The 55,963-nt window shown below is 66.8% G+C and carries 51 protein-coding genes, 3 tRNA genes, 4 pseudogenes and 1 riboswitch (2 of these 59 cut by a window edge); of the genes and pseudogenes, 22 read left to right on the top strand and 36 right to left on the bottom strand.

All coding sequences use genetic code 11. The annotated features are described in order from the left end of the window. Positions 1-1,036, bottom strand: partial view of an alkane 1-monooxygenase gene (locus tag C5O79_RS03625; protein ID WP_046545137.1) — the 5' portion only. 125 nt of this gene lie to the left of the window's left edge; the window shows 1,036 of its 1,161 coding nt (coding positions 1-1,036); it begins with the start codon at positions 1,034-1,036; its stop codon lies beyond the left edge, outside the window. 562 nt (positions 1,037-1,598) lie between these two features. On the opposite strand from C5O79_RS03625, the gene C5O79_RS03620 reads away from it, so the two are divergent. From C5O79_RS03620 to C5O79_RS03600, 5 genes are all read left to right on the top strand, one after another. Further along, the gene (locus C5O79_RS03620) at positions 1,599-2,219 is read left to right on the top strand and encodes a GNAT family N-acetyltransferase (RefSeq protein ID WP_226148165.1); all 621 of its coding nucleotides are present in this window, start codon (positions 1,599-1,601) and stop codon (positions 2,217-2,219) included. Between the two features lie 170 nt (positions 2,220-2,389). Beyond that, complete coding sequence (gene minC / locus C5O79_RS03615; protein ID WP_122473662.1) at positions 2,390-3,175, top strand: septum site-determining protein MinC; 786 nt, start codon at positions 2,390-2,392, stop codon at positions 3,173-3,175. A gap of 59 nt (positions 3,176-3,234) precedes the next feature. Beyond that, entirely contained in the window at positions 3,235-4,050 is an 816-nt protein-coding gene (gene minD / locus C5O79_RS03610; RefSeq protein WP_046545140.1) for a septum site-determining protein MinD, read from the top strand. 12 nt (positions 4,051-4,062) lie between these two features. Then, entirely contained in the window at positions 4,063-4,317 is a 255-nt protein-coding gene (gene minE / locus C5O79_RS03605) for a cell division topological specificity factor MinE (RefSeq protein WP_006476634.1), read from the top strand. A gap of 160 nt (positions 4,318-4,477) precedes the next feature. Further along, entirely contained in the window at positions 4,478-4,879 is a 402-nt protein-coding gene (locus tag C5O79_RS03600) for a YXWGXW repeat-containing protein (protein ID WP_046545141.1), read from the top strand. A 116-nt stretch (positions 4,880-4,995) separates the two neighbouring features. On the opposite strand, the gene C5O79_RS03595 is transcribed toward C5O79_RS03600, so the two are convergent. After that, complete coding sequence (locus C5O79_RS03595) at positions 4,996-6,552, bottom strand: chloride channel protein (protein WP_122473663.1); 1,557 nt, start codon at positions 6,550-6,552, stop codon at positions 4,996-4,998. A gap of 170 nt (positions 6,553-6,722) precedes the next feature. Between C5O79_RS03595 and waaC the strand changes: the two genes are divergently transcribed. Further along, positions 6,723-7,721, top strand: a complete 999-nt coding sequence (gene waaC, locus C5O79_RS03590) for a lipopolysaccharide heptosyltransferase I (RefSeq protein ID WP_046545143.1) — start codon at positions 6,723-6,725, stop codon at positions 7,719-7,721. A gap of 19 nt (positions 7,722-7,740) precedes the next feature. On the opposite strand, the gene C5O79_RS03585 is transcribed toward waaC, so the two are convergent. The 9 genes from C5O79_RS03585 to rph form a co-directional block, all read right to left on the bottom strand. Continuing rightward, complete coding sequence (locus tag C5O79_RS03585; protein WP_039343411.1) at positions 7,741-7,920, bottom strand: hypothetical protein; 180 nt, start codon at positions 7,918-7,920, stop codon at positions 7,741-7,743. Positions 7,921-8,024: 104 nt separating this feature from the next. Next, positions 8,025-9,335, bottom strand: a complete 1,311-nt coding sequence (locus C5O79_RS03580; protein WP_122473664.1) for an MFS transporter — start codon at positions 9,333-9,335, stop codon at positions 8,025-8,027. A 293-nt stretch (positions 9,336-9,628) separates the two neighbouring features. Continuing rightward, positions 9,629-10,120 (bottom strand): TonB family protein, encoded by a 492-nt coding sequence (locus C5O79_RS03570; protein ID WP_122473665.1) that lies wholly within the window; start codon positions 10,118-10,120, stop codon positions 9,629-9,631. 336 nt (positions 10,121-10,456) lie between these two features. Then, positions 10,457-10,750, bottom strand: coding sequence for a hypothetical protein (locus tag C5O79_RS03565; RefSeq protein ID WP_046545146.1), 294 nt, complete (start codon positions 10,748-10,750; stop codon positions 10,457-10,459). A 235-nt stretch (positions 10,751-10,985) separates the two neighbouring features. Further along, on the bottom strand, positions 10,986-11,381 hold the full coding sequence (locus C5O79_RS03560) for a hypothetical protein (protein WP_122473666.1): 396 nt from the start codon (positions 11,379-11,381) through the stop codon (positions 10,986-10,988). Positions 11,382-11,524: 143 nt separating this feature from the next. Continuing rightward, a tRNA-Ser gene (locus C5O79_RS03555) sits at positions 11,525-11,612 on the bottom strand. 44 nt (positions 11,613-11,656) lie between these two features. Then, positions 11,657-12,871 carry a radical SAM family heme chaperone HemW gene (hemW, locus tag C5O79_RS03550; RefSeq protein ID WP_046545148.1) on the bottom strand — a complete coding sequence of 405 codons (1,215 nt, stop codon included), beginning with the start codon at positions 12,869-12,871 and terminating at the stop codon, positions 11,657-11,659. 34 nt (positions 12,872-12,905) lie between these two features. Beyond that, complete coding sequence (gene rdgB, locus C5O79_RS03545; protein ID WP_046545149.1) at positions 12,906-13,535, bottom strand: RdgB/HAM1 family non-canonical purine NTP pyrophosphatase; 630 nt, start codon at positions 13,533-13,535, stop codon at positions 12,906-12,908. 1 nt (position 13,536) lies between these two features. Next, on the bottom strand, positions 13,537-14,268 hold the full coding sequence (rph, locus tag C5O79_RS03540; protein ID WP_122473667.1) for a ribonuclease PH: 732 nt from the start codon (positions 14,266-14,268) through the stop codon (positions 13,537-13,539). Between the two features lie 173 nt (positions 14,269-14,441). Here rph and C5O79_RS03535 point away from each other — a divergent pair, with 173 nt between their 5' ends. The 4 genes from C5O79_RS03535 (at position 14,442) to C5O79_RS03520 (ending at position 18,747) form a co-directional block, all read left to right on the top strand. Continuing rightward, positions 14,442-15,365, top strand: a complete 924-nt coding sequence (locus C5O79_RS03535) for a YicC/YloC family endoribonuclease (RefSeq protein ID WP_011351283.1) — start codon at positions 14,442-14,444, stop codon at positions 15,363-15,365. Between the two features lie 6 nt (positions 15,366-15,371). Further along, positions 15,372-16,055, top strand: coding sequence for a guanylate kinase (gene gmk / locus C5O79_RS03530; protein WP_046545150.1), 684 nt, complete (start codon positions 15,372-15,374; stop codon positions 16,053-16,055). A gap of 58 nt (positions 16,056-16,113) precedes the next feature. Beyond that, positions 16,114-16,317: a DNA-directed RNA polymerase subunit omega gene (rpoZ, locus tag C5O79_RS03525; protein WP_006025620.1), complete on the top strand. Its 204-nt coding sequence runs from the start codon at positions 16,114-16,116 to the stop codon at positions 16,315-16,317. Between the two features lie 63 nt (positions 16,318-16,380). Beyond that, positions 16,381-18,747, top strand: a complete 2,367-nt coding sequence (locus C5O79_RS03520; protein WP_039343380.1) for a bifunctional (p)ppGpp synthetase/guanosine-3',5'-bis(diphosphate) 3'-pyrophosphohydrolase — start codon at positions 16,381-16,383, stop codon at positions 18,745-18,747. A gap of 195 nt (positions 18,748-18,942) precedes the next feature. Here C5O79_RS03520 and C5O79_RS03515 read toward each other — a convergent pair. Further along, positions 18,943-19,019 (bottom strand) — tRNA-Arg (locus tag C5O79_RS03515). 128 nt (positions 19,020-19,147) lie between these two features. On the opposite strand from C5O79_RS03515, the gene greB reads away from it, so the two are divergent. Beyond that, entirely contained in the window at positions 19,148-19,711 is a 564-nt protein-coding gene (gene greB, locus C5O79_RS03510; protein ID WP_131931173.1) for a transcription elongation factor GreB, read from the top strand. An 83-nt stretch (positions 19,712-19,794) separates the two neighbouring features. Here the strand turns inward: greB and C5O79_RS03505 are convergent, their stop codons facing one another. Both C5O79_RS03505 and C5O79_RS03500 read right to left on the bottom strand, forming a co-directional pair. Further along, a complete protein-coding gene (locus tag C5O79_RS03505) occupies positions 19,795-20,946 on the bottom strand; it encodes a porin (protein ID WP_047850554.1) in 1,152 nt (383 codons plus the stop codon). Between the two features lie 500 nt (positions 20,947-21,446). After that, positions 21,447-21,719: a hypothetical protein gene (locus C5O79_RS03500; protein WP_046545153.1), complete on the bottom strand. Its 273-nt coding sequence runs from the start codon at positions 21,717-21,719 to the stop codon at positions 21,447-21,449. Positions 21,720-22,114: 395 nt separating this feature from the next. Here C5O79_RS03500 and C5O79_RS03495 point away from each other — a divergent pair, with 395 nt between their 5' ends. Together C5O79_RS03495 and C5O79_RS03490 are read left to right on the top strand one after the other, a co-directional pair. Further along, positions 22,115-22,318 carry a cold-shock protein gene (locus tag C5O79_RS03495; RefSeq protein WP_011351289.1) on the top strand — a complete coding sequence of 68 codons (204 nt, stop codon included), beginning with the start codon at positions 22,115-22,117 and terminating at the stop codon, positions 22,316-22,318. 141 nt (positions 22,319-22,459) lie between these two features. Further along, positions 22,460-23,596, top strand: coding sequence for an exonuclease domain-containing protein (locus C5O79_RS03490; protein WP_122473668.1), 1,137 nt, complete (start codon positions 22,460-22,462; stop codon positions 23,594-23,596). A gap of 34 nt (positions 23,597-23,630) precedes the next feature. On the opposite strand, the gene C5O79_RS03485 is transcribed toward C5O79_RS03490, so the two are convergent. Both C5O79_RS03485 and C5O79_RS37990 read right to left on the bottom strand, forming a co-directional pair. Further along, complete coding sequence (locus C5O79_RS03485; RefSeq protein ID WP_047850552.1) at positions 23,631-24,224, bottom strand: chorismate mutase; 594 nt, start codon at positions 24,222-24,224, stop codon at positions 23,631-23,633. Positions 24,225-24,447: 223 nt separating this feature from the next. Beyond that, entirely contained in the window at positions 24,448-24,552 is a 105-nt protein-coding gene (locus C5O79_RS37990) for a chorismate mutase (protein ID WP_162269111.1), read from the bottom strand. A gap of 237 nt (positions 24,553-24,789) precedes the next feature. Between C5O79_RS37990 and C5O79_RS03480 the strand changes: the two are divergent. From C5O79_RS03480 to C5O79_RS38360, 4 pseudogenes are all read left to right on the top strand, one after another. Then, positions 24,790-25,180 (top strand): annotated as a pseudogene (locus C5O79_RS03480) (DUF2946 domain-containing protein). 44 nt (positions 25,181-25,224) lie between these two features. After that, positions 25,225-25,785: pseudogene (locus C5O79_RS03475) on the top strand (TonB-dependent receptor); the annotation flags it as partial. Then, a pseudogene (locus tag C5O79_RS38470) lies at positions 25,773-26,102 on the top strand (exo-alpha-sialidase); the annotation flags it as partial. The pseudogenes C5O79_RS03475 and C5O79_RS38470, both read left to right, overlap by 13 nt. Then, a pseudogene (locus C5O79_RS38360) lies at positions 26,094-26,280 on the top strand (TlpA family protein disulfide reductase); the annotation flags it as partial. The pseudogenes C5O79_RS38470 and C5O79_RS38360, both read left to right, overlap by 9 nt. Positions 26,281-26,359: 79 nt before the next feature. On the opposite strand, the gene C5O79_RS03465 reads toward C5O79_RS38360, so the two are convergent. The 7 genes from C5O79_RS03465 to pepN form a co-directional block, all read right to left on the bottom strand. Further along, positions 26,360-26,614, bottom strand: coding sequence for a GlsB/YeaQ/YmgE family stress response membrane protein (locus C5O79_RS03465; protein ID WP_046545158.1), 255 nt, complete (start codon positions 26,612-26,614; stop codon positions 26,360-26,362). Between the two features lie 262 nt (positions 26,615-26,876). Beyond that, positions 26,877-27,089: a hypothetical protein gene (locus tag C5O79_RS03460; RefSeq protein WP_122473669.1), complete on the bottom strand. Its 213-nt coding sequence runs from the start codon at positions 27,087-27,089 to the stop codon at positions 26,877-26,879. Then, positions 27,086-28,819 carry an FAD-dependent oxidoreductase gene (locus C5O79_RS03455; protein WP_122473670.1) on the bottom strand — a complete coding sequence of 578 codons (1,734 nt, stop codon included), beginning with the start codon at positions 28,817-28,819 and terminating at the stop codon, positions 27,086-27,088. Before C5O79_RS03455 ends, C5O79_RS03460 begins: the two co-directional genes overlap by 4 nt. Positions 28,820-28,981: 162 nt before the next feature. Further along, positions 28,982-29,791 (bottom strand): LuxR C-terminal-related transcriptional regulator, encoded by an 810-nt coding sequence (locus C5O79_RS03450; protein ID WP_046545161.1) that lies wholly within the window; start codon positions 29,789-29,791, stop codon positions 28,982-28,984. A 160-nt stretch (positions 29,792-29,951) separates the two neighbouring features. Then, a tRNA-Thr gene (locus C5O79_RS03445) sits at positions 29,952-30,027 on the bottom strand. Between the two features lie 207 nt (positions 30,028-30,234). Then, positions 30,235-31,248: a class 1 fructose-bisphosphatase gene (locus C5O79_RS03440; RefSeq protein ID WP_046545162.1), complete on the bottom strand. Its 1,014-nt coding sequence runs from the start codon at positions 31,246-31,248 to the stop codon at positions 30,235-30,237. Positions 31,249-31,525: 277 nt separating this feature from the next. Further along, positions 31,526-34,219, bottom strand: coding sequence for an aminopeptidase N (gene pepN / locus C5O79_RS03435; RefSeq protein WP_122473671.1), 2,694 nt, complete (start codon positions 34,217-34,219; stop codon positions 31,526-31,528). A gap of 187 nt (positions 34,220-34,406) precedes the next feature. Between pepN and C5O79_RS03430 the strand changes: the two genes are divergently transcribed. Further along, the gene (locus C5O79_RS03430; protein ID WP_122473672.1) at positions 34,407-35,105 is read left to right on the top strand and encodes a DUF4136 domain-containing protein; all 699 of its coding nucleotides are present in this window, start codon (positions 34,407-34,409) and stop codon (positions 35,103-35,105) included. Positions 35,106-35,157: 52 nt separating this feature from the next. On the opposite strand, the gene C5O79_RS03425 is transcribed toward C5O79_RS03430, so the two are convergent. From C5O79_RS03425 to C5O79_RS03380, 8 genes are all read right to left on the bottom strand, one after another. Next, positions 35,158-35,730: a TMEM165/GDT1 family protein gene (locus C5O79_RS03425; protein ID WP_047850545.1), complete on the bottom strand. Its 573-nt coding sequence runs from the start codon at positions 35,728-35,730 to the stop codon at positions 35,158-35,160. A gap of 78 nt (positions 35,731-35,808) precedes the next feature. Then, positions 35,809-35,946: riboswitch (yybP-ykoY riboswitch) on the bottom strand. Between the two features lie 145 nt (positions 35,947-36,091). Beyond that, positions 36,092-37,408: a guanine deaminase gene (gene guaD, locus C5O79_RS03415; protein WP_046545166.1), complete on the bottom strand. Its 1,317-nt coding sequence runs from the start codon at positions 37,406-37,408 to the stop codon at positions 36,092-36,094. After that, the gene (locus C5O79_RS03410) at positions 37,405-37,752 is read right to left on the bottom strand and encodes a hypothetical protein (RefSeq protein ID WP_046545167.1); all 348 of its coding nucleotides are present in this window, start codon (positions 37,750-37,752) and stop codon (positions 37,405-37,407) included. Before C5O79_RS03410 ends, guaD begins: the two co-directional genes overlap by 4 nt. Before the next feature lie 27 nt (positions 37,753-37,779). After that, positions 37,780-38,805 carry an adenosine deaminase gene (locus C5O79_RS03405; protein ID WP_047850544.1) on the bottom strand — a complete coding sequence of 342 codons (1,026 nt, stop codon included), beginning with the start codon at positions 38,803-38,805 and terminating at the stop codon, positions 37,780-37,782. Between the two features lie 18 nt (positions 38,806-38,823). Next, on the bottom strand, positions 38,824-39,840 hold the full coding sequence (gene xdhC, locus C5O79_RS03400; protein WP_047850543.1) for a xanthine dehydrogenase accessory protein XdhC: 1,017 nt from the start codon (positions 39,838-39,840) through the stop codon (positions 38,824-38,826). Positions 39,841-40,472: 632 nt separating this feature from the next. Continuing rightward, the gene (locus tag C5O79_RS03390; RefSeq protein WP_122473673.1) at positions 40,473-40,985 is read right to left on the bottom strand and encodes a disulfide bond formation protein B; all 513 of its coding nucleotides are present in this window, start codon (positions 40,983-40,985) and stop codon (positions 40,473-40,475) included. 140 nt (positions 40,986-41,125) lie between these two features. Next, a complete protein-coding gene (locus C5O79_RS03385) occupies positions 41,126-42,502 on the bottom strand; it encodes an amidase (RefSeq protein ID WP_046545172.1) in 1,377 nt (458 codons plus the stop codon). A gap of 7 nt (positions 42,503-42,509) precedes the next feature. Further along, positions 42,510-43,190 carry a GntR family transcriptional regulator gene (locus C5O79_RS03380; RefSeq protein ID WP_122473674.1) on the bottom strand — a complete coding sequence of 227 codons (681 nt, stop codon included), beginning with the start codon at positions 43,188-43,190 and terminating at the stop codon, positions 42,510-42,512. 280 nt (positions 43,191-43,470) lie between these two features. Between C5O79_RS03380 and C5O79_RS03370 the strand changes: the two genes are divergently transcribed. Next, positions 43,471-44,661 (top strand): type 1 glutamine amidotransferase, encoded by a 1,191-nt coding sequence (locus C5O79_RS03370; RefSeq protein ID WP_122473675.1) that lies wholly within the window; start codon positions 43,471-43,473, stop codon positions 44,659-44,661. A 115-nt stretch (positions 44,662-44,776) separates the two neighbouring features. Beyond that, the gene (locus C5O79_RS03365) at positions 44,777-45,469 is read left to right on the top strand and encodes a DUF2968 domain-containing protein (protein WP_122473676.1); all 693 of its coding nucleotides are present in this window, start codon (positions 44,777-44,779) and stop codon (positions 45,467-45,469) included. Between the two features lie 76 nt (positions 45,470-45,545). On the opposite strand, the gene C5O79_RS03360 is transcribed toward C5O79_RS03365, so the two are convergent. Continuing rightward, positions 45,546-46,496 carry a hypothetical protein gene (locus C5O79_RS03360; protein ID WP_122474512.1) on the bottom strand — a complete coding sequence of 317 codons (951 nt, stop codon included), beginning with the start codon at positions 46,494-46,496 and terminating at the stop codon, positions 45,546-45,548. Positions 46,497-46,845: 349 nt separating this feature from the next. On the opposite strand from C5O79_RS03360, the gene C5O79_RS03355 reads away from it, so the two are divergent. Then, complete coding sequence (locus C5O79_RS03355) at positions 46,846-48,141, top strand: MFS transporter (RefSeq protein ID WP_122474513.1); 1,296 nt, start codon at positions 46,846-46,848, stop codon at positions 48,139-48,141. 82 nt (positions 48,142-48,223) lie between these two features. Here C5O79_RS03355 and C5O79_RS03350 read toward each other — a convergent pair whose 3' ends face one another. Continuing rightward, positions 48,224-50,137, bottom strand: a complete 1,914-nt coding sequence (locus tag C5O79_RS03350) for a tetratricopeptide repeat protein (RefSeq protein WP_122473677.1) — start codon at positions 50,135-50,137, stop codon at positions 48,224-48,226. A 58-nt stretch (positions 50,138-50,195) separates the two neighbouring features. Between C5O79_RS03350 and C5O79_RS03345 the strand changes: the two genes are divergently transcribed. Continuing rightward, complete coding sequence (locus C5O79_RS03345; protein ID WP_122473678.1) at positions 50,196-51,839, top strand: FAD-dependent monooxygenase; 1,644 nt, start codon at positions 50,196-50,198, stop codon at positions 51,837-51,839. Positions 51,840-51,847: 8 nt separating this feature from the next. Here C5O79_RS03345 and C5O79_RS03340 read toward each other — a convergent pair whose 3' ends face one another. The 3 genes in view from C5O79_RS03340 to C5O79_RS03330 are tightly spaced (at most 17 nt apart) and all read right to left on the bottom strand, a layout consistent with a single transcriptional unit that may run on beyond the window. After that, positions 51,848-52,099 (bottom strand): formate dehydrogenase subunit delta, encoded by a 252-nt coding sequence (locus C5O79_RS03340; protein WP_069256072.1) that lies wholly within the window; start codon positions 52,097-52,099, stop codon positions 51,848-51,850. A 7-nt stretch (positions 52,100-52,106) separates the two neighbouring features. Beyond that, on the bottom strand, positions 52,107-55,058 hold the full coding sequence (gene fdhF, locus C5O79_RS03335) for a formate dehydrogenase subunit alpha (RefSeq protein WP_122473679.1): 2,952 nt from the start codon (positions 55,056-55,058) through the stop codon (positions 52,107-52,109). A gap of 17 nt (positions 55,059-55,075) precedes the next feature. Next, on the bottom strand, positions 55,076-55,963 hold the 3' portion of the coding sequence (locus C5O79_RS03330; RefSeq protein ID WP_046545182.1) for a formate dehydrogenase beta subunit. 690 nt of this gene lie beyond the right edge of the window; 888 of the gene's 1,578 nt are visible here — the last part of the coding sequence; its start codon lies off the right edge, out of view; its stop codon occupies positions 55,076-55,078.

Here is a 55,963-nt window from a genome sequence, read left to right as displayed (position 1 = left end):
GCACGTACGCGAACAGGATCATCGTCGCGTAGCCGGCCGGCAGTTGCGGCGCATCGTCGAAGTGACGCAGCGCCTGGTACGAGCGCGTCGGATTCGCATGATGGTCGGCGTGTCGCTGCAACTGGTACAGGAACAGGTTGGTGACCACGTGATTGCTGTTCCACGAATGCTGCGGCGTGCAGCGTTCGTAGCGGCCGTTCGGCAGCTTGCGGCGGCCGAGCCCGTAATGCTCGACGTAATTCACGACTTCGAGCAGCGACGCGCCGTAGACGGCCTGGATCACGAGGAACGGGATCACGACCTTGCCGGCCATCGCGATCGCGATGCCCCACACCACGACGGTCATCGCCCATGCGTGCAGCACCTCGTTGCGCCAGGTCCACGGCGAATGCCCGAGCCGTTCGAGGCGCGCCGTCTCGAGCCGCCACGCCGAGCGGATGCTGCCGGTCACCGTGCGCGGCAGGAATGCCCAGAACGATTCGCCGTAGCGCGCACTCGCCGGGTCCTCGGCCGTCGCGACGCGCACGTGGTGCCCGCGGTTGTGCTCGACGTAGAAGTGGCCGTATGCGACCGGTGCGAGCGTGATCTTCGCGAGCCAGCGCTCGAAGCGGTTGGTCTTGTGCCCGAGTTCGTGCGCGGTATTGATCGAGATGCCCGTCGCGGCGCCGAGCGACAGCGCGAAGCCGACGTAGTCGTACCAGGCGAGCGCGTGCGTGCCGACGATCCAGACACACACGAAGAACGCAACGTATTCGACGAGCGTCGCGAGATAGACGATCAACCGGTAGTAGCGCTCCCGTTCGAGTTGCGGCACGACGTCCTCGGGCGGGTTGTCGCGATCGTCGCCGATCAGCGTATCGAGGACCGGGATCACGCCGAACGCGAACAGCGGGCCGAACCACCAGAACACGTGCAGGCCCGTCGACAGCGCGAGCTGGGCGGCGAGGATCGGCAGCGTGATCGTCAGCGCGCCGAGCAGCCACAGGTAACGCTTGCCATCCGACCAGCCCGAAGCCGATCCGTCGGTCATTGCCATTGTCTCCCTCCTGCCGGCCGGCCCGAGGGCGGCCGCCTGTACGGTTGTTCGAATTCTCGTTGGTCCGCGAAGCACGCGCGGTCGGGCCGGATCGTCACCCGGTCCTGCCTGTTATACGACCCATGCGCACGCTTGCCAAACTCCGGCGCTAGGCGCGAAGCTCCAAACGGACGGGGCGTGGGGGGAGCAGGCAGCGAAGGGCCCGCGCACGCTGATTGAAACATGCGGGGAACGCCGGATCGACCCGCACGGGCGACCGGTTTGTCAGACGGATGGTGCGTCGCGATGCGTGCGGGTGTCGGCCCCACGGGTCCGCAACAAATGTTGCGATGCAATATGGAGCGGGCGGCGGGTACCCGCGATACCTATTTCAGGGGTTACCAATATTACGGATCATTACGGCTTTCGCGCTGAAATCCACGGTGCCCGACGGGCAACTGCCGCGTGTCGCAAGGCGACCGCCGTCATGCGCCGAACGAGGCCGCCGCAACCGTCTTTCGGCGGCACGTATCGATGTGGTGATGCTGCACTTGCACATCAGCCGGTCCCCCGGCCGCCGGCGGTGCACGCTGCCTTTCGATTCGCGCTGTCATTTGAAAATTACGATTTGACTCATGCCCCGCTTTCGGTTGAAGCTACTAGCTTGCTGTCCGAAGGGGGCTGTGCCTGCATGAGTTCGACCTTGACCGTTCGTCGTATCGCTGCCGACCAGGGCGGCGTGTATCGCGAACTCCGCGCCGCATCGCTGCGTGAGCCCTATGCGCCCGGCGAAGCGCCGGAGGCCGAATTGCTGACCGTCGAAACGGACGCGGCGTCGGCAATTGCCGCGCAGCGCGCCGTGTCCGACGAGTCGACGACTTTCCTGCTGTACACCGAAGGCCACCCGGCCGGCATGATCGGCGCGTATTTCGACAACACGCCTGATCGGCGCGCGTTCGTCAGCGAACTGTGGGTCGCGCATGCGGTGCGTCACCTGCGCGGCGGGGTGCTGCTGCTGGAGACGGCCACCGCATGGCTCGCCGAGCGCGGCGCCACTGACGTCTACGCGTGGATCGCCGATGCGAACCGCAACGCGATCCGCTTCTACGAGCGTGCCGGTTTCGGCAACACCGGCGAACATGCGCCGATCGCGCGGATGCCCGGCGCGATGAAATCGCTGTTCGTGTCGCAGGTGAAGCACTGACGCGACCTCGAAACAGCCCGTTGCGCGGCGCGACGAAAGCCCGAGCGCCCGCTGGCCCGCCCGCCTGCCGGTTGCGCGCCCGCCCGGGCCGCCGCCACCCGGTTCCCCAAAAATAATGGCCGCACGCGTGGACGCCTGTAAAATACGCAAAAAATTTTTGCAGAGTGTCCATGTCGCTTAAAAAATCGCCATTCTTCGAGCTGCGCAGCGGATCGGTCGATACGTTGCTGTTCACCGTGAAGACGACCGATCTCGATGCGTTGCGTACCGAACTGGTCAAGCGCTTCGAAGCGACTCCCGAATTTTTCGCCGACGATGTCGTCGCGATCGACGTCCGCCGCCTGGCTGACGCCGAGCGCGTCGCGCTCGCGGACATCCGCCAGATGCTGAACGACGTGCGGATGCGCCCGGTGGGCGTCGTCGCGCTGGCAACGCAGGGCTGGGCGGGGGAAGCCGGCCTGCCGTTGCTGGAGGCGCGCGATCGCCGCGCGCCGGCCGCGAAACCTGCCGACGAAGCGGAACCGGCGGCAGTGCCAGCCGTCGAGCCCGCCGCCGCTGCGGCAGCCGCAGCGGCGCCCGAACAGCCGTCGGAGCCCGCACCGACGCTCGTGCAGGCCGGTGGCCAGACGCTGGTGATCGACCGGCCGTTGCGTTCGGGGCAGCAGATTTACGCGAAAGGAGACCTCGTGGTGCTCGCGCCGGTCAGTCACGGCGCGGAGATCATCGCGGAAGGCAATATCCACATCTACGCGCCGTTGCGCGGCCGCGCACTCGCGGGCGTGCACGGCAATCACGACGCGCGCATTTTCTGCACGTGTCTCGAGCCGGAACTGATTTCGATCGCGGGTATCTATCGAACGACCGAGAACCCGTTGCCCGCCGACGTACTGGGCAAATCGGTACAGATCCGGCTCGAAGAGGAAAAACTGATGATCGAACCGCTGCGCCTGACGTAATACACGCGGTGCGCTCCGGGTCGATCGGCTCTCATTGACGAACACAGGGTATTGGGTAAATGGCAAAAATCATCGTGGTGACCTCGGGCAAGGGCGGCGTGGGCAAGACGACGACGAGCGCGAGCTTCGCGTCCGGTCTCGCGCTGCGCGGCCACAAGACGGCCGTGATCGACTTCGACGTCGGCCTGCGCAACCTCGATCTCATCATGGGCTGCGAGCGCCGCGTGGTGTACGACCTCGTGAACGTGATCCAGGGCGAAGCGAACCTGAACCAGGCGCTGATCAAGGACAAGAAGTGCGAGAACCTGTTCATCCTGCCGGCGTCGCAGACGCGCGACAAGGATGCCCTCACGCGTGACGGCGTCGAGAAGGTGCTGAACGATCTGGTCGCGATGGATTTCGAATACATCGTCTGCGATTCGCCGGCCGGTATCGAGGCGGGCGCACTGCACGCGATGTACTTCGCGGATGAAGCGCTGATCGTCACGAACCCGGAAGTGTCGTCGGTGCGTGACTCGGATCGCATCCTCGGCATCCTGTCGTCGAAGACGAAGCGCGCGACCGAAGGCAAGGATCCGATCAAGGAACACCTGCTGATCACGCGTTACAGCCCGAAGCGCGTCAGCGAAGGCGAGATGCTGTCGCTCGAGGACATCAGCGAGATCCTGCGCATCAAGCTGATCGGCGTGGTGCCCGAGTCGGAAGCCGTGCTGCATGCATCGAATCAGGGTCTGCCGGCCGTGCATATCGACGGTACCGACGTTGCGGAAGCGTACAAGGACGTCGTTGCACGTTTCCTCGGCGAAGACAAGCCGCTGCGCTTCACCGATTACCAGAAGCCGGGCCTGCTGCAGCGCCTCTTCGGCAGCAAGTAACGGAGGCCGACCATGTCCATCCTTTCGTTTCTCCTCGGCGAGAAGAAGAAGTCCGCATCGGTCGCGAAGGAGCGCCTGCAGCTCATCATCGCGCACGAGCGGGTCGGCGGCCGGCCGCCGGCCGATTACCTGCCGGCGCTGCAGAAAGAGCTCGTCGCGGTCATCTCGAAGTACGTCCATATTTCGGACGATGACATCCGCGTGAGCCTCGAGCGCCAGGACGATCTCGAAGTCCTCGAAGTGAAGATCGAGATCCCGCAAGCCTGACCGTTGCGGGTATCCCTCCGCACGGCGGCACTCGCCGCCGTGCGCGTCTTACGCCCTGTTGCACTTTCGGGCATGCCGTAACACGGCGTCTGTCGGCCGTTACCGCGCCTCCCGCATTGAACGAATACGCTCGCGTAACTTGTTCAACCAGGAGGTTGTGATGGCTGTCCCTACTGTTCAACGTCGTATCGTTTCGCTCGCCCTGTTCGCCGCGGGCCTGTCAGCCGTCGTCGCACCGTTTGCCGCGCATGCGGACGAGATTCTCGTCGGCACCCCCGTGATCGTGCCGCAGGGCCGCGTGGTCGTCGCCCAGCCGGTCGGCGTGCGCACCGAGGAAATCGTGGTCGTCGCGCCGAATGCGCCGCCGCCGGTGCGCTACGAGGTCGTGCCGGCCTCGCGCGTGGGCTACGTGTGGGATCGCGGGCACTGGCACTGGGAGCATGGCCGCTACGTGTGGATCGGCGGTCACTGGGAAGCCGAGCGCGTCGGCATGCAATGGGTGCCGGGCCATTGGGACCAGCGCGGTCCGAACTGGTTCTGGACCCGTGGCCACTGGGCGTGAGAGAGGCGGACGATGAAAAGAACCGCAATCGCCATCGCGCTCGTCGCGATCACGCTGGCTGGATGCATCGTCGTGCCGGCGCGGCCCGTGTACTACCGGCCGGCGCCCGTCGTGATCTACTGAGGGTCGCGCGGGCCGGGCTGCGCCTGGCCGTTCGTCCCGGCTGCGGCCGGCTCGTCGTCGTGCGGCGCCGGTGCATGCGCTGCGCGTTCGGCCAGCGTGGCGGCGGCCGCTTCGTCGCCCCTGCCGTCTTCGTCGCGCAGTGTGTCGAGCGGATCGGCGGGCGCCGCGGCCGCATCCTGCGGCTCGGTGACGCCGGTCGCCACCGCCGCGCTCGCCGCGGCTGCCGCAGCCGGTTCCGCAGCCGTGACGGGTGGTGCGAGATAGCGCAAGGCGAGCGTTTCGTAGAGCGGCGGCGCAAAGAAGCGCGACACGCGGCTCGATACCAATGCGGTGGCCATCAGCGAAATCACGAGCGCGTGACCGTTGATCATCTCCATCACGATCACGAACGACGTGATCGGCGACTGCGTGACGGCCGCCATGTAGCCGACCATCGCGAGCGCGATCAGCATCGGCAGGCTCATGTTGCTGAACACGACGTGCAGCAGGTTGCCGAACCCGGCGCCGATCGACAGCGACGGCGCGAAGATCCCGCCCGGGATGCCCGGCAGGTACGACGCGACCATCGAAATCATCTTCAGGAACGGATAGAACACCGACAGATGCTGGCTGCCGTCGAGCAGGCCGCGCGCCTCGGCGTAGCCGCTGCCGAAGGTCGTGCCGCCCGATACGAGGCCGACGACGGCGATCGCGAAGCCGCACAGCGCGGCGAATGCGATCGGCCGCTCGCGATACAGGCCGAGCAGCTGCGCGGGCAGCCAGCGCCCCGTGTTGAGCAGCAGCCAGCAGAACAGGCCGCCTGCGATCCCCGTCACGATCGCGGTGACCAGCACGGCGAGCGCCAGCAGTTTCGGGAAATGAGGGCCGGCATCGATCGTGCCGAAATACGTGTAGTTGCCGTTCAGCCCGAGCGCGACGACGCCGGCGAGGATGATCGCGGTGATCAGCACGCCGCTGGCGCGCGCGGAGAAGCTGCGCGTCAGCTCCTCGATCGCGAACACGATCCCGGCGAGTGGCGTATTGAACGCGGCCGACAGCCCGGCCGCCGCGCCGGCGAGCACCAGTTGGCGTTCGATCTGCGCGTTCGAGCGCGGGTAGAAGCGTCGCAGGTTGAACATCAGCGCTGCGCCGACCTGCACGGTCGGCCCTTCGCGGCCGATCGTGAAGCCGCCCAGGATACCGAGGAACGACACCAGCACCTTGCCGAACAGGATACGCAGCGTCAGCAGCCGGGAGCCGAATGCACTCGGGCGCGCATGCAGCGTCGCGATCACTTGCGGGATGCCGCTGCCCTCGGCGCCGCGGAAGAAGCGGCGCGTGATCCATACCGACACCGCGGCGATGGCCGGCGTCAGCAGTAGCGGCAGCCACGCGGCGTGGTCGCGCATCGTGCGGAAAGTTTCGTAGCCCCAGTCGATCAATCGCGCGTAAAGTACAGCCGCGAGGCCAACGACGATCGCACCGAGCCAGAAAACGCCGTACTGGCGCCAGATCCTAAGTGAACGACGGGTGAGGGCGGGGAACAGGGCGGGAAGGGCGGGGCGTGGCATCGACGCGGGCCGGTAGGCAAAGACCGGATTATAAAAAGAACCGGATGCAGGCGGGAGGCGAGAATGTTTCCGAAAGGAGATGCATTTTGTTGCAAAAGTAATTTTCCCGTAATGTTCGCGCATGTAACCACCGTTAGCATGCCAAATTGGCCGGCTTTTCCCCACACATTGTGAAACGTATCCTCATCGTGAAAGTGACGTCGCTCGGCGACGTTGTCCAGACGCTACCCGTCGTCGCGGATCTGCATCGCGCCTTCCCGGGCGTAACGGTCGACTGGGCGGTGGATGAATCGTGCTCGGAGGTCGTGCGCTGGCATCCGGGCGTCAGCAACGTCCTGTGCGCGCCGCTGCGCCGCTTCAAGAAGATGCGCAATCGCGGCGACCTGAAGGCAATCACGGCATCGATCGGCGCGCTGCGGGCGCATCGCTACGACGCAGTGATCGACCTGCATGGCGTCTACAAGAGCGCGATCATTTCGGCGCTCGCACGCGCCGCACGCCGCATCGGCTACCAGACGCAGGATCTCGGCGAAACGGGCGCACGCTTCGCGTATTCGCATCGTTTCGGCCCGCGGCCGGACTGCGACGCGTGGCACGGGATGCGCGTGAGCGCCGGCGAGGCGCTCGGCTACGTGCCCGAAGGCATCGCCACGTACGGCATCGTCCCGCCGCGGGACGTGAACCTGCCGGCCGCCGTGACCGATGGCGCGCCGTTCATGCTGCTGTTCCATGCAACGTCCAACCCCGACAAGAAGTGGCCGGCCGACCACTGGGCCGCGCTCGCCACGCAGATGATGGCGCGTGGCGTACGCGTGCTGTTGCCGTGGGGATCGGCTGCCGAGCATGACGATGCGCAGGACATCGCCGCACGCGCGCCGGGTTCGGTCGTGCTGCCGGCGATGACGGTGCGCGAACTCGGCGCGGCGCTCGGCCGGGCTGCGCTCGTGGTGGGGGTCGATACGGGGTTCGTGCACATGGCGCACGCGCTGCAGCGGCCGACCGTGATGATTTTCGTCGCGACGTCGCGCCATCATTGCGGGATCGGCGGCGCGCCGAATGCATTGTCGATCGGCGAGCCGGGCACGATGCCGTCGGTCGACGAGGCGCTGGATGCGATCGATACGGTCAGCCCGGCCTACGGCGCGCTGCGCGCGCGGCTGACCGCCTGAAGAGGCGTGGTGCGTTGGTTCAGGCGAGCAGCGCCTCGACCGTGACGACGGCGGCGACGGCCGCCAGATTCGCCAGCAGCGCCTCGAACACGAGGCCGCGCCACGTCTGCGGCCGGAAGCGCATCGCGAGCAGGATCGCGCCACCCAGCGCGAGCGCGAGGATCAGGACGAGATCGGCATTGCCGAGGCGGATGTTCATGGCGGCGGCTCCTTCGGGGCGGGATCCCGGGGGCGCGCAGCGGCGCACCCAGGATCGAGTATAGGCAGCGCCAGCCACCGCACAACCCGGGTCGCCCCGGAGTCTCAGACGAGCGGTGCGTCGCGCGTCTCGCGCATCAGCAGCACGCCAATCAGGCTGATTGCCGCCGCAACCGATACGTAACCCCCGACCCACGACAGGCCGCCGCGCGCCGCCAAAAGTTGCGCGATATAGGGCGCAATCGACGCGCCGAGGATCCCGCCGAGGTTGTACGCGACGCCCGCGCCCGTGTAGCGGACGTTGGTCGGGAACAGCTCCGGCAGCAGTGCGCCCATCGGCGCGAACGTCACGCCCATCAGGAACAGCTCGATCGTCAGGAACAGCGCGACGAGCGGCATCGAGCCGCTACCGAGCAGCGGCTCCATCGCAAAACCCGACAGCAGCGCGGCGATCGCGCCCACGACGAGCACCGGCTTGCGGCCGAAACGGTCCGATGCCAACGCGGACAGCGGCGTCGCGAGCCCCATGAACACGACTGCAAAACACAGCAGGCCGAGGAAGCTCTGGCGCGGAATATGCAGCGCCGACACGCCGTACGACAGCGAGAACACCGTCGAGATGTAGAACAGCGTGTAGCAGACGACCATGGCGAGCGCCCCGAGCAGCGTCGGCCGCCAGTGTTGCGTGATCAGTGTCGCGACCGGCACGCGCACGCGCTCATTGCGATCGAGCGCGGCCTGGAACGCGGGCGTTTCGGTGATCTTGAGCCGCACGTACAGGCCGAGCGCGACGAGCACCGCACTGACCAGGAACGGAATGCGCCAGCCCCAGCTGCGGAACTGCTCGTCCGACAGCGACAGCGCGAGCGCGAAGAACAGCCCGTTCGACATCAGGAAGCCGACCGATGGCCCGAGCTGCGGGAACATCCCGAACCAGCCGCGCTTGCCCTGCGGCGCGTGCTCGGTCGCGAGCAGCGCGGCGCCGCCCCATTCGCCGCCGAGGCCGATCCCCTGGCCGAAGCGCAGCACGCACAGCAAAACCGGCGCGAGCGCGCCGATCGCGTCGTAGCCGGGCACGAAGCCGATGGCGGTGGTGGATACGCCCATCACGAGCAGCGATGCGACGAGCGTCGACTTGCGGCCGATGCGGTCGCCGAAGTGCCCGAACAGGAACGATCCGATCGGGCGTGCGATGAACGCGATGCCGAACGTGACGAAGGCGGACAGCGCCTGTGCGGTCGCGGACCCGTGCGGGAAGAACACCGGGCCGATGACGAGCGCGGCGGCCGTTGCGTACACGTAGAAATCATAGAACTCGATTGCGGTGCCGATGAAGCTGGCGAACACGATGCGCCGGTGGCTGACGGCGCCGGCCGAACCGGTTGCGTGTGCAACGGTCGGGGGGGATGCGGACATGGATGTCTCCGTTTTGTCGTTGGGGCGGTCGGCTGGGCGTGCGGACGGGCAGGCGGATGCCTGCCGGTGGCAGCCGAGCGGATGATGCGGTGGCGGCGTGGACGCGTGCCTTGGCGCGCGCGTCACCCGCCGGTCGACGATGGAGACGGGTACGTCGCCGCCGCCCGGTGCCGGCGTGGTCGGCTCGCATGCCGGGTGGGGCGCGCGAACGTGCGCGCGGCGTGATGGCCGCGCGATTGCGGAAAATTATAGCCAGCGCTGCCGCGCACCGGCAATCGCGGGGCGGCGACCGGTCAGTCGATCGATTGCGCCTGCGCCGACGCGGTGCTTTGCAACTGGAAGTGGCCGTCGTCGTTAAAGAGCCAGCCTTCCATCAATTCGAGCCGGCCGTTGCCGTCGAGCAGTCGCGACGGTGGCGCCGGCAGCGGCGCCGAGCGGTGCAGCGACGCGAGCGCGAGTGCTTCCGCTTCGCTGTCGCCGTTGCTGCGATAGACGGACGCGTTGACGAGCCGGCCGCTGCCATCGACGGTGAAGGCCACGACGACGAGCGAGCGGAGCATCGCCTGTGGTATCCCGTGCAGCATGCCGGACGGATTGCGTTCGGCGACGCGCTGTGCGACTTCGACGCGGTACTGGTCGAGGTTGCCGCTGCGGGTGATCGACGGAATCGTCAGGATCGAGTGCAGCGACGGAGGCGGCGTGATCGTGCACGCCGCGAGCATGGCGGCGACGGCCAGCGCAACTGCACGCAGCCGGTCGACATGCAAACGGGGAAGGGGGCGCATGGGAGGCTAGCCAGAAGTGACTATAAAAAAATGATAGGCGCACGGACGCGAGACGATATCGGGAGAAACGCATAAAGGGCGATGCCGGACGATGCGGTTGCCGATGACGAGAAGACGTGCGCTCGCGCATCGCGATGTGACGTGACATGTGACAGCACGCTCGCGTGGCTGTCGGCCGTGTGCATCCCTGCGTGCGTGTTGCAAGGTTGAAAGAATCGTGAGGGACGCGAGTGGCACGCGGCCGCGGGGAGATGGTCCGGCGCGAGCGCAGCGGGTTGCCGCAGGCAGCACCGCGGCGGCCGCCCGCGCCATCTTCGGCGATGCGTGCCGCCCGGGTCAGAAGCCGTGCGTCACGAGTGACAGGATCGACAGGTCGGGGTGCGTGCCATCGATGATGCTCTTGCCGATGTGCACGGCTTCGTGGACGGCTTCATCGAGGCTCGCGAAGCTTTCTTCGCCGTCTGCATGGAAGGGCACAGCGTGGCCGGGCAATGCGGGATTCGCCCCCGGATGGCACACGTAACCGGTGTAGGTGTAGCGCGTGTCGCTGCCGGGCACGGTGGCCGGCACGACATGGATCTCGAAGCCTTCGTAATCGACGTGTTCCGCCGGTGTCGACAGTTCGGTCATGGCGATCTCCGTGTACCGCACGCAGGGGTGGCGCGCGCGGTATCGAGTACGCGGCGGCGGTCGTGTCGCCGTGTTGATCGAATTCTAGGCGATCGAGCGGGCGGCCGGGAGGATGGCTTCCGGTGTGGCGCGGTACGATTGAGGGCCGCTGGCGAGTCCGCAGCTCAGGTGCCGTGCGAGGGCCGGCGCGAACGCCCGTGCCGTTTCGGCGGACGGGCTCGCGCGCGGCGCTGCATCATTGCTTGCAGCGCGCGTCCTTGCGCTGCACGACGATGATCACCGGGTATTTCTGGCCGTGGTCGAGCTCCACGCGCGCCACGACGGTCAGCGTTGCCGGATCGGAATCGTCGTACACGCTGACCTGTTCGTTCCGCAGGTAGGTCACGCCGGTGCAGTTCGACGTGCGTCCGTCATCGCCCACCTTGCACTGGAGGTCGTTGTCCTTCACGTAGTTGTACGGCGACGGGCTCGCGAGGTATTCGCTCAGGCCGCGCGGCGAGCCGCCGACGCCAGTCACGTAAGCGATTGCGCACGACGCTTGCGCGTCGCTGCCGGCGGTGGTGTCGGCCGTCGCCTGCGTGCTGACGACAACCAGCAGTGCAGCGAGCGACGAGACGATGAAGGGCTTCATGACGTGGGTTTCCCGTTTCGCGAATCGGAGCGCCGGATTGTAACGGCATCCGGCGTGACGCGTCGGAACGTGAGGGAAGGGCGTGAACGGACCAACAAAAAAACCCCGTCATTCGGTGAATGGACGGGGTTTGGCGAACTTCCTGGCGGAAGCGGTGAGATTCGAACTCACGGACAGTTTCCCGTCGCCGGTTTTCAAGACCGGTGCCTTAAACCGCTCGGCCACGCTTCCACACGAGGCGGCATTGTAACCGAAATGCCGCGTGGTTCATCCCTTCAATCGTCGCGCAGGAACAATTCCTGCAGGTCGTTGAGGAAACGCTGGCCCAGCGGCGTCGGCGCGATCTGCGCGAAATCGCGCGCGATCAGCCCGCGCCGTTCCGCTTCCTGCAGCGCCGGCTCGATCGTGCTCATCGGCAGGCCCGTGCGTTCGGCGAAGCTGTGCACGGGGAAGCCTTCGACGAGCCGCAGCGTGTTCAGCATGAACTCGAACGGCAGGTCGCGCGCACCGACTTCACGCTCTTCCTGCACGGCCGTGCCGGCCATCGCCTGCTCGATGAAGGTTGCCGGATGCTTGTAGCGTGCCTGCCGCAGGATCCGGTTCGGGAACGACAGCTTCGTGTGCGCGCCCGCGCCGATCCCGAGATAGTCGCCGAAGCGCCAGTAGTTCAGGTTGTGCTTGCACTGATGATTCGGCTTCGCGTACGCGGACACTTCATAGCGTCCGTAACCGGCGTCGGCCGTGCGCGCGTGAATCCATTCCTGCATGTCGGCCGACGCGTCGTCATCGGGCACGACCGGCGGGAACTTCGCGAACAGCGTATTCGGCTCGAGCGTCAGGTGATACAGCGACAGATGCGGCGGCGCGTACGACAACGCAGTCTCGATGTCGGTGCGGCATTCGTCGAGCGTCTGGTTCGGCAGCGCGAACATCAGGTCGAGGTTGAAGTTGTCGAACGTCTTCGCGGCGATCTCGACGGCCGCGCGCGCCTGCGTGGTGTCGTGAATCCGGCCGAGCGCTTTCAGATGGCCTTCGTTGAAGCTCTGGATGCCGACCGACAGGCGGTTCACGCCGCTCGCGCGGAACTGCGCGAACTTCGCGGCCTCGAACGTGCCCGGGTTCGCCTCGAGCGTGATCTCGGCGTCGGCATCGAGCGGCAGCAGCGCGCGCACGTCGGACAGCAGCCGGTCGAGGCCGGCCGCGGACAGCAGGCTCGGCGTGCCGCCACCGATGAATACCGTATGCACCTGGCGGCCCCACACGAGCGGCAGTGCCTGTTCGAGATCGGCGCGCAGCGCGTCGAGATATTCGGTTTCCGGAAACCGCTCGCCTTTCCACTCATGCGAGTTGAAATCGCAGTACGGGCACTTGCGCACGCACCACGGAAAATGCACGTAGAGGGCGAGCGGCGGCAGCGACGTGAGCCGCACCTGCCCAGGCGACGTGAACGTCGCGACGACGCGCGCGCCGGTTTCCGCTGCCTGGCTCATGCGGCCTCCGGCTGCGAATGCGTGGTGAAGACGGTCATGCGGGTTCCTCTGCGAGCCGCGCGAGCAGCGCCTTCAGCGCTAGCGCCCGATGGCTGTGCGTGTTCTTCACGGCTGGCTCGAGTTCGGCCGCCGTCGCGCCGAGCGACGGCAGGTAGAAATACGGGTCGTAGCCGAATCCGTGCTCGCCGCGCGGCGTATCGACGATTTCGCCCGCCCAGCGTCCTTCGGCGAACAGCGGCTCCGGGTCGTCCGCATGGCGCACGAGCGCAAGCACGCAGCAGTAGTATGCGCGCCGGTCGTCGACACCGCGCAACTGCTCGACGAGATACGCGTTGTTCGCCGCGTCGCCCTTGTCGCGGCCCGCGCGCTGCGCGTAGCGCGCCGAATAGACGCCCGGCGCGCCGCGCAGCACGCGCACGCACAGGCCCGAATCGTCGGCGATCGCCGGTAGCCCGGTGAGCCGCGACGCGTGGCGTGCCTTCGTCAGTGCATTCTCGATGAAGGTGCCGAACGGCTCCTCCGCCTCCGGCACGGCAAGGTCGCCCTGCGGGACGATCTCGATGCCGACCGTCGAGAACAGCGCGGTGAATTCGCGCAGCTTGCCGGCGTTGTTCGACGCGAGAACGATGCGCGACAGCGGCGCGGTGGTGTGGTCGTCCGGCATGTCAGGCGCCCAGCACGTCTTTCTGAAGCTGCACGAGCTCGGCGATTCCGCCTTGCGCGAGGTCGAGCAGCGCGTTCATCTCGGCGCGCGAGAACGGCACGCCTTCGGCCGTGCCCTGGACTTCGACGAAACCGCCGGCGCCCGTCATCACGACGTTCATGTCGGTGTCGCACTGCGAATCTTCCGCGTAGTCGAGGTCGAGCACCGGTGCGCCCTGGTACACGCCGACCGAGATCGCGGCGACGTGGTCGGTGATCGGCGAGCGCGTGAGCTTGCCGGCCGCGATCAGCTTCGACACGGCGTCGTGCGCGGCGACGAATGCGCCGGTGATGCTTGCCGTGCGCGTGCCGCCGTCCGCCTGGATCACGTCGCAATCGATATGGATCGTGCGCGGGCCGAGCGCCTCGAGGTCGAACACCGCGCGCAGCGCACGACCGATCAGGCGCTGAATTTCCTGCGTGCGGCCGGTCTGCTTGCCGCGGGCGGCTTCGCGGTCGCTGCGTGTGTGCGTCGCGCGCGGCAGCATCCCGTATTCGGCGGTCAGCCAGCCTTGCCCGCGGTCGCGCAGGAAGTCGGGGACGCGTTCGGAGACGCTCGCGGTGCAGAGCACCTTGGTGTCGCCGAATTCGACCAGCACCGAACCTTCGGCATGTTTCGTGTAGTTGCGCGTAAGGGCGACCTTGCGCAGTGCGTCGGCGCGGCGGCCGCTCGGGCGGGAAACGGAGGACGTCATGTGGGAATCGCGGAACGAGAGGAAACCCCGATTTTAGCGCCGAACGGCGGGCGTGCCCGGCGGGGTGGTCCGCAAAAATGGGATAATGCGCGCTTCCCGCCCCGCGCTTTCCGATGCGCCGGGCGCCTCGACATATCCCCGCCCGCGAGGGCACCCAGACGGCGAGACGAACCATGATCTACAGCATGACGGGCTACGCGAGCGCAACGCGCGAACTCGCGACGGCCACCGGCAACGGCGGCACCAGCGTGTCGGTCGAACTGCGCACCGTGAACTCGCGCTTCCTCGACCTGAATTTCCGGATGCCGGACGACGTGCGCGCGTGCGAACCCGCGCTGCGCGAAATGCTGATGAACAAGCTGTCGCGCGGCAAGGTCGACATCCGCATCAACCTGCAGCGCGGCGAGCAGAGCATCGGCGCGGGTGCGCTGAACCAGTCCGCGCTCGGCCAGCTCGCCGAGCTCGAGCGCTCGGTGCTCGACTCGTTCCCGGGCGTCGGCCGCCTGCGCGCGGGCGAGATCCTGCGCTGGCCCGGCGTGATCGCCGAGAGCGGTGTGTCGGCCGACGCGATCCGCGAGGCGGTGCTCGCGTGCGGCAAGGAAGCGATCGGCGAACTCGTCGTCGTGCGTTCGCGCGAAGGCGCGCAACTGGCGACGATGCTGCTGTCGAACGTCACCGAGATGGAAGCGATCGTCGCGCGCATCACGCCGCTCGTGCCGGAGCTGATCGCGAAGCACCAGCAGAAGATCGTCGAACGGCTGCAGGAGGCGCTCGGTATCGCGGCGCCCGAAGGCAGCTCGACGATCGTCACGCGCGAGGAGGCCGCGGAGCGCATTCGTCAGGAAGTGACGATGTACGGGATCCGGATCGACATCGCGGAAGAGCTGTCACGGCTCACCGCGCACCTGAACGAAACGCGTCACGTGATCGAGAAGGGCGGCCGCGTCGGCAAGCGTCTCGACTTCATGATGCAGGAACTGAATCGAGAAGCAAACACGCTCGGCTCGAAGGCGGCGGCGAAGGAACTCGCCGACGCATCGATGGCGCTCAAGCTGTTGATCGAGCAGATGCGTGAGCAAGTGCAAAACCTGGAGTAAAGCAACATGACCGAATCCCACCGCGACGGCCACGCGTCGCATTCGCTGCACGGCGGCGTCTATCCCGGCAACCTGTTCATGGTCGTCGCGCCGTCGGGCGCCGGCAAGTCGACGCTCGTGAATGCGCTGCTGTCGAAGGACAGCGACATCTGCCTGTCGATCTCGTACACGACGCGCAAGCCGCGCCCGGGCGAGCAGGATGGTCAGCACTATCACTTCACGACGGTCGAGGATTTCCGCGCACGTCACGCGGCGCACGAATTCCTCGAGAGCGCGGAAGTGCACGGCAACTACTACGGCACGTCGCGCGTCTGGATCGAAGAGCAGATGAAGAACGGCCACGACGTGCTGCTCGAGATCGACTGGCAGGGCGCGCTGCAGGTGAAGAAGCAGTTCCGCAACGCGGTCGGCATCTTCATCCTGCCGCCGTCGCTCGACGCGCTCGAGGAGCGCCTGAAGAAGCGCGGCCAGGACGAACCGAACGTGATCACGCGCCGCCTGCTGGCCGCCGGCAGCGAGATCGCGCACGCGTCCGAAGCGGAATACGTGGTGATCAACGAGAACTTCGAGCGTGCGCTCGCGGAGCTCGAATGCATCGTCGCGGCCACGCGCCTGCGCTTTGCTTCGCAGTACGCGCGACACACGGAGCTGTTCATCGAGCTCGGCATCCATCTGCCCCACGCGGAATGACGCGGGGGACGAGGGACATAAGGTAGAATAAGGACTATATTCAGAAGGAATTACCAACATGGCTCGCATTACCGTCGAAGACTGCCTGAAGCAAATCCCGAACCGCTTCGAACTGGCGCTTGCCGCCACCTATCGCGCGCGGCAGCTCGCGCAAGGCCATACGCCGAAGATCGAAAGCCGCGACAAGCCGACCGTCGTCGCGCTGCGCGAAATCGCTGCCGGCCAGGTCGGCGTCGAGATGCTGAAGAAGGTGCCGGTGTAACGCGCATCCGGCCCGTTCCAGCCATGTAATCCACGCGCGCAACGACTCGACCTGGAGGCGAATATGAGCACCACCCCATCGTCCGCCTCCGCGGATCCGACCACCGAAGCCACGGCCCAGTCGCCTGCGCGCCAGTACATCGACGCGGTCCTCGAACAGTCCTTCCGGCATCTGTTCGGGCCGACCGCCACACCGGAGCAGCCTCGCAAGCACGGCGTCGTTTCGATCGCGAAACTGACGGGCGTGCTTGCCGAGTATCTTCCTCCGGAAGAAATCAAAGAGGTCAAGGCGGCGTTCCACTTCAGTGACGAAGCCCACCTCGGTCAATATCGCCAGAGCGGCGAACCCTACATCACCCATCCCGTCGCCGTTGCAGAAATCTGCGCCGGCTGGAAGCTCGACGCGCAGGCCGTCATGGCCGCGCTGCTGCACGACGTGATGGAAGACCAGGGCGTGACCAAGAGCGAGCTGGCCGAGCGGTTTGGCCCGAAGGTCGCCGAACTGGTCGATGGCCTGTCGAAGCTCGACAAGATGGAATTTCGCAGCCGCGAGGAAGCGCAGGCGGAAAACTTCCGCAAGATGCTGCTCGCGATGGCACGCGACGTGCGCGTCATTCTCGTCAAGCTCGCCGACCGCCTGCACAACATGCGCACGCTCGGCGCAGTGCCGATGGAAAAGCGCCGCCGCGTCGCGCGGGAAACGCTCGACATCTACGCGCCGATCGCGCACCGCCTCGGGTTGAACAACACGTATCGCGAGCTGCAGGACATGAGCTTCGCGAACTTCAACCCGCATCGCTACGCGACGCTCGAGAAGGCCGTGAAGGCCGCGCGCGGCAACCGCCGCGAAGTGATCAGCAAGATCCTCGAAGCCGCGCAGCGCGCGATGGCCGATGCGAAGATCGACGCCGAGATCACCGGCCGCGAAAAGACCATCTACAGCGTGTACCGCAAGATGCGCGACAAGCAGCTGTCGTTCTCGCAGGTGCTCGATGTGTACGGCTTTCGCGTCGTCGTCGACAGCCCGCTCGACTGCTACACGTGCATCGGCGCGCTGCACGCGCTGTACAAGCCCGTGCCCGGCAAGTTCAAGGACTACATCGCGATCCCGAAGATCAACGGCTATCAGTCGCTGCACACGACGTTGGTCGGCCCGTTCGGCGCGCCGATCGAGTTCCAGGTGCGCACGCGCAAGATGCACGAGATCGCCGAGGCGGGGGTCGCCGCGCACTGGTTGTACAAGAATGGCAGCGCGGATCTCAGCGACGTGCAGAAGCGCGCGCATCAGTGGCTGAAGTCGCTGCTCGACATCCAGAGCGAAGCCGGCGATTCGAGCGAGTTCCTCGAGCACGTGAAGATCGACCTGTTCCCGGATGCGGTTTACGTGTTCACGCCGAAGTCCAAGATCATGGCGCTGCCGCGCGGCGCGACGGCACTCGATTTCGCGTATTCGATCCACAGCGATCTCGGCAACCAGTGCGTGGCCGTGAAGATCAACAACGAGCTGCTGCCGCTGCGCACCGAGCTGAAGAGCGGCGACATCGTCGAGGTGATCACCGCGCCGTATTCGAAGCCGAATCCCGCATGGCTCGGTTTCGTGCGTACCGGCAAGGCGCGCTCGGCGATCCGTCACTACCTGAAGACGATGCGCCTGAACGAGTCGGTGCAGCTTGGCGAGCGGCTGGTCGACCAGAGCCTGAAGGGCTATGGCCTCGCGCTGGCCGATGTCGAGCCGGAAGTGTGGGAGAAGCTCGTGCAGTGGACGGGCAACAAGAGCCGTCAGGAAATCTTCGCGGACATCGGCCTCGGCCGCCGCGTGGCCGCGGTGATGGCCAAGCGCATCGAGGTGCTGATGAGCGGCCGCGATGCGGACGACGATCTGCCGAAGTCCGAGCGGCATCCTGCGCACCACGCGCCGCCGGTCGTGATTACCGGCACCGAAGGGATGTCCGTGCAGTTGTCCGCATGCTGCCGGCCGATTCCGGGCGACGCGATCATGGGCTACATCGGCATCGGTCTGGGCATGGCGATTCATACGACCGATTGCCGCGTGGCGCAGCGTATCCATCGCCGCGATCCGGGCCGCTGGATCGACGTCGAATGGGCGCCGCAGCCGGGCCGCCTGTTCGATGTCGCGGTGAAGGCGCTCGTGAAGAACACGAAGGGCATCTTTGCGCGTGTCGCGGCGGACATCACGTCGGCCGATGCGAACATCGTGCATATCGCGATGGACGAGGATCTGACGCACGAATCGACGGTACTGCGCTTCGTGATCCAGGTCAGCGACCGCGTGCATCTCGCGAACGTGATGCGGCGCGTGCGAACCAATCCGGACGTGATGCGGATCATGCGCGAGCGTTCGACCGACGACGGCGCGCATGCGCGCCACGACGGCGGCATGCGCATCGAGCGCGAGCGGCAGGATTATTGACGCCTGGCCCGCAGGTGCGATCGACGGCGGCCAATGGCCGCCGTTTTCATTTGTGCTGCCGAAGACGCGAACGTGCGGTGTGGTCGACGTTCTTCCGAAAAGAGACGTTATGCAACCGTACGTTGCGGTGCGGCGAGCAGGGGAAGGGCGGGCGGAAAAGAAAAAGGGCTTTCCCGGAGGAAAGCCCTTTTAAGGTGGCGCGGCTGGCAGGATTCGAACCCACGACCCCTTGGTTCGTAGCCAAGTACTCTATCCAACTGAGCTACAGCCGCACGCAGAAGCGAAATTATAGCAGGGTTGTATAAAAAGGGAAGCCTTATTCGCAAATTAGGTGCATGGCCTTGCCGGGGCGCCCTTCGTGTACCCTTGGAGCATCAGTCATCCATGTTGAATCCGCATCATGAACAAGGCGTTTGTCAAAGAGTCGGACGGCGACGACGACGATCTGGACCAGACCCAGCCCGCGATTCCGGCGGGCTCGAAGAACTACATCACGCCCGCCGGCCACAAGCGCCTGAGGGACGAATTGCTGAACCTGATCGACGTCGAGCGTCCCGAGGTCGTGCGGCTCGTATCCTGGGCCGCGTCGAATGGTGACCGGTCGGAGAATGGCGACTACATCTACGGCAAGCGGCGGCTTCGCGAGATCGATCGCCGCATCCGCTTCCTGACGAAGCGGCTCGATCTGGCCGAAGTCGTCGATGCGAGCCGGCAGGAGAATGTCGACCAGGTGTTTTTCGGCGCAACGGTCGATTACGAGACACCGGACGGCGAGGATCACACGATCACGATCGTCGGGATCGACGAGGTCGATCTCGATCACGGTTGTGTCAGCTGGATTTCGCCGGTCGCGCGCGCACTGATCAAGGCGCGGATCGGCGATACCGTCATGCTGATGACGCCGGCCGGCCCGCAGCCGATCGACGTGCTCGACGTCCGTTACCCGGCGCCAGGCAACGCCTGAGCGGTGCACGGCGCAACCCGGCAAAGAAAAAGCGCCCCGATGGGGCGCGTCGCCATTCGGCGTGCTGCGGAAATGCCGGTCGCTCAGAAGCGATGGCGCAGGCCGGCCGTGACCGCGATCTGCTTGTTGGTCGACGAAGCACCACCGAGGCCATTGACATAGGCGCCGATGCCCAGGCCATCCGTGCTGACGCGCTGATACACGCCTTGCACATACACGTCGGTCCGCTTGGACAGTGCATAGTCGGTCTGCAGATTGAACTGATTCCAGCCCGGATGACGACCATCCAGGAAGCCGGCGGTGTACGTGTACGATCCGGCCAGCGACAAGGCCGGCGTGAGCGCGTAGCGCGCATTCACTTCGTAGTTGTTGAAGCGGGCAAACGTGCCGTCGAGACCCAGGCCGTTCGACACGCCCGAGGCGCCCGCGGAGATGCCGAGCGCGCGGTTCACACGCGATTGCGTGAACACGAAGCCGGCCGTTGCCGGGCCGAATGTGTAGTTCAGGCCGCCGCCGAACACGCGCTGACGCTTGCCGACGAACGTGTTGTCGCCTGCTACCGCGCCGCCGCTGTTGGTGACCGCGGCCGACGTGAGGCCCGAGATGTCATTGTTCAACTGCAGGTAGCCAGCGCCGATATTGAAGCCGGCGTACGTGTACGACACGCCTGCGCTGTACGCGCGATTGTTCGAGAACTGATTGCTGTTCGAGAAGCCGTACAACGCGCCGAACTTCAGGCCGCCGTAATTGATGCTCGTATACTTGACGGCGTTATTGATCCGGAACGAATTGTTGAGGTTGTCGTTATCGAACGGGTGGGCAAACTGGGTGCCGCCGAATTGCGTACCGGTAAGCGACAGCGGCCCGATGTAGTCGACGACGCTATCGTATTGGCGACCGAGGGTGACGGCGCCGAACTGGTCATGAGACAGGCCGACGAACGCCTGGCGGCCGAATTCGCGGCCATTCTGGCCGAGCGTGCCGTTGGCGATGTTGAAGCCGTTTTCCAACACGAAGATTGCTTTCAGGCCGCCGCCGAGATCTTCCGTGCCGCGCAGGCCCCAGCGGCTGCCGTTGATCTGGCCGCTGCGTTCCGACCATGAGCTGTGGCCACCCTGGTTGTTCGTGTAGGTGATGCCTGCGTCGATCAGGCCGTATAGCGTCACGCTGCTCTGAGCGTGAGCTGCCGTAACGAATACACTCGACAACGCGGTGACGATCAGGGTTTTTTTCATGGATCTGTCTCCAAACAGGATGATGTCGATCGAACCTGCTGCGGACTGGCATCTTTTGCTTGACGTTGCGGCCGGTCCGCAGGGCGGCGGAGCGCCTATCAAAATGCCATCTGCAGTGTACGGAGTGCGTGGAGCGGGGGAAGGCTGCGCTTTAAGCAACAGTATATTTTGGAATCCGCAAAGATCGGCGGTGTGGCGGAAACGATTGCCCACCAAGGATTTGCGGCGATGCAGCAAAGAAAAATGACGATCAGAACTACGTAACGGGCGTTGCGTGTTCGCGACAGGCGGTCAACAGCAGGCGGGGATGCCGGTAATCCGATTATTGACACATCGGCAATAGAGGTTTGTGTGGAGCATGGCTAATGAAAGGTTGTTCTCTCGCTATACTGCGATCTCTGCTTTCCGAAGCAGACTTTTTCGTTGACGGAAAAGATCTCCAAACCTTTGTCGGCGCGACTTCCCAGTCGCGCTTTTTTTTTGCCCCGTCGGTCCGCGCGCTATTGCGCGAACGAGCGCCGCTTGCGCTTGGCCGCGGGTGCGGCCTCCTCGGCTTCGTTGGGGGGCGGCGTGTATGTCCAGTCTTCCATCACGTAGTGACGGGCATCGAGAGGCGACGAGAGCAGGTTCTGCCAGTGATCGCCGTGCCAGGTCGTATCGAATTCGGTGTCGTACGGCGCTTCACGCGAGGCCGCGGACTCGGTCAGCGCCCGGGACTTGCGCCGTACGCGTCCGAGCCGGCTCGCGAAGCGCTTGATTCCGTCCAGCCACATGGCCATCTCCTTCCTTCCGGCGTTAAGTGAGCATCGCAATATCCCCGGCTTTCCGCAACCCGGAAAAAACCCGAGGAATTTACCGACTCGATTTGTCCCCGGTAGGAATTTCGCGGCCAAGATTATTAATGCTCTGATCCCGGTAATATTGACAGGTTTTTGATGCGAATCAATTAATCAAAGGCGCCGGTGTACCGATTCCAGTGGTATTAGCTCTTTTTTGATAAAACGATCGTCAAAAATTTCCTTGACGCACCCGGATTGTCCAATTTATAAATGTCAGCACTCCGTCCTCGGGCGGCGTGCTGGTGCGGGTGCTGGCGCAATGTTTCGGGATTTCGGGAAACGGCTATAAAAATAGCTTTTTTGGATCTAATCGAGTGGGGAACGAAGACATGGATACCGGTATCGTGAAATGGTTTAACGATGCTAAAGGTTTCGGCTTTATTACGTCGGACAATGGCGGTGAAGATTTGTTTGCGCACTTTTCCGAAATCAAGATGGACGGCTTCAAGACGCTGAAGGAAAACCAGCGTGTTTCGTTCGACGTGAAAGTCGGGCCGAAAGGCAAGCAGGCAGCGAATATCCAGGCGGTCTGACGCGCCGCGCATTGCCGATCACGTCCGGCCCCCGCATTGCGGGGGCTTTTTGTTTCGCGGGGGCGGAACATTCCGGTTCGCGCTGGCCGTGAACCCGAATGCCGGTGCATACTCACGGAAGCATCGTTTCCCAGTCTTTTCATGTCTGATTCCCCCCGTCCGTCCGATCCCGCCAGCGAACAGCCGCTCGTTTTCGTCGACCTTGAAACCACCGGCGGCTCGCCCGCCGAACACCGCATCACCGAAATCGGCGTGGTCGAGATCGGCCCGCTCGGCGTGTCGACGTGGACGACGCTCGTCAATCCGGGGCAGTCGATTCCGCCGTTCATCCAGCAACTGACGGGCATTTCGGACGAGATGGTGCGCGACGCTCCGTCATTTGCGTCGCTGGCGCCGGCGTTGTTCGAGCGGCTCGACGGCAAGCTTTTCGTCGCGCACAACGCGAGCTTCGACCGCAGCTTCCTGCGGGCCGAATTCGAGCGCGCCGGCTTCGCATTCAATCCCGATGTGCTGTGTACGGTGCGGCTGTCGAAGGCGCTGTTCCCGCGTGAATCGCGGCACGGCCTCGACGCGTTGATCGAGCGTCACGGCCTCGTGCCGGCTGCGCGCCACCGGGCGCTGGCGGATGCCGACCTGCTGTGGCAGTTCTGGCGCCTGTTGCACGACATCGTGCCGCTCGAGCGCCTGCGTGACCAGATCGCACGCACGACGCGCCACTTCCGTCTGGGCGGCAACCTGACCGAAGCCTGGCTCGATACCGCGCCGCCCGGCTGCGGTGCATACGCACTGTTCGGGGACGAGGATGTGCCGCTGTATGTTGGCCGCAGCGTGCGTGTGCGGCAGCGGCTGCGTGCGCTGCTGACGGGCGAGCGCCGTTCGTCGAAGGAAATGCGGCTGGCGCAGCAGGTGCGGCGGGTCGAATGGCGCGAGACCGGCAACGAGTTGGGGGCGATGCTGACCGAGGCGCAATGGATTGCCCGGCTGCGGCCGTCGTACAACCGGCGTCCCGCAGCCGATGCTCGTACCGGCGCTGCGCCCTGGCCATTCGAAGGTGCCGTCGCGTTCGAGGCGAGCGGCGAGCGCCGCCTGTTTCATGTGATCGATGGCTGGCGCTATCTCGGCGCGACGGAATCGCTCGACGCGGCTGCGCAACTCGCGGCCGACGGAGCGGACGGTGCGTTCGAACCCTCCACCCACCGCCTGCTGCAGACGCATCTCGCACGCGGCCTGGAGCTGATTCCGCTCGCCGCGCTCACGCCTGCGGGGCAGGCGGGTTAATCAGGCGCGGTCGCGCCACCGGCGCCCGCTGTCGTCAGCCGATCGCGCTTGCGCCGCCGGCCGAGCAGACGTGCGATAGCGCAGTGTCGAGTGCCTGCGTTTGCGTGGCGTCGTAGCGCGTGAGCGTCTTCCAGTTGGCGATGCTGCGCGCGAGCCTCGCCTGGCAGTCAGGCGCATCCCGCAGCGGTGCAATCTGCGCGAGCCCCGCGAGCATTTTCTGCGTCAGCCGGTCGAGCGCCGGGCGCGTGCTGGTCGCGAGATCGGGCGGCGTGCCTTCCGGTGGCCGCGTCGCGCGCCAGGTTGCGAATAGCGCGTTCTGCACATCCTTGCTCGCGGTGATCTGATCCTCGAAGAACGTCCGAGCGAACGCGGGATCGACACCGGCCTGTGCCGCGCGCTTCTCGACTGACACGAGCAGCTCCGCTTCGCGCGGCCGGTCCTCGATTGCCTTGTGATTCGCCCATTTCCATCGAGCGACCGGTTCGGCGAGCGCGAGGCGCTGCGACGCGAGCGCGACGATGTTGGTGAGGGCGGTGTCGTCACCATCTGCGTTGGCGATGCGCGGGGACGAAAAGAGGGCGACGCCGAGCGCGGCGACAGCGAGGCTGGCACGAATGGCTTGCTTCATCGGAACGATCGGGAGAGCCGGGCGGCCCGGAAGTGGAAAACCAGAAGGATAGACGAAGACAGTCGCGCGGCGTAGCGCAGCGACAGGAGAATCAGCAGGCGAGCTGATCCGGCACCGTCAGGCTGTTGCGGCCCGGGTGCGAGGCGAATTGCGCGTGATGCGCAGTGATGAACCGCACGAAAGCGATGATCGACACGTGGCGGTTACAGAACCGAACAGGCGTTCACTTCGGCGAGTACAGCTTGTGCTGTTCGTCGAAGAATGCCCGCACGTGGTCGGGCAATTCGGCGAGGAATTCCACGCCGACGGGTTCCGGATCCGGGCTCATCACTTGCTCCGGCGGTGGCATGCGAGTTGGTCTTTCGTCCATGGTCATTTCTCCAGCGGGTTCGATGATTATCAACCTCGTGCTTGGATTTATGCCAGTGGCGAATCGTTAGATTTTGTCTCTGTTGTATTAACGGCACATGCGCTCTGACGCGCTGCGATGCCGACTATTGCATTATGCGGAATCGGCAACAATCGGGCCGCTCACTATACTTGCGCGCACTTTTTCTCGACCGCGATGCAACGAACGACGCGATGGATCGGCCTCGTATGGCTGGCGCCGGTACTGAACGTACTGTCGCCCGTCATCGGCTATGCGCGTCTCGCGTCGAGGGGCTCCGGCGAGCTCGCGCTCGAATTGTGCGATGCAGCGAGCGCGCGCCAGATCGTGCTCGCGCAGGCGGGCAGCGACCACGATGCGTCGTCGTTCGACCATGCCGGCGTGCCGCACTGTGTGTACTGCCCGGGGTTTCGCCGCGAGCGTGGCGCTCGGGTCCAGCCTACCCGCGCTGCCGGGCTTCGTACGGACGTTCGCCTATCGCGCGGCCGTGCCGGCCATTTCCGAATTTCCCCGCAAGGGCATCCGTCTCGCGCAGCCTCGCGTTCCGTCTGAAAACGCTCCGATCTGATTGATGTCGCCCGTGCGCCCCGGTGGCGCGTGTGCCGCTCGCGGCTGGGTGTCGGCGTCGTGCGTGCCAGCGTGTTCCAGAGCGACCTGCGCGATTCGATCTGCAGCCAGACGGCGGTGTCGGGCGCGACGACGGTGACCAACATCTCGAACGCCGATCGCGTGCGCGTGCGTGGCGTCGAACTCGCGTTCAGCGGCGAGAAAGTCGGTTTGAAGGGACTCGCGATCGACGCGAACGTGTCGGCGAGCAATGCGCAGATCCTCGCCGATGTCGCGAATCCCGAGCATGTCGGCTCGCGCTTTCCGCGGATTCCGCGCATGCGTGCGAACCTGCTCGCGTCGTATCGCTTCGACGAGCACTGGCTGACGAGCGTCGGCGTGCGCTACTCGGGCCGCCAGTTCAACACGCTCGACAACAGCGACATGAACCCGAACGTCTGCGGCGGCGCGAGCTCGTTCACGGTCGCCGACCTGAAGGCGCGCTACCGCTTCGATCGTCACTGGAGCGCGTCGCTCGGCATCGACAACCTCACGGACCGCCGCTATTACGTGTTCCACCCGTATCCGGGCCGTGATTTCTATGGAAAACTGCAATGGTCGCTGTGAGATCGCTCGCGGCAGGCGGCGCGCCGTGGCTCGCGTTGCTGTCGCAAGCCGGCGCGCACGACGCGCACAACGTGCCGAAGGCCGCCGATTCGCACGCCACGCACATGAGCATGCAGGCCGCACCCGCGCAGCAGAAGCAGCCGCTCGCGACGGGTGCGGCATTCGACACGCATCACCGGATGTGGGGCGCATGGGTCGAGGGCGTGCCCATTGTCGTTGCGCATTCCGACGATGCCGGCGGCACGCTGTCCGAGCCCGTCACCGTCAATGCGATGCAGGAGCCGGTCTACACGAGCGCGGAGAATCGCCCGAAGATCGCGCAGTATGCGAATGCGGAGCTCGATGCCCGAGCGTCTGCGCGCGGCGCTCGATGCGGGGTGGAGAGGGGACATGCCGCGCACCGTGTGGATCGGACGCGATGGCGCATGCGAGGCGCGCAGCGGATTGCTGACGGCCGACGTGCTCGACAGCTGGTTGGAGCGCGCGAAGCGCTGAATGGGGCGACGGCGCGCGGCGAACGGGCCGCGCGCCGGCCTGATGCGAAAACGCGCCCGAAGGCGCGTGGAGAGGGGCGTCAGGCCGCTCGCTTGAATAGCCGGATCACGAACAGCAGGATCACCGCGCCGACGACCGCGACGATCACCGAACCGATGAAGCCGCTGCCGATGCTGATGCCGAGCATCCCGGCGAGCCAGCCGCCGATCACCGCGCCGACAATCCCGACGATGATGTCGACGATCAGCCCGAAGCCGCCGCCCTTGACGAGCAAACCGGCAAGCCAGCCGGCGATCGCGCCGATGATGAGCCACATAATCAAGCCATGAGTCATGGTTGTCCTCTCCTTGAGTTGTGTCGAAAGACCGGACGTCGGCTGCGTTGCCGCAAGCTGAATGAAGGCGGCATCGCGACCTGCCGCGCCGCCCACGCAATGTAACGCGATAGACGGGTCGGAATCGTTAAGTAATGTTATGCACCCTTAACGGGATTTTCCAGGGAATTCGTCTGCATACGGCGAGGCTCATGCGTGGGTGACGCATAATGAAATGAAATTGTAATAAGCGGCCGCCGCTGAAGCCGGTCGGCCATCAGCGTCATCGTTCGTGCATCGATGCCTGCATGCCTGCGTCGGGCAATCCGTCGCCTGCGTCGGCGATCAGCCGTGCGACGGTCGCGGGTTCGCCGATCGCCTCGATCGACAGCAGTGCGAAGCGTGCGAGAAAGAGCGATGCATCGGCTTCACCGATCCGCGTCATCGTGCGGCACAGGTCGGTGTAGAGGATGTCGCGTTCGGTATCCATCATCATGCGGTCTCCTGAGGATCGGTTGATGCGAACGGACGAAGTGCGCGTTCGAGCGCGGTGATCACGTCGCTCGCGCGAGCGTCGTGCCAGCGGCCGAGTACGTGGCCGTCCGGACGTACGAGATAGACGGTGCCGTCGCGGGCGCCGTACATGTCGAACAGCCGGCCGTCTTCGTCATGGCCGCCGCAGGCCGGTTGCCGCGGCGCCGCATATCGCGCGAGCGTGACGAGCGCGATTGGTATCCGCGCAGCCTGCAGGCGCTGTTCAAGGTCAGCGAGCGTCGGCTCGGGCACGCCGTCGGACGTGAAGCAGAACGCGGTGAAGCGCGGGGCGACGAGATCGGTCAGGTGGCCGCGCCGCGTGGCACTGCCGTGCGGCGAGTACAGCATCAGCGGACATTCGGCGAGCACCGTGCCGGGCGCGGGGCCGGCTGAAAACGTATCGCGTTCGACTGCGTTGAGCGACGACGTCGCATAGGCGATGGCCGTCGTCTGGCGCGGATTGATCAGCGAACGCAGCGGCGGATGCCGGACCGCGAGCGACAGCACGGCCTTGCGCATCAGTTCGAATGCAAACGACGGTGGCGCCATGAACTCGGTGCTCTTCGTGCCGTAGCGAAGATTCTCGTGCGTCGCGAACACGCGTTCGTCCGAGTAGCTGTCGAGCAGCGTGTCCGATGCCAGCCCGCGAATCACGTACGCGAGTTTCCATGCAAGGTTGTCGGCATCGTCGATGCCCGAATTCGCGCCGCGTACGCCGAAGATCGGCACGAGATGCGCGGCGTCGCCACAGAACAGCACGCGGCCGTGCCGATAGCGTTCGAGCGTCAGCGCATTCGCCTTGTAGATCGTGATCCAGATCGGCGACCAGTCGCCGCGCTCGCCCATCATGTCGAGCAGGTTCTGCACGCGTGGGATCACGTTCTCCGGCTTGACGGCCGCTTCGGGATCCTCATCGTCGCGCAACTGGTAGTCGATTCGCCACACATTGTTGGGCTGCTTGTGGACGAGTACCGTTGAGCCCGGGTTCGATGACGGGTCGAAGTACGCGAGCCGTTCGGTCGGCCGGTTGCTGTCGAGCGCGACGTCGACGATCACGTAGCGGCCCTCGTAGCTCGTGCCTTGCAGCGACAGGCCGAGCGCTTCACGCATCGTGCTGCGTCCGCCGTCGCACGCGACGACCCAGTCGGCGTCGAGTGCGTAGCCGCCGAGCGGCGTGTCGACGTCAAGGCGCACGCCGTCCGGCTGCCGGGACACGCCGGTGACTTTCGCCTGCCAGCGGATTTCGATGAATTCGGGGCGGCGCAGCGCGGCGTCGAGCAGGAACTGCTCGATGTGATACTGCGCGAGATTGATCATCGGCGGCAGCTTCTGGTTTTCATCCTGCGGCATCGTGAAATGCAGCACTTCGTCGCGACGGTAGAAGCTGCGTCCGCCGGTCCACGGCAGCCCCGTGCGCAGGAAGTCGTCGAGCGCGCCGAGCCGCTCGATGATCTCGAGGCTGCGCCGCGAGATGCAGATCGCACGGCTGCCGTGACAGACCGCGTCGTCGGCCTCGATCAGCACACTCCGGATGCCGTGGTTCGCGAGACCGAGCGCGACGGCGAGGCCGACGGGGCCGCCGCCGACGATCGCCACGCGATGCCGGTGCGTGTCGATACCGTCGTCGCAGGCCGGCAGATGCGCGGGATGGCGCTCGGCGACGAACGGGTAGGGCTTGAAGTCGATATCCATCGTTGGCTTCCAGAGGAGGGCAGTTCGACGTGCACGCGCGCCGGGGCCGCGTGCAGGCAGTCGAAGCAGTATGGAAGCCGTGAGGGAATCCGCTGTCCCCATTCGGGGTACAGCAAGCCGATCGGGATTTACCCCGATTCGGTCATCGCAGTCCGATTCGGTTCAGGGCTGCAGGCAGAGTGCGAACAGCTGGCGCTGGCTCGAGATGCCCAGGCGCCGGTACGCGCGCTTCTGGTATGTGACGACGCTCGACGCCTTCACGCCGATCGTCTCGCCGATCTCGTGCGCGGTCTGGCCTTCGAGCACGCCGCGCAGCACGTCGAGTTCGCGCTTGGACAGCGCCGGGCAGGCACTGCGTAACCGCGCGAGCATCCGTTGCGGGATGCCGATCTGCGCGGCTCCGGCGAGTGCATAGTGATGCTTCGCGGCCTGCGCGATCAGCGGTGCGAGCGCTTCGATCTCCGCGATCTCGCGCGGCTGGAACGCGCCGCTGCGATGCGCGCGGTACAGGTTGATCGACAGCCAGCTAGCATCGTTGGGCTGCATCAGCAACGACAGCCGGTCGGACACGTCGGGACCGCGGTAGCAGGCCGCTCGATACGCGTCATGATCGATCTCGTCGCCGGCCTGCTGGTGCAGCAGCAGGTCGTGGCGGCGCGTGCCGCGAGGCGCGCTCGACACGATCTTCTGGTTGCCGTCGAGCGCGTAGAAGTGTCGTGCGTAGATGTCGGCGACGTCACGCAGGTAGCGGCCGCCGCGATGGTCGGCGACGGATAGCGTGCGCGGGCGGTTGCCGAACTCGTACGCGAAGATCGTGCATTGCGTGACCGACAGCTCATCGTCGAACAGCTTCAGCACTTCGGCTGCGAATGCGTTGGGCTCGTGTCCGCCGATCGCGGCGACAAGGCGCGTCGCACGTGATACGTCCAGTTGCCCGGTGAGGTTCGGTCGCTCGAGACGCCAGGTGCGCATGATGCTCGGAAAGGGCGGAGTGGTCCGGCGATTGTAATCGGCGGCGTGCGGCGCGGGAGTCGGGTGATGCCCGCACGCGGAGAGAAGAAGGGCAGCGCACGATTTGGCGCCCGGAATGAGAAAAGGGCTGACAAGCAATGCGTGTCAGCCCTTTATAACTTGGTGCCGGAGATAGGAGTCGAACCTACGACCTTCGCATTACGAATGCGCTGCTCTACCAACTGAGCTACACCGGCATCAGAGAAACGAAATTATAAGGTGAAATCTGAGACCTTGGCAATAGGTTTTGCGAATTTTTTTCAGCTTGCTGCTGCTGTTTCGCGAAACTCATCGACTCGGCAAACTTCCCGCTTCGTTTCACTGCGATGCGACCGGTTGGGGTCACATCGAGAGCCGCGATTCTACGTACGTCGCGCGAGACTGTCTAGTGCTGCAGTGCAAATTTATTGCTTTTCCTGGTGGTAGCCCGTCACGCGCTCGACTTCGTTCTTCGAACCGAGGAACACCGGGACGCGCTGATGCAGGCCCGTCGGCTGCACTTCCATGATGCGCTGCGTGCCGGTCGTCGCGGCGCCGCCCGCCTGTTCGACGATGAACGACATCGGGTTCGCTTCGTACATCAGGCGCAGCTTGCCCGGACGATCGGGCGTGCGCTTGTCGGCCGGGTACATGAAGATGCCGCCGCGGTTCAGGATCCGGTGCACGTCGGCCACCATCGATGCGATCCAGCGCATGTTGAAGTTGTCGCCGCGCGGGCCTTCCTTGCCGGCGTTCAGTTCGTCGATGTAGCGCTTGACCGGGTCGTACCAGTGGCGCGCGTTTGATGCGTTGATCGCGTATTCGCGCGTGTCGGCCGGGATCTGCATGTTGCTCTGCGTGAGTACCCACGAGCCGACTTCGCGGTCGAGCGTGAAGCAGTTCACGCCGTTGCCGGTCGTCAGCACGAACACCGTCTGCGGGCCGTACACCGCGTAACCGGCCGCAACCTGCTGCGTGCCGGGCTGCAGGAACGATTCCTCGGTGGCCTGCTTGCCGTCCGGGCAACGCAGCACCGAGAAGATCGTGCCGATCGACACGTTCACGTCGATGTTCGACGAGCCGTCGAGCGGATCGAACACGAGCAGGTATTCGCCGCGCGGGTAGTTCGCGGGGATCGGAAAGAACGTTTCCATTTCTTCCGATGCCATCGCGGCGAGGTTGCCGCCCCATTCGTTCGCGTCGAGCAGGATTTCGTTCGACAGGATGTCGAGCTTCTTCTGCACTTCGCCCTGGACGTTCTCGCTGCCGGCGGTGCCGAGCGCTTCGCCGAGCGCGCCCTTCGACACGTTGTAGCTGATCGCCTTGCACGCGCGTGCGACGACTTCGATCAGCAGGCGCAGGTCGGCGGGGAGGTTGTTGGTCTCACGTTGCTGTTCGATCAGGAACTTCGACAGCGTGGTGCGGCGGGCAATGGACATGACAGACTCCAGAAGGCCAAAGAATCCTTGATGGCCGCAATTTTACCCGTCGCGCCTCCCGGGCCGCCGGGTTTTTTCGTCCGGTTACATGGCGGGCGGCCGGTCCGGCACGGTTTGCGGTGGGGGAAACCGCCGCGACACGATTCGCAGCAGCGGCATGCGGTGTGATCGGACCCTGGGATCGCGCGCGGTTCCGGGAGTATTCACACAATAAAAAAACCGGTGCCGCGACGGGCGGCACCGGCTGTATCGCGCGTGCGCGATGCCGGCGATCGCGTTACGCGAGGGCCTTCTCGACGATCTCGCGCACGTCGCGCGATTTCGCGCCGGCGGCAACCTGCTCGAGCGCTTCGCGCATCCGGTCGCGCAGCGCCGGCGTGAAGCGGCGCCACAGTTCGAGCGAGCGCGCGAGGCGCGCCGCGACCTGCGGGTTGATCGCATCGAGCGCGAGCACCTGTTCGGCCCAGAACGCGTAACCCGAGCCGTCCGCCGCGTGGAATTGCGCGGGGTTGGCCGCGCAGAAGCTGAAGATCAGCGAGCGGGCGCGGTTCGGATTCTTCAGGTTGAACGCCGGGTGCGCGAGCAGCTTGCGCACCTTCGTGAGCGTCGGCTGCGCGGGCGTGCCGCGTTGTGCGGCCTGCATCGCGAACCACTTGTCGATCACGAGCGCTTCCTTCTCGAAGCGACGATAGAAATCGTCGAGCGCGTGCTCGGCCGCCTCGTTCGCGCCGGCGGCCGACGCGGACAGCAGCGCGCCGAGTGCAGCCGCACGATCGGTCATGTTGTTCGCCGCATCGTATTGCGCGGTCGCGAGGCGCACCGCATCGGCCGGATCCTCGAGTTCGGCGAGATACGCGAGCGCGAGGTTCTTCAGCGCGCGGCGGCCGGAGGCCTCCGGCGTCGGTTCGTAGGCGCCGGGCGTCTGGTGCTGCTCGTAGGCGGCGAGCCATTCCGCGCGCAGCGCGGTGGCGAGCCGGCGGCGTACGAACTGGCGCGCGCGATGCACGGCGGCCGGATCGGCTTCCGCCATCTGGTCGGCGAGGTAGGTTTCCGACGGCAGCGTCAGCGCGAGTTCGCGGAACGCCGGCGACAGCGTCGCGTCGGTCAGCACACGGCGGAATGCGGCGACGAAGTTCTCGCCGAGCGTGAGTGGCTCGTTCGCTGCCGCACGCGCGGCGAGCGTCAGCAGCGCGCGCGTCGCGAGGCGCTGGCCGGCCTCCCAGCGGTTGAACGGATCGCTGTCGTGCGCGAGCAGGAACGCGAGGTCGTCGTCGCTGTAGTCGTACTCGACGATCACCGGCGACGAGAAGTTGCGCAGCAGCGACGGCAGCGGGTGTTCCGGCACGTCGACGAACGTGAAGGTCTGCTCGGTGTCGGTGAAGTCGAGCACGCGCGTCGTGCCTGCAGCGGCGGCTTCACCGTCGAGACGCAGCGGCAGGTCGCGGCCGTCGCGGCCGATCAGGCCGATCGCGAACGGAATCAGCAGGGGCCCCTGCTGCGTTTCGCGCGCGGCTGGCGACCCGTCGCCGTAGCCTTGTGCGAGCGTCACCGTATAGCGGCGCGCGGCCGCGTCGTACGCGGTGCGCACCGACACGCGCGGCGTGCCGGCCTGGCTGTACCAGCGCTCGAACTGCGCGAGGTCGCGCCCGTTCGCGTCGGCCATCGCGTGACGGAAGTCGTCGCAGGTCACGGCGTGCCCGTCGTGGCGCTTGAAGTACAGGTCCATCCCCTTGCGGAAGCCGTCGCGGCCGAACAGCGTCTGGTACATCCGCACGACTTCCGAGCCTTTCTCGTAGACCGTCATCGTGTAGAAGTTGTTGATCTCGACGTAGCTCTCGGGGCGCACCGGGTGCGCCATCGGGCCCGCATCCTCGGCGAACTGCAACTGGCGCAGCACGCGCACGTCCTCGATGCGCTTGACCGCGCGGGCCGCCGATTCGATGTCGTCGCCCGCGGCCATGTCGGCCGAGAATTCCTGGTCGCGGAACACCGTCAGGCCTTCCTTCAGGCTCAGCTGGAACCAGTCGCGGCAGGTCACGCGGTTGCCGGTCCAGTTGTGGAAGTACTCGTGGCCGACCACCGATTCGATGTTCGCGAAGTCGGTATCGGTCGCGGTCTCCGGGTTCGCCAGCACGTACTTCGTGTTGAAGATATTGAGCCCCTTGTTCTCCATCGCGCCCATGTTGAAGTCGCCGACCGCGACGATCATGAAGCGGTCGAGATCGAGCTCGAGGCCGAAGCGCTTCTCGTCCCAGTGGATCGAGTGGATCAGCGAATCCATCGCATGACGCGTCTTGTCGAGGTCGGCCGGCTCGACCCACACCTGCAGCAGCTTTTCCTTGCCCGAGCCGGTCGTGATCGTTTCCTCGATCGCGACGAGCTTGCCCGCGACGAGTGCGAACAGGTAGCTCGGCTTGCGGAACGGGTCTTCCCACTTCGCGAAGTGGCGGCCGTCGGGCAGGTCGCCGGAATCGACGAGGTTGCCGTTCGACAGCAGCACCGGGTACGCGGCCTTGTCGGCGCGCAGCGTCACCGTGTACGACGCCATCACGTCCGGGCGGTCGAGGAAGTAGGTGATGCGGCGGAAACCTTCGGCTTCGCACTGCGTGAAGAAGTTGCCGCTCGACACATAAAGGCCCGACAGCGTCGTATTCTGGTCGGGTGCGCATGCGCTTTCGAGCGTCAGCTCGAAGGCATCGGGAACGTTCTCGACGGTCAGCCCGTGTTCGTGCGCACGCACGGCGCCATGCGGCGCGCCGCCCAGGTGCGCGCCGAGGAATTCGAGCGCTTCGCCCATCAGCTCCAGGTTCGGCGCGGGCGCGGCGTCCGGATTGCGGCGCACGCACATCGTGTTCCTGACGATCGTGCGGGCCGGCGCGAGATCGAATTCGAGCGCGACGGAATCGATGAGGAAGGCCGGCGGCGTGTAGTCGGCGCGGCGGATCACGGTGGAAGAGGCGTTGTCGGACATGGTCGTCGAGATCGGTGGAGTAGGGGACGGGCCCGTGGCACGGGCCGGGCGAACCGGGCCATTGTACAAAGGCTGGCGGCCGCGTGCCGGGCGAACTTTTTACCGGTTCCGGGAGTCCGCGTATTATCGGCATCCCGTTACGGTTCGCACGGTGCGACGAACGGGTGACGGATCGAAGAGGATCGACATGAAACGCGAATGGATTCAACGCGGTGCGGGGTGGGTGGCGGCGCTGTGCGTGGCGCTGCTGACCGGCTGTACCAGCTACGTGACGACCCAGGTCACGGCTTTCTCCGACTGGAGCGGCAGTGACGCGACACGAACCTATGCGTTCACGCGTACCGAGGCGCAGAAGAACAGCATCGAGCAGTCGACCTACGAGCCGATCGTCGCGAACGAGTTGTCGACGTATGCGTTCCGGCAGGTGCCGCAGGCGCAGGCGCGGTACCTCGTCGGGCTGACCTATGCGGTCGGCAGCGATCTCGTGACGGTACCGCAGCCGGTCTATTACGATCCGTGGTTCGCGCCCGGGCCGTACTGGCGGCGCGGGCCGTGGGGCCCGTGGGGTCCCTGGGGGCCGATGCCGGCCGGCTACGTCGCGCAGACATACCAGGTGTTCGACTACACGCTCGGCATCCGCATCACCGAGCGCGCGACGGGCAAGGAGGTATACAACGTGTCGGCGCGCACGACCGGCGACAACGGTACGCTGCTGTACGCGATGCCGTTCCTCGCTCGCAGCGCGCTCGCCGATTTCCCGCTGTCCAACGGCGCGGTTCGCTCGGTCCGGCTGCCGGTCGACAAGCGCGGCGGCCCGGCGGCGCCGGCTGCCAACGAGCGCGCGGTGCCGGTGGCGCCCGCCTCGGGTGCCGCCGCCGCGAAGTAACGCGGTATCCCTCTCGGCGCGGCCGTCCGGCCGCGCCGGCCATGCCCTTCCGTCAGACCCCGATACCCAGCAGCGCCAGCGCGCCGAGCACGACGAACAGCACGGCCGCGATCGCGTGCACGAGCTTCGTCGGCAGGCGGTGCGCGAAGCGGTCGCCGAGCAGGATCGCGGGCACGTTCGCGAGCATCATCCCGAACGTCGTGCCGGCCACGACACCGATGTAGTCCTGGAAGCGCGCGGCGAGCGCGACGGTCGCGATCTGCGTCTTGTCGCCCATTTCCGCGAGGAAGAATGCGACGAGGGTCGCACCGAACACGCCGAGCCGCGAGCGGTTGGCATTGGCTTCGTCGGCATCGAGCTTGTCCGGCACGAGGATCCACAACCCCATAGCGATGAAGGAGAACGCGAGCGCCCAGCGCATGATCGACGGCGTGACGAGCACGCCGAGCCATTCGCCGAGCGCGCCGGCGAAACCGTGGTTCACGAGCGTCGCAACGAGCACGCCGAGAATGATCGGCATCGGCTTGCGATAGCGCGCGGCCAGTACGAGGGAAAGCAGTTGGGTCTTGTCGCCGATTTCAGCGAGGGCGACGGCGCCGGTGGAGATCAGGAAGGCTTGGGACACGTATGGGGTTCCACGGGCCGATGTTGTGCGTGCGAGCGACGATTCACCGCGCGCCGGGCCCTGATGCGACGCGCTGTGAACCATCGGTCTCGCCAGGCCTAGGTGGCTGCGTCCGCCATGGCCGTACGGCCAAGTCTGTTGACGGACGCCTCCGTCACGATGCGCGCCGGGGGCGCGGGACATCGAGCGGAGCGGCTACTCCCCAATGAGCGGCGAATTCTAGCACGGCGCGTTACGCGCGGGAAAGCGGTTGGCGGGCGCTGCGCCCCGAGTCGGGGCGGGATCGGCGCATGGCAAGCTCGGCGGTCCGGCGCGCGCGGCGGTGGATGCCCGCGCGTGCCGGGGCGCACCCGGCAGGTCGTTACGCGGCGGGGCGGCGGGCCGCGCCGCGCTCGTGGACGAGTTGGCCGGCCGCATAGGTGCGGTACACCGCGCGGTCGTCGCCGAGCAGCGCAAACGCGAACAGCAGTTCCTCGAGCGAATCCGCACGCTTCGTGCGGCGTGCGAGCAGCGGCGTGGCTTGCGGATCGAGCACGACGAAGTCGGCTTCGGTGCGCGGTGCGAGCGTGCCGACCGTGTCGGCGAGGTCGAGTGCCTGCGCGGCGCCGGCCGTTGCGAGCCAGAACATCCGCGTCGCGGTCAGGTGGTGGCCCGACAGCCGCGCGACCTTGTGCGCTTCGTTCATCGTCTGCAGCATCGAGAACGACGTGCCGCCGCCGACGTCGGTCGCGAGCGTGACGGGCACGTCGTATTCGCCGGCCTTGTCGAAATCGAACAGCCCGCTGCCGAGGAAGAAGTTCGACGTCGGGCAGTGCGCGACGACTGTACGTGTCTCGGCCATCCGGCGGCGGTCCTCGTCGTCGAGGTGGATGCAGTGGCCGTACACCGCGCGCGGGCGCAGCAGCCCGTAGCGGTCGTAGATGTCGAGATAGCTGCGATGGCCGGGGAACAGCTCGGCCACCCATTTCACCTCGTCGACGTTCTCCGCGACGTGGCTCTGCACGAACACGTCCGGATGGCGGCGTGCGAGTTCGCCGCATGCCTCGAGCTGCGCCTCGGTCGACGTCGGTGCGAAACGCGGCGTGAGCGCGTACATCTGGCGGCCCTTGCCGTGCCAGCGGTCGATCAGCTCGGCGCTGTCGTCATAGCCCGACTGCGCGGTGTCGCGCAGGAACTCGGGGCAGTTGCGGTCCATCAGCACCTTGCCCGCGATCATCCGCAGGTCGCGCGCGTCGCTCGCCGCGAACAGCGCATCGGCCGACTGCTTGTGCACCGTGCAGTAGACGAGCGCGCTCGTCGTGCCGCACGCGAGCAGTTCGTCGACGAAGAAGTCGGCGACTTCGCGCGCATGCGCGGGATCGCCGAACTGGCGCTCGGTCGGGAACGTGTACTTGTCCAGCCACGGCAGCAGGCCCGGTGCCGGCGACGCGATCATGTCCGTCTGCGGATAGTGGATGTGCGTGTCGATGAAGCCGGGCACGATCAGCTTGTCGCGCAGTTCATGGACGATCGCGTCGCGCGCGAGCGTCGCGGCGAGCTGCGCGTACGGACCGGCCGCGACGACCTTGCCGTCGTCGACGATCAGGAGGCCGTCGGTCTCGTAGTTCGCGGCCTGGCTCGATTGCGCCGGGTCGCCGTTGAAGGTCAGCAGTTGGGAACGGAAAGCGGTTTGCGTCATGACGAATGGTCCTGCATCAAGGTAAGGCGAACAGAAGAAAACGGGCGACGCCGCACGGGGGCAAGACGGCGCCTGGCGAGCGGGTGCGGCACGCTGCGTGCGGCACGACCGGATGCGATTGCGCGGGCGAACGTGGCGGCCGAAGCCGCCAGCGAGTGGTTGCCGGCGGGCCTCGCAGCCGTTGCGCTCACGACCGAAGCGGCCTTGGGCGAAACGGCAAATCGCGACGGCAGGCACGCGCGAGCGACGACGAACAGCGCCGTCGCCGCGCGCTCACGCACGCGATCGTCCCGGCGCAAGGCCGGGCCGGTGGTCGCGAAGCGGATGCCGTTGCCGTGTTTCATCTGTCCAGCGTTCCTCGATGCCGGCCGTCACGCAGCTTGCCAGTACGCGTCGAGGCGCGCGTACAGCGCGTCGCGCTGCGCCGGTTCGATGAACGACGCCTCGAAGCCGTTGCGGATCACCGCATGGACTTCGGCATCCGTGAGTTGCAGCCCTTCGGCTGTCGCGAAGTAGTTTTCATTGACGTAGCCGCCGAAATAGGCCGGATCGTCGGAGTTGATCGTCACCGCGACGCCGCGATCGAGCAGCGCCTTCAGCGTGTGCTTCGCCATGTCGTCGAACACGCACAGCTTCAGGTTCGACAGCGGGCAGACGGTGAGCGCCGTGCGCGTTTTCGCGAGGCGCTCGACGAGCGCCGCATCCTCGATGCTGCGCACGCCATGGTCGATCCGGTCGACCTTCAGCACGTCGAGCGCTTCGTAGATGTACGCGGGCGGGCCTTCCTCGCCCGCGTGCGCGACGAGCTTCAGCCCGAGTGCGCGCGCCTTCTCGAACACGCGTGCGAACTTCGTCGGCGGATGGCCGAGCTCGGACGAGTCGAGGCCGACGCCGATCAGGCGATGGCGATAGCGCTCGAACAGCGGCAGCGCGGATTCGAACGTCGCGAGCGCGTCCTCTTCCGGCAGGTGACGCAGGAAGCACAGGATCAGCTTGCTCGACAGCCCGCGTTGTTCGGCATCGGCGAGTGCACGCTCGATACCCGCGACCACCGTCTCGATCGATACGCCGCGCTCGGTGTGCGTTTGCGGATCGAAAAACAGCTCGGTGTGGACGACGTTGTCGGCGAGCGCACGTTCGCAGTACGCGGCCGTCATGTCGTAGAAATCCTGCTCCGTCAGCAGCACGCTCGCGCCGGCGTAATAGATGTCGAGGAACGACTGCAGGTCGGTGAACGCGTACGCGGCGCGCAGCGCGTCGATCGAGTCGTACGCGAGCTTCACGCCGTTGCGCTGCGCCAGCGCGAAAATCAGTTCGGGCTCGAGCGAGCCTTCGATATGGATGTGCAGCTCCGCTTTCGGCGCGCGGGCAATCTTGTCCTTGAATGTCGGGGTCATGGCGTCGTTCTTGGTCGGTCAGTAGGTAGGGGAAGCCTGCGTGGACGCGTTCGCATTCGCGTTGGCCTCGACGGCCTGCAGCAATTGCGCAGCCACCGAGATCGCGATCACTTCGGGCGCCTTGTCGATGATGCCCTCGACACCGATCGGGCAGCGCATTCGCGCCACCTGGGCCGGGTCGATGCCGATCGCGGCGAGGCGATGATCGAACTGCACGCGTTTCGCGTGCGAGCCGGTCATCCCGAAGTACGCGTAGTCGCCGCGCCGCAGGATGCGCTCGGCCAGCACGAAATCGAGTGCGTGGTCGTGCGTCATCACGACGAAGTATGACTGCGGCGGTGCGGCGTCGACCGCGTCGGCCGGGGCAGCGGCCGCTTCGATCGCGAGGTTGCCGATGCCGGCGAGCGCGTCGGCCGGCGGGAACACCGCATCGGGCCCGTCGATCCAGCGCACGTGGCACGGCAGCGTCGCCAGCACCTTCACGAGCGCGGTGCCGATGTGCCCGGCGCCGAACAACACGACGGGGAACGCATACGGCGCGATCGTTTCGGTCATCAGCGACACGCCGCCGGTTTCCCACAGCAGGCAGTCGGCACGCGCGGCTTCCGATTCGGGCTCGCTCAACAGCGGCGCGCCCGGCGAGGGGCCGAATGATACGCTACGCACGGTCGCGGCGCCGGCCGCGACACGCTTCGCGAGCGACATGATCCAGCCGAGATCGCCCACATCGAGCCGCTCGAACGCGAGCACCACGGCGCCGCCGCAGCACTGGCCGAGACTCGGGCCGAGCGCGAGCCGTTCGAGCCGGCGCGCGTGCGGCACGTGCGCGCCATCCTTGAGCAGATGCCGTGCGATCTCGATCGCCTTCCATTCCAGATGACCGCCGCCGATCGTATGGCGGGCCATGTCGCGCGTGACGAGCATCTTGGTGCCGGCTTCGCGTGGCGCGGAGCCGTCGGTGTGCGCGACCGTCACGAGCACGGCCGCTTCGCCATGAGCGAGCAGTTGCTGCAGATCGCCGAGCCAGGCTTCCATCAGCACGCTCCGTTCGGGGCGACGCGGCACGACACGCGGCGCGGGCTGGCGGGCGCGGCGGCAACGATGACGGACGGGAGCGAGGCGGGCCGGCCGCACGGCCGATGCAGTGCGGCGGCAGCGCGCGAACGGCGCGCGCGGTCGGCACCGCCGGATGCGCGGACGCCATGAGGATGATGGATGCGGATGGTTTGCGTTGTCATGATGAATCCAGTCGACATTGCGGATCGGGCGCGCGTTACGCAGGGGTGGTGAGACCGCCTGGCCTCGCGCACGTAGATCGCCATCCAGTCATGAAGATAGCACCGCAAGGCGACGGGAACATTGCCAGGCGGTGATCCGGGCTATCAGGAGGCGATCATGTCGATCATAGGCCCGCCGCGCGGGATCGGGGCGCCGATGCGTGCACATCGGGCCGAAACGCAGGCGTGGCGGGGCTGGGCGCGGAAATCGCGCGATGCGCGTTCGCCCGGAAAGCCGGGCGGCGGCGGGGTAGGTGTTTACGCTTGACGGGCCGGATGCGGCTCGCCGGGCCGGGCCGGCGGGTGCGCCGGAGCTGGGCGGCTACCGGCCGGCGGCAGTGTGCGGCCCGGGGCGAGCGGGCCGCGCGCAGGCCGGTCGAAACCGGCCGGTCAGGCCACGAGCTTGCGGCGATGGCGCCAGAGGCTCGCGACCACGGCGATCAGGATCACCGCGAAGCCGATCAGCGCCCAGCCGGGCAGCAGGATGCCGAAGATCGGCGGGTAGACCGTCTCGCACAGCCCGGCGACCTTGAACATGCCGGGGAACCACTGCGCGGGCGGCAGGCTGTCGACGATCGGCTGCAGCGTGTCGAAACCGCAGCTGAAGCCCGGATTCATCTGGATCGACAGGTGCCGGGCGGCCGTGCCGACGCCGCCGGCCGCGGCGATCGCGATCAGCAGCTCGAGCACCCAGACGCCGCGCCAGTTGCGGATCCCGGCGGCCAGGAATGCGAAGATCCCGATCGCGCAGAAGAAGTAGCGCTGGATGATGCACAGCGGGCACGGATCTTCGTTCTTCACGTACTGCAGGTACAGCGCACCGGCCAGCAGGGCGATGCACACCCACCCGAGCAGCATCAGCAGGCGGCGTTCGCGGCGGAGTGCGAGCGTGTAGTCGTTCATGTCGGCGGGGTTCCTCGTGGGTCGGTCCGGAAAACAATCGCGCGATTTTAGCGCGAATGGTCTGGCACGAAACTGACAGCGCGCGGTGCGGCAACCTGCCGCACCGCGCGTCTTGTCCGCCGGCGCTTGGATGGCTGCGCTCAGCGGATCGTGTTCAGTACGGCCTCGACCGCCTGCCCGATCGCGAGCAGCGCGTCGTCGCGATGCGGTGCGGCCGCGAGCATCAGCCCGACCGGCGCCGCGTCGCGCGGATGGCACGGCAGCGACAACGCGCACGCGTCGAGGAAGTTGAACGCGCTCGGGTTGCGCAGGATCAGCGCGTTGGTGCGTGTGAACGCGGCGTCGTCCGCTTCGAGTTCGGCGATGCGCGGCGGCACGACCGGCACCGTCGGCGCGACGAGTGCATCGAAACGCGACCAGACCGTGTGGGCGGCTTCGTCGAGCATCGCCGTGCGTGCGGCGAGCAGGTCGAGATAGTCGGCCGCGCTCGCGGGTTCGCCCTTCAGGATCCGCGTGAGCACGCGCGGGTCGTACTGGTCGCGGTGCTGGGCGAGCAGCGGGCGATGCCACGCGTAGGCCTCGATTGGCGAGAAGCCGAAGCGGTTGACGTCCGGCAGCCGGTCGAGCGCGGGGAAGCGCACTTCCGTGACGATCGCGCCGGCGGCTTCGAGATGCTTGAGCGCGGCGTCGAGCGCGGCCGCGACGTCGGCATCGACACCGTCCGTCACGTAGTTCGTCAGCACGCCGAGCCGCACGCCTTCGAGCGGCCGGGTGGCCGGCACGTGCGGTTCGAGGCCCGCAAGCATCCGGTCGACGAGCGCGCAGCACGCAACCGTCAGGCCGATCGGGCCGAACGAGTCGAGCGTCGTCGACAGCGGCACGCCGCCTTGCGTCGGAATCCGGCTCGCGGTCGGCTTGAAGCCCGTCAGCCCGCACAGCGCGGCCGGAATGCGGATCGAGCCGCCGGTGTCGGTGCCGAGCGCGACGGCCGCCATCCCGTCGGCGACGGACGCTGCGGCGCCGGACGACGAGCCGCCGGAAATCCTCGCGTCGCCCGGCACGTCGCGGTGGTACGGCGAGCGCGGATGGCCGAAGTGCGGATTCAGCCCGAGCCCCGAGAACGCGAACTCGCTCATGTTGGTGCGGCCGACCAGCACCGCGCCCGCGCGCTTGAGCCGCGCGACGGCGACCGCATCGGTGCGGGCGGCCGGCGCGCCGTCGAGCACGCGCGAACCCGCACGCGTCACCTGCCCCGCGACGTCGAACAGGTCCTTGACCGACACCGGAATGCCCGCGAGCGGCGACAGCACGGTGCCCGCGGCGCGCAGCCGGTCGTGCGCGTCGGCGGCCGCGCGCGCGTTGTCGGCATCGACTTCCGTGAAGACGACCGCACCCTGGCCCGACGGATCGGCGATCCGGTCGAGCGCGGTGTCGACGAGCGCGCGGCTCGTGGTCCGGCCGGCGGCGAGGTCGGCGGCGAGCTGGGCGAGCGGGGGGAAGGGCGTGAAAGTGGTCATGGGCGGCTCAGGTGCGAAGATGTTGAAGAAGCGTGGAGCGGAACGAATCGATATGACTTTCGACGGCCGCGCGTGCGCCGGCGGCGTCACGCGCGGCTAGCCGGTCGAACAGTTCGCGATGCTCGTGCTGGACGTCGGCGAGATGGTGAGGTTCGGACAGCGTGACGAACCAGAAGCGCAGCGAGCGCTCATGCAGCCCGCGCAGGATGTCGGCGAGGACCGCATTGCGTGCGGCCGCGGCGATCGCCTGGTGAAATGCGCGGTCGAGTTCCATCATGCCTTCGACGTCGTGCGTGTCGACACAGGCCTGCCCGTCGTCGAGCAGCGCGGCCAGGCGCGCGAGATCGTCAGGCGTTGCGTGGCGTGCGGCGAGTTCCGCGCAGTGCGCTTCGTTGATGCGCCGCACGTCGATCACCGCGACGATGTCGTCGAGCGACAGCGGCTGCACCATCAATCCCTTGCGGGGCATCACGGACAGCAGCCCTTCGAGCACGAGCCGATGCACGGCCTGGTGCACCGGCGTGCGGCCGATGCCGGTGCGGGCGACGAGGTCGGCTTCGTTGAGGGCGGCGCCGGGCTTCAGGCGCATCGTGATGATGTCGCGCTGGATCAGCGCATACGCGCGGTCGGCGAGGCTGGCCGTCGGTGCGACCGGGGGCTCGCGGGTGACGTCGGTCAGGGCATTCATGCGGGTTGTGGCGCGGTGGCCGGGCGGGGCGCGATCATGGCGCAGGCTGGCGGGAAACGTGGACGATGCGTGGATATTATTGTGATATATCACTGGTGTCCAGTACCGACGGTGCCTCGTCAGCTCAGCCGGCGCGTGGGCGGGGACGCTCCCCGACGCAGTTTGCCGCCGACTTGCAACAATATCGACAGGATGTTGCAGGTTTGCCGCTCGATCGTGCGCTGAAGCATAATGAATCCTCGTTTATCCATACGCGTGAGCGACGTACCAGACCATCGTCATGAGCGAAAACACGCCTTCCCCGGCCGGTCTGCCCGGCACCTCCTCCGTTTCTTCCGATTCCCCCCGTTCCGATCCGGCGAAAGCGCCCGATGCGCCGGCCGCCCAGGCCGCCGCGCAGAACGTCGCTGCCGACGGCGCGTCACCGGTTACGGCCACGTCCGAGCCGGGCGCGCCCGGTGCGACCGGCGCCGCCATCGACGGTGCTGCTGCCGCCGCGCCGCCGAAGGCTGGAACGCCACCACCCGGTTTCGGCGCGCAGCCTGATTTCGACACGCCGCGCCCGCCGCCTGCGAGCGCGCAGAATGCGCCGCCGGCCTACCTGAAGCAAAGCGACACGCCGTGGTCGGTATTCGGCCGGATCGTGGCCGCGCGCGCCCGCCGGCTGTTCGATCGTGCAGGCCAGCGCATCACGCAGCGCACGCTGCGCATCGGCGTGTCGGCGCGGATCTTCCATCCGGAGCCGGGTGCGAAGGGGCTGCGGGGCAAGACGCTCCAGTATCTCGAGGAATCGATCGCGCACTGGGTGATGTCGCGCGACGTGCTCGTGTTCATGATTCCGACCGTCGGCCATCAGGGCATGATTCACCCGAGCAACATCCGCCTGCGCGACTACGCGAAGCATCTCGACGGCCTGCTGCTGCAGGGTGGCGCAGACGTGTCGCCGCAAACCTACGCCGCATCCGACGCCCGCCCCGAATGGCCGGGCGATCGCGTGCGCGACATGTACGAGCTCGAGCTGCTGCACGAGTTCGTCGAATCCGGCAAACCGGTGCTCGGCGTATGCCGCGGCTGCCAGCTGATCAACGTCGCGTTCGGTGGCTCGCTGTACCAGGACATCGCCACCGACGTGCCGACCGCGAATGCGCATGTGAGCGAGCATTACGACCAGCATCGTCACGCGATCCGCTTCCCGGATTCGTCGACGCTCGCGAGCATGTTCCCCGGGCGCAGCGAAGCGATCGTCAACTCGATCCACCACCAGGCGATCCGGGATCTCGGCCGCGATCTGAACATCGAAGCCGTGTCGGCCGGTGACGGGATCATCGAGGGCATTCGTCATCGCCGTTCGCCGTTCGTCGTCGGCGTGCAGTGGCACCCGGAGTTCCATCGGGCCGGCGGTTCGGAGCTGCTCGACTGCACGCCGTTGCTCGATGCATTCCTGCGCGCGGCGCGCGAAACCCGCCTGTAGCAAGCTGCATGCTTCGCGTCGCACGACGACCGGCCGCAGCCCGATAAATTCGAGATGCGGCCGTTTCGTTTTGAACGATAATCGCGAGTTCCGATTCGTTCGCCGGAGTCTGACGTTGGCTTTCCGAAATTTTTCCCCTGCACGGTGCGCAACGTGGATCGTTGCGCTGGCTGCCTGCACGCAAGCGGGCATGGCCTGGTCCGCCGACGCGACCGCGCCCGCCGCCGGTACGCGTCCGGCTGTCACGAGCCTGCGTGGCGACCCGTCGGCAATCAGTGTGGCTGTGACGGATGCGTCCGCGCAAGGCAACGTTGCCGAGCTGACGCAGATGCTGCGCGATGGCCGGATCGTCGAGATGCGTACGACCTACAACGGCAGCTACGGTGCGAGCCTGATGTTCGACCCGCGCGAGATGACGTACTACGTCGCGCTATTCCAGGACAAGCATCTGTGGCGTGTGATCCGGTCACAGGAAAAGAGCCGCGCGGAGATGGTGTATGCAAACTTCGTTCAGCAGACCGTACAACTTGCCGACATCGAGATCCACCGCACCGAACTGGAGGCGCAGAAGGCGTTTCTCGAGCGCGTGATCGCGCTGCAGGCGAATCGTGCGCAGCAGTTGCAAGCCGACCTGAGCGTTGCGCGCAGCCAGCAAGCTGAAGTCGCGCAGCGGCAGCGCTCGGCGCAGGAGCAGGCACAGGCGCTGCAGGTCGAGAAGCGGGCTGCGCAGTTGCAGCTGCGCGATCTGCAGGAGCAGGTGCGACAGCTCGAGAAGCAGACCGAGACGGGGCTGCCCGCGCACAAGTAACGAATCGTCAGACGGACACAGAGACGAGCAAAACCCGGCGAAGCGAGCTTCGCCGGGTTTTTTTATGGCCGGGCCGTCAGCGTGCGAACGCGTTTGGCGTATCGGTCAAGCGGCGGTGGGACAGTTGCGTCGTCCAGTCGAAATTGACGAGGGGAGCGTGCGTTGCGCGGGCTGGTTGTGTCGCGCGCAGCGCGCCTGCCATGGCGATCAGCGTGAGCGGATCGTCGAGCGCATCGGGTGAATTGGCGATTGCGTGCGGCGCGGTGGCGAGCCGATCGCGTGCCCGGCCGTCGATCGGGTTGTTCCGGACCGGCGGACGCGCAGCCAGCCGCTGCATGGTCGGGCGCCCGGCCGGTACCGCTGTCGTGCGCTTGCCGTTCGAACGGAGCGACGAGGCCGTGGCGGTGCGCGGCGTGTCGGACGTAGCCGACGGACGAAGCGACGCCGGACGACGCGTGACCGGGCGCGCGGCCGGCGGTGATCCGGCCGTCGTCGCGACGGCGGCGGCCGTCTCGTGCTGCGGCATGGCGTTCGTCGACGCATGCGGCTGAGCCATCGCGACCTGCACCGTGCCGGACGACGACGTGGCGTGATCGGGCGCGCCGTCGGCCGTTCGAATCGCGTAGGCGGGCCCGGATTCCGTCACGGGTTCATGCGCGGCAATCAGCCAGCCGATGATGCCGAGCGCGCCGATGCTCCAGCAGAGCGCGTACTTCGCACGCCGGTCGCGAGCGCCGCCGGCGATACGGTGGGCGCGCTGGCCGGCGGCGGCCGGAATCGCAACCGGCGGGCTGGTGGAAATCGGTGCAGGCGCGATCGTCGGCAGCGGCTTCCAGTGGCACGTGCGGTGCGGCCGGTCGACGTCGATGCAGGACGTTGCCAGTGTCGCGAGGCAGTGCTTGCCGGCGCGCGCACCGGATGCGCCGCGAAAGATCCAGTCTTGGCCGAACGACGGTACGTGATCGAGCGGAGCGACGCGAGGGCGGGCGAGCGCGCCGGCAACGGGGACGAGGTGCGATGGAGTCATGAGGGCGGTGCGCCAAGCGGCACGGGCGTTCGTGCCGGTGCGGCGCGGATATGTCGTCGCAAATCGAGACATTGTCGTCAGCCGGCGAAGGCCGGTCGATCAGATCAATCTGATTTTTGCTTCCGTTTCGGGACGACTAGTACGAGGAGAACGCCGCGACCTCACCGGCAGGGGCGACACAAGGCAAATGTCGGGTTGGCATGGCATGATGCGCGGACCATGCCGGTGCGCGTCGTTGCGCGGCGCTCCGCCGGCGGGCAGCGATGCCCGTGCGCGCCGGCCCGGCGCCGCGTGCGTCGTCGGATCCATGCGGCGCGAATTCGCGCCATCCGAGCTGAGCGAGAAAAACATGTCCACAGCGTCACACGCCATCGCGCAGGAATCGAAAGTCCGCACCGTATTCCGGGTCGTCAGCGGCAACTTCCTGGAAATGTACGATTTCATGGTCTACGGCTATTACGCGTCGGCCATCGCGAAAACCTACTTTCCGAGCGGCAACGCATTCGCGTCGCTGATGCTGTCGCTGTCGGTGTTCGGTGCGGGCTTCCTGATGCGGCCGGTCGGCGCAATCGTGCTCGGCGCGTACATCGACCATCACGGCCGGCGCAAGGGGCTGATCCTGACGCTCGGCCTGATGGCGCTCGGCACGCTCACGGTGGCCGCGATACCCGGCTATGCGACGATCGGCGTGCTCGCGCCGGCGCTCGTGTTGCTCGGCCGGCTGCTGCAGGGCTTTTCGGCGGGCGTCGAACTCGGCGGCGTGTCGGTCTACCTGTCGGAGATTGCGACGAAGGGACACAAGGGGTTCTATACGTCGTGGCAGTCGGGCAGCCAGCAGGTGGCCGTCGTGTTCGCCGCGTTCGTCGGCGTGCTGCTGAATCGCGCACTGCCGGTCGAGGAGATGACCGCGTGGGGCTGGCGCATTCCGTTCCTGATCGGCTGCCTGATCGTGCCGTTCCTGTTCCTGATCCGTCGTTCGCTGAAGGAGACCGACGAGTTCCTCGCGAAGCGTCATCGTCCGACGATGGGCGAGATCATGCGTTCGATGCTCGACAACTGGGGCATTGTGGTGGCGGGCATGGGGATGGTGATCATGACGACGGTGTCGTTCTACATGATCACCGCCTATACGCCGACGTTCGGCAAGGAAGTGCTGCACCTGTCGTCGCTCGATGCGCTCGTCGTGACCGTCTGCGTGGGGATCTCCAATCTCGTGTGGCTGCCGCTGTCCGGTGCGTTGTCCGACCGCATCGGCCGCCGCCCGGTGCTGATCGCGTTCACGGTGCTGACGCTGTTGACGGCTTACCCGGCCGTGCTGTGGCTCGTCGGCGATCCGTCGTTCCTGCGGCTGCTCGCGGTCGAGCTGTGGCTGTCATTCCTGTACGCGTCGTATAACGGGGCGATGGTCGTCGCGCTGACCGAAGTGATGCCGGCGGACGTACGCACGGCCGGTTTCTCGCTGGCATATAGCCTGGCGACGACGATTGGCGGCTTCACGCCCGCGATCTCGACGCTGCTGATTCATCAGACCGGGAACAAGGCGGCGCCGGGTTTGTGGCTGAGCGTTGCCGCGATTTGCGGGCTGATCGCGACACTCGTGCTGTATCGCACGCCCGAGGCGCGCAACCAGTACAAGGCGGCCTGACCGGCACACGTATCACGCGCGGCGCCGGCCGCATGCAATGTACTGAAAAGGGAGCGCGGCGCGCTCCCTTTTTTGTCTGCGTTCAGGCTTCGCGCAGCATGCCGGCGACCGCGGCCGCCACGTCGTGCCATTCGCCCGGCGCAGGCTGGCGGGCGAGCCTGGCCTGCGGATACCACGGGCAGTCTTCGCCGGTGAACCAGCGCCAGTCGGGCGCGAACGGCAGCATCACCCACAGCGGTTTGCCGAGCGCGCCGGCGAGGTGCGCGACCGCCGTATCGATCGTGACGACGCCGTCGAGCCGATCGATCAGCGCGGCCGTGTCGGCAAAGTCGTTCAGCCGGCCGTCGAGCCGATGCACGCGCGGATGTGCGTCGACGCGCGCTCGCTCGTCGTCGTCGAGTGCGGGTTGCAGCACGATCCAGTCGATGTCCGGCAGCGCGAGCAGCGGAGCGAGTGCGTCGAACGGCATCGAGCGATTTTCCTGCGCCTGCCGGCGCCCCGACCATGCAAGGCCGAACTTGCGCTTCGACCGCCCGCCGAGCGAGCCGCGAAAGCGCCTGCCGGCGCCGTCGGGGACGTCGAGGTAGCGTGCGCCCGCGACGATGTCCTCTTGCGTCTGAAGCCCGAGCAGGAACGGCAGGCTCATCAGCGTGCACGCGATATCCGCGGCCGGCGGTTTTGCCGCGCCCAGGGCGACGAGCGTCACGCGCCAGCGTGCCGCGGCCGGCGCCAGCAGCGCAACGAGTTCCGGCTGGACTTCGAGCACGACGCGCGCGCAGCGTGCGCGGGCGAGCGGTACGAAACGGACGAACTGCAGCGTGTCGCCGAAGCCCTGTTCCGCGCGGATCAGCAGCGTGCGCGACGCAATCGGCTCGCCTTGCCAGCGCGGCAGCGTGCCGAGCGGGGTCGCGCCCGGCGTGTCGTGGCGCGCTTCGTAGGCGGGCAGGCCGCGCGTGAAGTCGCCGAGCGTCAGCAGCGTGACCGCGCGGTGCAGCCGTGCCAGCGTGAGATCGGGCGCGACGCGCAGTGCCTGGTCGAAGGCGCGCAGCGCCATCTCGTGCGCACCGAGCGCGTGATGTGCGTTGCCGAGATTCAGCCAGGCCAGGCTGAACGACGGATCGAGCCCGACGGCACGCTCGTAGTAGGGCAGCGCGTCGCGGTGGCGGGCCTGCGCGCTCAGTGCGTTCGCGAGCCCGAACAGCGCGAGCGGGAACGGCGGATGCAGATCGAGCGCGGCTTCGAACGCGGCGGCCGCCTCCGCATGCCGGCCGACCGCATCGAACGTGTTGCCGAGATTGAAATGGGCGGCGACGAAGCGCGGCTGCGCGGCGATCGCGGCCTGGAAGTGCGCGATCGCGTCGTCGGCGCGGCCCATCGCGTTCAGTGCCATCCCGAGGTTGTTGTGCGCCCCCGCATGTCCGGGCCGCAGCTCGAGTGCGCGATGGAACGCGGCGAGCGCGTCGTCGTGGCGGCCGAGCGCGTTCAGCGCGTTGCCGAGATTGTTGTGGATCGATGCATCGTCGGGCGTGAGCCGCAGCGCGCGGCCGAATGCGTCGATCGCATCGTCGTGGCGCTGCAGCGCCGCATACGCGTTGCCGAGGTTGTAGTGCGCGAGCGGAAATTCGGGCGCGAGCGTCAGCGCGTTGCGAAAGCGGTCGACTGCTTCGTCGAGCCGGCCGAGTGCCTTCAGCGCGTTGCCGAGATTGAGCTGCAGCGCGGCATCGCCCGGCCGCAGCGCGACGGCGCGGCCGACGAGATCGACCGCCTCGGCGTGCTGGCCCTGCTGGTGCCGCAGCACGCCGAACAGATGCAGCGCGTCGGCGTCGGCGGGATTGGAGGCGAGCGCGTTGCGATAGCCGTGCTCGGCCTCGGCGAGGCGGCCCGCGCGGTGTGCGGCATACGCCCGGTCGAATGCGGAATCCATAACGCGAAAACTGACGGAAAGCGCGTATTTTCCCACACCGCGCGGTGGTGCCGCACGTTGGCCGATCGGCATATGGCCCCGTCACGCGGAGCGGCGTAGACTTGCAGGGTCGCGTGTCATCGAGGTTCTCATGGCTGACACACTGCCCGATATCCAGCCCGTGCTGATCGTCGGCGCGGGGCCGACCGGCCTTGCCGCGGCGATGAGCCTCGCGCGGGCCCGCGTGCCGGTGCGCATCATCGATCGGCTCGCTGCACCCGCGCCGCATTCGCGCGCGATCGGCATCCAGGCGCGCACGCTCGAACTGCTGGAGCAGCATCGCGCGGTCGAACCGTTTCTCGCGCTCGGCCATCGTGCCCATGCGGCCGCGCTGCATGCCGACGGCCGCGTGATCGCGCGGCTCGATTTCGATCCGCTGCAAACGCGCTATCCGTACCTGCTGTTTCTCGACCAGACCATCACCGAGCGCCTGCTTGCCGAACATCTGGCCCGGCTCGGCGTGACGGTCGAGCGCGGCGCGACGCTGACCGCGTGCGATGCGGGCGATGCGTCGCTCGACGTGTCGATCCGCTGCGCGGACGGCCGCGACGAATCGTTCGCGCCGTCGTACCTGATCGCGGCCGACGGCGCGCACAGCACGGTCAGGCATCTGCTCGGCCTGGGTTTCACCGGGCATGCGTTCGAGCAGACCTTCCTGCTCGCCGATTTCGCGGCAATACCCGACTGGCCGGACGAGGAGATCCACCTGTTCACGACAGCCGAAGGCATCGCCGGCCTGTTTCCAATGGGTGGCGGCCGTTACCGGCTCGTGGCCGACCGGCCGCCCGGCAGCGACGCGTCGCCCGATGCGCCGACCCCGTCGCTCGAGGAATGCGACGCGATCGTGCGTGCCCGCGCCGGCGCGTCGATCTCGCCGAGCGATCTCGCCTGGTCGTCGTATTTTCATCTGCACAGCCGGATGGTCGACCGGCTGCGTCACGGCCGCGTGTTCTTCGCGGGCGATGCCGCGCACGTCCACAGTCCGGCCGGCGCGCAGGGCATGAACACCGGCATCCAGGAGGCGTTCAATCTCGGCTGGAAGCTCGCGCGCGTGCTCGGCGCGGGCACGCCCGAGCGGCTGCTCGACACGTATCACGCGGAGCGTCATCCGATCGAGCGCGACGTGTTGCGGCAAACCGGGTTCGTCACGCAGATCGTCGAAGCCGAGCGCGGCGCGATGAAGCTGCTGCGCGATCACGTCGTGCCGGTGCTGGCGTCGTTCGGGCCGATGCGCGACGTGGTGCGGCGCACGGTCAGCGAGCTCGGCGTGCAGTACCGGAAGAGTCCGCTAACGCTCGAGCGCGTGCTCGATGGCGGGCCTCGCGCAGGCGAGCGGGCACCCGACGCGCGCGTGCGGGTGCTCGGCGGGCCGCTCGGTCAGGCGCCCGGAACGGCGCGGCTTTACGACCTGCACGATCCGGCGAGCTTCACGTTGCTGCTGCTGGAAGAGCCGGTGAACGCCGACACCGGCGCGGTGCCGCCGATGCCGACCGATGCGCAGGCGCTCGTGCAGGGGCTCGAACGGATCATGCCGGACGCGGTGCGCGTCTGGCGCGTCACCGATGCCGAAGGCGGCGATACCGGGCTCGCGCAGGAATACGGCCGCTCGCGGCCGTCGTTTTACCTGCTGCGGCCGGATGGTTACGTCGCTGCGCGCGGGCGCACGGCGACCGACGCGAATGCGCTGCTGCGCCACTGCGAAAGCTGGTTCGCCGGCATGTCGCGGTCCGCGTAGCGGTGCGGTCAGGCGCTCGCCGCGGCGGGTACGAGCGACGCGCGGTGCGCGGCGATCGCGTCGCGCACGATCGGTGCCGCACGTTGCCCGGCCTCGCTCGACGGATCGTCAAGCGCCGCGAGCAACGCGCGACGCATCCGCGGCTCCCAGAAGCGCCGGATATGGTCGGCGATGCCGGTCAGCGCTTCGTCTCGATCGGGCATCGATTCGAAAAATGCGCCGATCTGGTTGGCCATGTCGATCAGGTGTCCGTTGTCCATCGCTTCCTCACTTGCCCGTCGTCACGCTGGCGGTCGCGGCGGCGCGGCGCTCGAGCAGGTCGAGCTGCTCCGCGTTGAAGCGTGCATACGCTTGCTGCCAGTCGGACGGCTGCGCGACGGGCAGCACCTGCACGGCCGTCACCTTGTACTCGGGGCAGTTCGTCGCCCAGTCCGAGCTGTCCGTCGTGATCACGTTCGCGCCCGATTCGGGGAAGTGGAACGTCGTATAAACGACACCCGGCTGCATGCGTTCGGTCACGAGCGCCCGCAGCACCGTCTGCCCCGCACGCGATTCGATGCCCACCCAGTCGCCGCTGCGGATACCGCGATCCTGCGCGTCGTGCGGATGGATCTCGAGGCGATCCTCTTCGTGCCACCGCACGTTCTCGGTGCGGCGGGTCTGCGCGCCGACGTTGTACTGCGACAGGATGCGGCCCGTCGTCAGGATCAGCGGATAGCGCTGCGTGACCTTCTCTGGCGACGCGATGAACTGCGTGATCACGAACTTGCCCTTGCCGCGCACGAATGCGTCGATGTGCATCGTCGGCGTGCCTTCCGGGGCGTGCTCGTTGCACGGCCACTGAATGCTGCCGAGCGTATCGAGCTTCGCGTAGGACACACCCGAGAAGGTCGGCGTGAGCTGCGCGATCTCGTCCATGATTTCCGACGGATGCGCATAGTCCATCTCGTAGCCGAGCGCGCGCGACAGCATCAGCGTGACTTCCCAGTCCGCGTAACCCGCGAGCGGCGGCATCACCTTGCGCACGCGCGAGATGCGGCGTTCTGCATTCGTGAACGTGCCGTCCTTCTCGAGGAACGACGAGCCGGGCAGCAGCACGTGCGCGTATTTCGCGGTCTCGTTCAGGAAGATGTCCTGCACGACGATGCATTCCATTGCCGACAGCGCGGCCGCGACGTGCTGCGTATTCGGGTCCGACTGGACGATGTCCTCGCCCTGGCAGTAAAGCCCCTTGAAGCTGCCGTCGAGCGCCGCGTCGAACATGTTCGGGATGCGCAGCCCCGGTTCCGGTTGCAGCTTCGCCGACCACGCCGCTTCGAACTGCGTGCGCACGACCTCGTCGCCGATGTGCCGGTAGCCGGGCAGTTCGTGCGGGAACGAGCCCATGTCGCACGAGCCCTGCACGTTGTTCTGGCCGCGCAGCGGATTGACGCCGACGCCTTCGCGGCCGATGTTGCCGGTCGCCATCGCGAGGTTCGCGATGCCCATCACCGTCGTCGAGCCCTGCGCGTGTTCGGTCACGCCCAGTCCGTAATAGATCGCGGCATTGCCGCCCGTCGCATAGAGGCGCGCGGCTTCGCGTACCAGCTCGGCCGGCACGCCCGTCACGGCGGCGGTCGCCTCGGGCGAGTTGTCGGCTCGCGAGACGAAGTCGCGCCATTGCTCGAATGCGCGCGTCTCGCAGCGCTCGGCGACGAATGCGTCGGCGACGAGCCCTTCGGTGACGATCACGTGCGCGAGCGCGTTGACGATCGCAACGTTGGTGCCGGGGCGCAACTGCAGGTGGTGGGTCGCTTTCACGTGCGGGCCGTCGACGACGTCGATGCGGCGTGGGTCGATCACGATCAACTTCGCGCCTTCACGCACGCGCCGCTTCAGCCGCGAGCCGAACACCGGGTGCCCGTCGGTCGGGTTCGCGCCCATCACGACGATCACGTCGGCCTGGCCGACCGACGCGAACGTCTGCGTGCCGGCCGATTCGCCGAGCGTCGTCTTGAGGCCATAGCCCGTCGGCGAGTGGCACACGCGTGCGCAGGTGTCGACGTTGTTGTTGCCGAACGCGGCGCGCACCAGCTTCTGCACGAGGTAGGTTTCCTCGTTCGTGCAGCGCGACGACGTGATGCCGCCGATCGAGTCGCGGCCGTACTTCTGCTGCAGCGTGCGGAATTGCGTTGCCGCGTAGGTGAGCGCTTCTTCCCAGCTGACTTCGCGCCACGGGTCGGTGATCTTCTCGCGGATCATCGGCTTCGTGATGCGGTCCTTGTGCGTCGCATAGCCCCACGCGAAGCGGCCCTTCACGCATGCGTGGCCCTCGTTCGCGAGGCCGTTCTTGTGCGGCGTCATGCGCACGACCTGCGTGCCCTTCATCTCGGCCTTGAACGAGCAGCCGACGCCGCAGTATGCGCAGGTCGTGACGACCGAGTGTTCGGCCTGCCCGAGTTGCACGACCGATTTTTCCTGCAGCGTGGCGGTCGGGCACGCGGCGACGCACGCGCCGCACGACACGCACTCCGATGCCATGAACGATTCGCTTTCGCCGGCGGCGACGCGCGATTCGAAGCCGCGTGCGGCGATCGTCAGCGCGAACGTGCCTTGCGTTTCCTCGCAGGCGCGCACGCAGCGGTTGCAGACGATGCACTTCGACGGGTCGTACGTGAAGTACGGGTTCGATTCGTCCTTCGTGTCCTTCAGGTGATTCGCGCCGTCGAAGCCGTAGCGCACTTCGCGCAGGCCGACCACGCCCGCCATGTCCTGCAGCTCGCAGTCGCCGTTGGCGGGGCAGGTGAGGCAGTCGAGCGGATGGTCGGAGATGTACAGCTCCATCACGTTGCGACGCAGCGACTGCAGCCGGTCCGATTGCGTGCGCACCTTCATGCCCGCTTCGGCAGGCGTCGTGCACGACGCCGGATAACCTCGGCGGCCTTCGATCTCGACGAGGCATAGCCGGCACGAGCCGAACGGTTCGAGCGAATCGGTCGCGCAGAGCTTCGGGACGTTGACGCCGGCTTCGATCGCCGCACGCATCACCGACGTGCCGGCCGGCACCGTGACCGGCTGGCCGTCGATTTCGAGCGTGACGTCGGTATCGGCATGCCGTCGCGGCGTGCCGTAGTCGGTATCGTCGAACGGATCGCGGGCACGCGCCTGAGCGGCGCTCTTGCACGCGCATTGGCCCGAGCCGCAGCCGCCTTGGCGGACGTTGTTCGTGTCGAGGGACATGCAGGGCTCCTTCTGGGTCAGGCCGCAGCCTTGACCGGACCCGACGCGGCATGTTTGCCGGCAGCGAGCCCGAAATCTTCGGGGAAATGGTCGAGTGCGGACAGCACCGGGTAGGGTGTCATGCCGCCCATCGCGCACAGCGAACCGGCGAGCATCGTGTCGCACAGGTCGCGCAGCAGCGTGACCTGCCGCTCCGACGTATCGCCGTGGCGGATGCGTGCGATCGTCTCGACGCCGCGTGTCGATCCGATCCGGCACGGCGTGCACTTGCCGCACGACTCGATCGCACAGAACTTCATCGCGTATTCGGCGAGATCGGCGAGGTTCGACGTGTCGTCGTGCAGCACGATGCCGCCGTGGCCGACCACCGCGCCAATCGCCGTATATGCTTCGTAGTCGAGCGGCACGTCCCACTGGTGGTCGGGCAGGTAGGTGCCGAGCGGGCCGCCCACCTGCGCGGCACGTGCGGGCCGGCCGCTGGCCGTGCCGCCGCCGAAGTCGAACAGCAGCTCGCGCAGCGTGACGCCGAACGCGAGTTCGACGAGGCCGCCGTGGCGGATGTTGCCGGCGAGCTGGAACGGCAGCGTGCCGCGCGAGCGGCCCATCCCGTAGTCGCGATAGAACGCCGCGCCGCGCGCGAAGATCACGGGCGCCGTTGCGAGCGTGATCACGTTGTTGATGACGGTCGGCTGGCCGTACAGGCCGGCGAGTGCGGGCAGCGGCGGTTTCGCACGCACGACGCCGCGCTTGCCTTCGAGCGATTCGAGCAGCGCCGTTTCCTCGCCGCACACGTAAGAGCCCGCGCCTTTCGCGACGTGCAGCTCGAACGCGTGCGCGGAGCCGAGCACGTGCTCGCCGAGCCAGCCGGCTTCACGTGCGCGGACGATCGCGGCTTCGAGCGTGGC

Source organism: Burkholderia sp. SRS-25, assembly GCF_004343765.1.
Lineage (GTDB): Bacteria > Pseudomonadota > Gammaproteobacteria > Burkholderiales > Burkholderiaceae > Burkholderia > Burkholderia contaminans.
The sequence above is the reverse complement of the archived record's forward strand: the minus strand, read 5'-3'. Positions and strand labels throughout refer to the sequence as shown.

Bases quoted from the DNA above. Each gene is read 5' to 3' on its own strand.
- C5O79_RS03360 (WP_122474512.1), bottom strand. From the start codon at position 46,496: ATGACTCCATCGCACCTCGTCCCCGTTGCCGGCGCGCTCGCCCGCCCT.
- C5O79_RS03460 (WP_122473669.1), bottom strand. From the start codon at position 27,089: ATGATGATGGATACCGAACGCGACATCCTCTACACCGACCTGTGCCGC.
- C5O79_RS03450 (WP_046545161.1), bottom strand. From the start codon at position 29,791: ATGCGCACCTGGCGTCTCGAGCGACCGAACCTCACCGGGCAACTGGAC.
- C5O79_RS03570 (WP_122473665.1), bottom strand. From the start codon at position 10,120: ATGCGCCCCCTTCCCCGTTTGCATGTCGACCGGCTGCGTGCAGTTGCG.
- greB (WP_131931173.1), top strand. From the start codon at position 19,148: ATGAACAAGGCGTTTGTCAAAGAGTCGGACGGCGACGACGACGATCTG.
- pepN (WP_122473671.1), bottom strand. From the start codon at position 34,219: ATGTCCGACAACGCCTCTTCCACCGTGATCCGCCGCGCCGACTACACG.
- minC (WP_122473662.1), top strand. From the start codon at position 2,390: ATGTCGCTTAAAAAATCGCCATTCTTCGAGCTGCGCAGCGGATCGGTC.
- C5O79_RS03485 (WP_047850552.1), bottom strand. From the start codon at position 24,224: ATGAAGCAAGCCATTCGTGCCAGCCTCGCTGTCGCCGCGCTCGGCGTC.
- C5O79_RS03440 (WP_046545162.1), bottom strand. From the start codon at position 31,248: ATGTCCATTGCCCGCCGCACCACGCTGTCGAAGTTCCTGATCGAACAG.
- hemW (WP_046545148.1), bottom strand. From the start codon at position 12,871: ATGAGCCAGGCAGCGGAAACCGGCGCGCGCGTCGTCGCGACGTTCACG.
- xdhC (WP_047850543.1), bottom strand. From the start codon at position 39,840: ATGGAAGCCTGGCTCGGCGATCTGCAGCAACTGCTCGCTCATGGCGAA.
- C5O79_RS03385 (WP_046545172.1), bottom strand. From the start codon at position 42,502: ATGACCACTTTCACGCCCTTCCCCCCGCTCGCCCAGCTCGCCGCCGAC.
- C5O79_RS03535 (WP_011351283.1), top strand. From the start codon at position 14,442: ATGATCTACAGCATGACGGGCTACGCGAGCGCAACGCGCGAACTCGCG.
- minD (WP_046545140.1), top strand. From the start codon at position 3,235: ATGGCAAAAATCATCGTGGTGACCTCGGGCAAGGGCGGCGTGGGCAAG.
- C5O79_RS03370 (WP_122473675.1), top strand. From the start codon at position 43,471: ATGAGCGAAAACACGCCTTCCCCGGCCGGTCTGCCCGGCACCTCCTCC.
- C5O79_RS03405 (WP_047850544.1), bottom strand. From the start codon at position 38,805: ATGACCCCGACATTCAAGGACAAGATTGCCCGCGCGCCGAAAGCGGAG.
- C5O79_RS03355 (WP_122474513.1), top strand. From the start codon at position 46,846: ATGTCCACAGCGTCACACGCCATCGCGCAGGAATCGAAAGTCCGCACC.
- C5O79_RS03595 (WP_122473663.1), bottom strand. From the start codon at position 6,552: ATGCCACGCCCCGCCCTTCCCGCCCTGTTCCCCGCCCTCACCCGTCGT.
- C5O79_RS03430 (WP_122473672.1), top strand. From the start codon at position 34,407: ATGAAACGCGAATGGATTCAACGCGGTGCGGGGTGGGTGGCGGCGCTG.
- C5O79_RS03585 (WP_039343411.1), bottom strand. From the start codon at position 7,920: ATGAACATCCGCCTCGGCAATGCCGATCTCGTCCTGATCCTCGCGCTC.
- rpoZ (WP_006025620.1), top strand. From the start codon at position 16,114: ATGGCTCGCATTACCGTCGAAGACTGCCTGAAGCAAATCCCGAACCGC.
- C5O79_RS03580 (WP_122473664.1), bottom strand. From the start codon at position 9,335: ATGTCCGCATCCCCCCCGACCGTTGCACACGCAACCGGTTCGGCCGGC.
- C5O79_RS03565 (WP_046545146.1), bottom strand. From the start codon at position 10,750: ATGACCGAACTGTCGACACCGGCGGAACACGTCGATTACGAAGGCTTC.
- C5O79_RS37990 (WP_162269111.1), bottom strand. From the start codon at position 24,552: ATGAGCCCGGATCCGGAACCCGTCGGCGTGGAATTCCTCGCCGAATTG.
- rdgB (WP_046545149.1), bottom strand. From the start codon at position 13,535: ATGCCGGACGACCACACCACCGCGCCGCTGTCGCGCATCGTTCTCGCG.
- C5O79_RS03505 (WP_047850554.1), bottom strand. From the start codon at position 20,946: ATGAAAAAAACCCTGATCGTCACCGCGTTGTCGAGTGTATTCGTTACG.
- C5O79_RS03520 (WP_039343380.1), top strand. From the start codon at position 16,381: ATGAGCACCACCCCATCGTCCGCCTCCGCGGATCCGACCACCGAAGCC.
- C5O79_RS03340 (WP_069256072.1), bottom strand. From the start codon at position 52,099: ATGGACAACGGACACCTGATCGACATGGCCAACCAGATCGGCGCATTT.
- C5O79_RS03495 (WP_011351289.1), top strand. From the start codon at position 22,115: ATGGATACCGGTATCGTGAAATGGTTTAACGATGCTAAAGGTTTCGGC.
- C5O79_RS03380 (WP_122473674.1), bottom strand. From the start codon at position 43,190: ATGAATGCCCTGACCGACGTCACCCGCGAGCCCCCGGTCGCACCGACG.
- C5O79_RS03410 (WP_046545167.1), bottom strand. From the start codon at position 37,752: ATGAAACACGGCAACGGCATCCGCTTCGCGACCACCGGCCCGGCCTTG.
- minE (WP_006476634.1), top strand. From the start codon at position 4,063: ATGTCCATCCTTTCGTTTCTCCTCGGCGAGAAGAAGAAGTCCGCATCG.
- C5O79_RS03560 (WP_122473666.1), bottom strand. From the start codon at position 11,381: ATGAAGCCCTTCATCGTCTCGTCGCTCGCTGCACTGCTGGTTGTCGTC.
- fdhF (WP_122473679.1), bottom strand. From the start codon at position 55,058: ATGTCCCTCGACACGAACAACGTCCGCCAAGGCGGCTGCGGCTCGGGC.
- rph (WP_122473667.1), bottom strand. From the start codon at position 14,268: ATGACGTCCTCCGTTTCCCGCCCGAGCGGCCGCCGCGCCGACGCACTG.
- C5O79_RS03390 (WP_122473673.1), bottom strand. From the start codon at position 40,985: ATGAACGACTACACGCTCGCACTCCGCCGCGAACGCCGCCTGCTGATG.
- C5O79_RS03350 (WP_122473677.1), bottom strand. From the start codon at position 50,137: ATGCCGATCGGCCAACGTGCGGCACCACCGCGCGGTGTGGGAAAATAC.
- C5O79_RS03345 (WP_122473678.1), top strand. From the start codon at position 50,196: ATGGCTGACACACTGCCCGATATCCAGCCCGTGCTGATCGTCGGCGCG.
- C5O79_RS03600 (WP_046545141.1), top strand. From the start codon at position 4,478: ATGGCTGTCCCTACTGTTCAACGTCGTATCGTTTCGCTCGCCCTGTTC.
- C5O79_RS03490 (WP_122473668.1), top strand. From the start codon at position 22,460: ATGTCTGATTCCCCCCGTCCGTCCGATCCCGCCAGCGAACAGCCGCTC.
- C5O79_RS03500 (WP_046545153.1), bottom strand. From the start codon at position 21,719: ATGTGGCTGGACGGAATCAAGCGCTTCGCGAGCCGGCTCGGACGCGTA.
- gmk (WP_046545150.1), top strand. From the start codon at position 15,372: ATGACCGAATCCCACCGCGACGGCCACGCGTCGCATTCGCTGCACGGC.
- C5O79_RS03465 (WP_046545158.1), bottom strand. From the start codon at position 26,614: ATGACTCATGGCTTGATTATGTGGCTCATCATCGGCGCGATCGCCGGC.
- C5O79_RS03455 (WP_122473670.1), bottom strand. From the start codon at position 28,819: ATGGATATCGACTTCAAGCCCTACCCGTTCGTCGCCGAGCGCCATCCC.
- guaD (WP_046545166.1), bottom strand. From the start codon at position 37,408: ATGACGCAAACCGCTTTCCGTTCCCAACTGCTGACCTTCAACGGCGAC.